At 64.2% G+C, this 56,978-nt stretch carries 54 protein-coding genes and 2 tRNA genes (1 of these 56 cut by a window edge); 34 read left to right on the plus strand and 22 right to left on the minus strand.

From position 1 onward, the window contains the following. Positions 1-54: 54 nt before the first annotated feature. Both AC1TPF_RS10975 and AC1TPF_RS10980 read right to left on the minus strand, forming a co-directional pair. A complete protein-coding gene (locus AC1TPF_RS10975) occupies positions 55-315 on the minus strand; it encodes a GlsB/YeaQ/YmgE family stress response membrane protein (protein ID WP_482143836.1) in 261 nt (86 codons plus the stop codon). Positions 316-403: 88 nt separating this feature from the next. After that, complete coding sequence (locus AC1TPF_RS10980; RefSeq protein ID WP_482143838.1) at positions 404-808, minus strand: MmcQ/YjbR family DNA-binding protein; 405 nt, start codon at positions 806-808, stop codon at positions 404-406. A 91-nt stretch (positions 809-899) separates the two neighbouring features. Between AC1TPF_RS10980 and ligA the strand changes: the two genes are divergently transcribed. Continuing rightward, the gene (ligA, locus tag AC1TPF_RS10985) at positions 900-3,050 is read left to right on the plus strand and encodes an NAD-dependent DNA ligase LigA (protein WP_482143840.1); all 2,151 of its coding nucleotides are present in this window, start codon (positions 900-902) and stop codon (positions 3,048-3,050) included. A gap of 109 nt (positions 3,051-3,159) precedes the next feature. On the opposite strand, the gene AC1TPF_RS10990 is transcribed toward ligA, so the two are convergent. Then, positions 3,160-3,957, minus strand: a complete 798-nt coding sequence (locus AC1TPF_RS10990) for a DeoR/GlpR family DNA-binding transcription regulator (protein WP_482143841.1) — start codon at positions 3,955-3,957, stop codon at positions 3,160-3,162. Positions 3,958-4,360: 403 nt separating this feature from the next. Here AC1TPF_RS10990 and AC1TPF_RS10995 point away from each other — a divergent pair, with 403 nt between their 5' ends. The 8 genes from AC1TPF_RS10995 (at position 4,361) to AC1TPF_RS11030 (ending at position 12,087) form a co-directional block, all read left to right on the plus strand. Beyond that, a complete protein-coding gene (locus tag AC1TPF_RS10995) occupies positions 4,361-5,356 on the plus strand; it encodes an extracellular solute-binding protein (protein WP_482143843.1) in 996 nt (331 codons plus the stop codon). 8 nt (positions 5,357-5,364) lie between these two features. Beyond that, positions 5,365-6,243 carry an ABC transporter permease gene (locus AC1TPF_RS11000; RefSeq protein WP_482143844.1) on the plus strand — a complete coding sequence of 293 codons (879 nt, stop codon included), beginning with the start codon at positions 5,365-5,367 and terminating at the stop codon, positions 6,241-6,243. Further along, positions 6,240-7,118 carry an ABC transporter permease gene (locus AC1TPF_RS11005; protein WP_482135095.1) on the plus strand — a complete coding sequence of 293 codons (879 nt, stop codon included), beginning with the start codon at positions 6,240-6,242 and terminating at the stop codon, positions 7,116-7,118. The genes AC1TPF_RS11000 and AC1TPF_RS11005 overlap by 4 nt, the downstream gene beginning before the upstream one ends. Then, positions 7,115-8,233, plus strand: coding sequence for an ABC transporter ATP-binding protein (locus AC1TPF_RS11010; protein ID WP_482143845.1), 1,119 nt, complete (start codon positions 7,115-7,117; stop codon positions 8,231-8,233). Before AC1TPF_RS11005 ends, AC1TPF_RS11010 begins: the two co-directional genes overlap by 4 nt. Positions 8,234-8,235: 2 nt before the next feature. Then, positions 8,236-8,958 (plus strand): HAD family hydrolase, encoded by a 723-nt coding sequence (locus AC1TPF_RS11015; protein ID WP_482143846.1) that lies wholly within the window; start codon positions 8,236-8,238, stop codon positions 8,956-8,958. Further along, positions 8,958-9,773, plus strand: a complete 816-nt coding sequence (locus AC1TPF_RS11020; RefSeq protein WP_482135092.1) for a metallophosphoesterase — start codon at positions 8,958-8,960, stop codon at positions 9,771-9,773. The genes AC1TPF_RS11015 and AC1TPF_RS11020 overlap by 1 nt, the downstream gene beginning before the upstream one ends. Before the next feature lie 304 nt (positions 9,774-10,077). Further along, positions 10,078-11,412, plus strand: coding sequence for a cation:proton antiporter (locus AC1TPF_RS11025; RefSeq protein WP_482135091.1), 1,335 nt, complete (start codon positions 10,078-10,080; stop codon positions 11,410-11,412). Between the two features lie 123 nt (positions 11,413-11,535). Beyond that, entirely contained in the window at positions 11,536-12,087 is a 552-nt protein-coding gene (locus AC1TPF_RS11030; RefSeq protein WP_482143848.1) for a YdcF family protein, read from the plus strand. A gap of 57 nt (positions 12,088-12,144) precedes the next feature. On the opposite strand, the gene AC1TPF_RS11035 is transcribed toward AC1TPF_RS11030, so the two are convergent. Both AC1TPF_RS11035 and AC1TPF_RS11040 read right to left on the minus strand, forming a co-directional pair. Beyond that, positions 12,145-12,813, minus strand: coding sequence for an ACT domain-containing protein (locus AC1TPF_RS11035; protein WP_482135089.1), 669 nt, complete (start codon positions 12,811-12,813; stop codon positions 12,145-12,147). Between the two features lie 74 nt (positions 12,814-12,887). Continuing rightward, on the minus strand, positions 12,888-13,229 hold the full coding sequence (locus tag AC1TPF_RS11040) for a YbjQ family protein (RefSeq protein WP_482137218.1): 342 nt from the start codon (positions 13,227-13,229) through the stop codon (positions 12,888-12,890). A gap of 175 nt (positions 13,230-13,404) precedes the next feature. Between AC1TPF_RS11040 and gatC the strand changes: the two genes are divergently transcribed. Together gatC and gatA are read left to right on the plus strand one after the other, a co-directional pair. Next, positions 13,405-13,704 carry an Asp-tRNA(Asn)/Glu-tRNA(Gln) amidotransferase subunit GatC gene (gatC, locus tag AC1TPF_RS11045; RefSeq protein ID WP_482135088.1) on the plus strand — a complete coding sequence of 100 codons (300 nt, stop codon included), beginning with the start codon at positions 13,405-13,407 and terminating at the stop codon, positions 13,702-13,704. Beyond that, complete coding sequence (gatA, locus tag AC1TPF_RS11050; RefSeq protein WP_482135087.1) at positions 13,701-15,194, plus strand: Asp-tRNA(Asn)/Glu-tRNA(Gln) amidotransferase subunit GatA; 1,494 nt, start codon at positions 13,701-13,703, stop codon at positions 15,192-15,194. The genes gatC and gatA overlap by 4 nt, the downstream gene beginning before the upstream one ends. A gap of 59 nt (positions 15,195-15,253) precedes the next feature. On the opposite strand, the gene AC1TPF_RS11055 is transcribed toward gatA, so the two are convergent. Beyond that, on the minus strand, positions 15,254-16,468 hold the full coding sequence (locus AC1TPF_RS11055; protein ID WP_482143850.1) for an alpha/beta-hydrolase family protein: 1,215 nt from the start codon (positions 16,466-16,468) through the stop codon (positions 15,254-15,256). An 11-nt stretch (positions 16,469-16,479) separates the two neighbouring features. Continuing rightward, on the minus strand, positions 16,480-17,094 hold the full coding sequence (locus AC1TPF_RS11060) for a hypothetical protein (RefSeq protein ID WP_482135085.1): 615 nt from the start codon (positions 17,092-17,094) through the stop codon (positions 16,480-16,482). 164 nt (positions 17,095-17,258) lie between these two features. On the opposite strand from AC1TPF_RS11060, the gene AC1TPF_RS11065 reads away from it, so the two are divergent. The 3 genes from AC1TPF_RS11065 to AC1TPF_RS11075 all read left to right on the plus strand — a co-directional run bounded on the left by AC1TPF_RS11065 (position 17,259) and on the right by AC1TPF_RS11075 (position 20,357). After that, positions 17,259-18,518 (plus strand): sensor histidine kinase, encoded by a 1,260-nt coding sequence (locus tag AC1TPF_RS11065; RefSeq protein ID WP_482143851.1) that lies wholly within the window; start codon positions 17,259-17,261, stop codon positions 18,516-18,518. Between the two features lie 28 nt (positions 18,519-18,546). Beyond that, positions 18,547-19,200: a response regulator gene (locus AC1TPF_RS11070; RefSeq protein WP_482135083.1), complete on the plus strand. Its 654-nt coding sequence runs from the start codon at positions 18,547-18,549 to the stop codon at positions 19,198-19,200. A gap of 122 nt (positions 19,201-19,322) precedes the next feature. Next, positions 19,323-20,357: an ATP-dependent 6-phosphofructokinase gene (locus AC1TPF_RS11075; RefSeq protein ID WP_482135082.1), complete on the plus strand. Its 1,035-nt coding sequence runs from the start codon at positions 19,323-19,325 to the stop codon at positions 20,355-20,357. Positions 20,358-20,433: 76 nt separating this feature from the next. Here the strand turns inward: AC1TPF_RS11075 and AC1TPF_RS11080 are convergent, their stop codons facing one another. The 3 genes from AC1TPF_RS11080 to AC1TPF_RS11090 are packed head-to-tail and all read right to left on the minus strand — an operon-like array spanning position 20,434 to position 23,482. Beyond that, a complete protein-coding gene (locus tag AC1TPF_RS11080) occupies positions 20,434-21,225 on the minus strand; it encodes an ABC transporter ATP-binding protein (protein WP_482143853.1) in 792 nt (263 codons plus the stop codon). Continuing rightward, positions 21,222-22,244, minus strand: coding sequence for a FecCD family ABC transporter permease (locus AC1TPF_RS11085; RefSeq protein WP_482143855.1), 1,023 nt, complete (start codon positions 22,242-22,244; stop codon positions 21,222-21,224). The genes AC1TPF_RS11080 and AC1TPF_RS11085 overlap by 4 nt, the downstream gene beginning before the upstream one ends. Continuing rightward, on the minus strand, positions 22,241-23,482 hold the full coding sequence (locus AC1TPF_RS11090) for an ABC transporter substrate-binding protein (protein WP_482143856.1): 1,242 nt from the start codon (positions 23,480-23,482) through the stop codon (positions 22,241-22,243). The genes AC1TPF_RS11085 and AC1TPF_RS11090 overlap by 4 nt, the downstream gene beginning before the upstream one ends. Positions 23,483-23,667: 185 nt before the next feature. Between AC1TPF_RS11090 and gatB the strand changes: the two genes are divergently transcribed. Continuing rightward, positions 23,668-25,170 (plus strand): Asp-tRNA(Asn)/Glu-tRNA(Gln) amidotransferase subunit GatB, encoded by a 1,503-nt coding sequence (gene gatB / locus AC1TPF_RS11095; protein WP_482135078.1) that lies wholly within the window; start codon positions 23,668-23,670, stop codon positions 25,168-25,170. A gap of 80 nt (positions 25,171-25,250) precedes the next feature. Here gatB and AC1TPF_RS11100 read toward each other — a convergent pair whose 3' ends face one another. Continuing rightward, entirely contained in the window at positions 25,251-26,393 is a 1,143-nt protein-coding gene (locus AC1TPF_RS11100; RefSeq protein WP_482143858.1) for a PQQ-dependent sugar dehydrogenase, read from the minus strand. A 106-nt stretch (positions 26,394-26,499) separates the two neighbouring features. On the opposite strand from AC1TPF_RS11100, the gene AC1TPF_RS11105 reads away from it, so the two are divergent. Both AC1TPF_RS11105 and AC1TPF_RS11110 read left to right on the plus strand, forming a co-directional pair. Further along, entirely contained in the window at positions 26,500-27,531 is a 1,032-nt protein-coding gene (locus tag AC1TPF_RS11105; RefSeq protein ID WP_482143860.1) for a DoxX family membrane protein, read from the plus strand. Between the two features lie 168 nt (positions 27,532-27,699). Then, positions 27,700-29,283 (plus strand): succinic semialdehyde dehydrogenase, encoded by a 1,584-nt coding sequence (locus AC1TPF_RS11110; RefSeq protein ID WP_482143862.1) that lies wholly within the window; start codon positions 27,700-27,702, stop codon positions 29,281-29,283. Positions 29,284-29,386: 103 nt separating this feature from the next. On the opposite strand, the gene ilvD is transcribed toward AC1TPF_RS11110, so the two are convergent. Continuing rightward, the gene (ilvD, locus tag AC1TPF_RS11115; RefSeq protein WP_482135074.1) at positions 29,387-31,234 is read right to left on the minus strand and encodes a dihydroxy-acid dehydratase; all 1,848 of its coding nucleotides are present in this window, start codon (positions 31,232-31,234) and stop codon (positions 29,387-29,389) included. A 104-nt stretch (positions 31,235-31,338) separates the two neighbouring features. After that, on the minus strand, positions 31,339-31,785 hold the full coding sequence (locus AC1TPF_RS11120; protein WP_482135073.1) for a PH domain-containing protein: 447 nt from the start codon (positions 31,783-31,785) through the stop codon (positions 31,339-31,341). Positions 31,786-32,109: 324 nt separating this feature from the next. Between AC1TPF_RS11120 and AC1TPF_RS11125 the strand changes: the two genes are divergently transcribed. From AC1TPF_RS11125 to ilvC, 3 genes are all read left to right on the plus strand, one after another. Next, the gene (locus AC1TPF_RS11125) at positions 32,110-34,056 is read left to right on the plus strand and encodes an acetolactate synthase large subunit (protein WP_482135072.1); all 1,947 of its coding nucleotides are present in this window, start codon (positions 32,110-32,112) and stop codon (positions 34,054-34,056) included. After that, positions 34,053-34,556: an acetolactate synthase small subunit gene (gene ilvN / locus AC1TPF_RS11130; protein WP_482135071.1), complete on the plus strand. Its 504-nt coding sequence runs from the start codon at positions 34,053-34,055 to the stop codon at positions 34,554-34,556. Before AC1TPF_RS11125 ends, ilvN begins: the two co-directional genes overlap by 4 nt. Before the next feature lie 83 nt (positions 34,557-34,639). After that, on the plus strand, positions 34,640-35,641 hold the full coding sequence (gene ilvC, locus AC1TPF_RS11135; RefSeq protein WP_482144085.1) for a ketol-acid reductoisomerase: 1,002 nt from the start codon (positions 34,640-34,642) through the stop codon (positions 35,639-35,641). Between the two features lie 177 nt (positions 35,642-35,818). Here the strand turns inward: ilvC and AC1TPF_RS11140 are convergent, their stop codons facing one another. Then, positions 35,819-36,481, minus strand: a complete 663-nt coding sequence (locus AC1TPF_RS11140) for a S1 family peptidase (protein ID WP_482135070.1) — start codon at positions 36,479-36,481, stop codon at positions 35,819-35,821. A gap of 270 nt (positions 36,482-36,751) precedes the next feature. On the opposite strand from AC1TPF_RS11140, the gene serA reads away from it, so the two are divergent. Then, a complete protein-coding gene (serA, locus tag AC1TPF_RS11145) occupies positions 36,752-38,347 on the plus strand; it encodes a phosphoglycerate dehydrogenase (RefSeq protein ID WP_482135069.1) in 1,596 nt (531 codons plus the stop codon). Continuing rightward, positions 38,344-39,357 carry a 3-isopropylmalate dehydrogenase gene (locus AC1TPF_RS11150; RefSeq protein WP_482135068.1) on the plus strand — a complete coding sequence of 338 codons (1,014 nt, stop codon included), beginning with the start codon at positions 38,344-38,346 and terminating at the stop codon, positions 39,355-39,357. Before serA ends, AC1TPF_RS11150 begins: the two co-directional genes overlap by 4 nt. Before the next feature lie 110 nt (positions 39,358-39,467). Here the strand turns inward: AC1TPF_RS11150 and AC1TPF_RS11155 are convergent, their stop codons facing one another. After that, positions 39,468-40,673 carry an MFS transporter gene (locus AC1TPF_RS11155; RefSeq protein ID WP_482143863.1) on the minus strand — a complete coding sequence of 402 codons (1,206 nt, stop codon included), beginning with the start codon at positions 40,671-40,673 and terminating at the stop codon, positions 39,468-39,470. Between the two features lie 128 nt (positions 40,674-40,801). Here AC1TPF_RS11155 and AC1TPF_RS11160 point away from each other — a divergent pair, with 128 nt between their 5' ends. The 5 genes from AC1TPF_RS11160 to AC1TPF_RS11180 all read left to right on the plus strand — a co-directional run bounded on the left by AC1TPF_RS11160 (position 40,802) and on the right by AC1TPF_RS11180 (position 44,237). Next, the gene (locus tag AC1TPF_RS11160; RefSeq protein WP_482143864.1) at positions 40,802-41,611 is read left to right on the plus strand and encodes a fumarylacetoacetate hydrolase family protein; all 810 of its coding nucleotides are present in this window, start codon (positions 40,802-40,804) and stop codon (positions 41,609-41,611) included. A gap of 3 nt (positions 41,612-41,614) precedes the next feature. Next, positions 41,615-42,442, plus strand: coding sequence for an alpha/beta fold hydrolase (locus tag AC1TPF_RS11165; RefSeq protein WP_482143865.1), 828 nt, complete (start codon positions 41,615-41,617; stop codon positions 42,440-42,442). A gap of 47 nt (positions 42,443-42,489) precedes the next feature. Continuing rightward, the gene (gltX, locus tag AC1TPF_RS11170; RefSeq protein WP_482143867.1) at positions 42,490-43,962 is read left to right on the plus strand and encodes a glutamate--tRNA ligase; all 1,473 of its coding nucleotides are present in this window, start codon (positions 42,490-42,492) and stop codon (positions 43,960-43,962) included. Positions 43,963-44,063: 101 nt separating this feature from the next. Then, positions 44,064-44,135, plus strand: a tRNA-Gln gene (locus tag AC1TPF_RS11175). Between the two features lie 29 nt (positions 44,136-44,164). Then, positions 44,165-44,237, plus strand: a tRNA-Glu gene (locus AC1TPF_RS11180). 506 nt (positions 44,238-44,743) lie between these two features. Here AC1TPF_RS11180 and AC1TPF_RS11185 read toward each other — a convergent pair. Together AC1TPF_RS11185 and AC1TPF_RS11190 are read right to left on the minus strand one after the other, a co-directional pair. Further along, positions 44,744-45,244, minus strand: a complete 501-nt coding sequence (locus tag AC1TPF_RS11185) for a pyridoxamine 5'-phosphate oxidase family protein (protein ID WP_482135063.1) — start codon at positions 45,242-45,244, stop codon at positions 44,744-44,746. A gap of 86 nt (positions 45,245-45,330) precedes the next feature. Beyond that, positions 45,331-46,050 (minus strand): IclR family transcriptional regulator, encoded by a 720-nt coding sequence (locus tag AC1TPF_RS11190; RefSeq protein ID WP_482135062.1) that lies wholly within the window; start codon positions 46,048-46,050, stop codon positions 45,331-45,333. 71 nt (positions 46,051-46,121) lie between these two features. Between AC1TPF_RS11190 and leuC the strand changes: the two genes are divergently transcribed. From leuC to AC1TPF_RS11205, 3 genes are all read left to right on the plus strand, one after another. Beyond that, the gene (gene leuC / locus AC1TPF_RS11195; protein ID WP_482135061.1) at positions 46,122-47,564 is read left to right on the plus strand and encodes a 3-isopropylmalate dehydratase large subunit; all 1,443 of its coding nucleotides are present in this window, start codon (positions 46,122-46,124) and stop codon (positions 47,562-47,564) included. A 25-nt stretch (positions 47,565-47,589) separates the two neighbouring features. Next, positions 47,590-48,216 (plus strand): 3-isopropylmalate dehydratase small subunit, encoded by a 627-nt coding sequence (gene leuD / locus AC1TPF_RS11200; protein ID WP_482135060.1) that lies wholly within the window; start codon positions 47,590-47,592, stop codon positions 48,214-48,216. A gap of 130 nt (positions 48,217-48,346) precedes the next feature. Further along, positions 48,347-48,967 (plus strand): HU family DNA-binding protein, encoded by a 621-nt coding sequence (locus AC1TPF_RS11205; RefSeq protein WP_482135059.1) that lies wholly within the window; start codon positions 48,347-48,349, stop codon positions 48,965-48,967. 78 nt (positions 48,968-49,045) lie between these two features. On the opposite strand, the gene AC1TPF_RS11210 is transcribed toward AC1TPF_RS11205, so the two are convergent. Genes AC1TPF_RS11210 through cofC form a run of 3 tightly spaced genes read right to left on the minus strand, consistent with a single transcriptional unit; the run spans position 49,046 to position 52,855 of the window. After that, entirely contained in the window at positions 49,046-49,954 is a 909-nt protein-coding gene (locus AC1TPF_RS11210; protein WP_482135058.1) for an NUDIX hydrolase, read from the minus strand. Next, entirely contained in the window at positions 49,951-52,152 is a 2,202-nt protein-coding gene (locus tag AC1TPF_RS11215; protein WP_482135057.1) for an RNA degradosome polyphosphate kinase, read from the minus strand. The genes AC1TPF_RS11210 and AC1TPF_RS11215 overlap by 4 nt, the downstream gene beginning before the upstream one ends. A gap of 7 nt (positions 52,153-52,159) precedes the next feature. Continuing rightward, a complete protein-coding gene (gene cofC, locus AC1TPF_RS11220; RefSeq protein ID WP_482143868.1) occupies positions 52,160-52,855 on the minus strand; it encodes a 2-phospho-L-lactate guanylyltransferase in 696 nt (231 codons plus the stop codon). A 124-nt stretch (positions 52,856-52,979) separates the two neighbouring features. On the opposite strand from cofC, the gene AC1TPF_RS11225 reads away from it, so the two are divergent. Beyond that, positions 52,980-53,975, plus strand: a complete 996-nt coding sequence (locus tag AC1TPF_RS11225) for an NAD(P)H-dependent glycerol-3-phosphate dehydrogenase (RefSeq protein WP_482137216.1) — start codon at positions 52,980-52,982, stop codon at positions 53,973-53,975. A gap of 85 nt (positions 53,976-54,060) precedes the next feature. Here the strand turns inward: AC1TPF_RS11225 and AC1TPF_RS11230 are convergent, their stop codons facing one another. Beyond that, on the minus strand, positions 54,061-54,603 hold the full coding sequence (locus tag AC1TPF_RS11230) for a DUF3515 domain-containing protein (RefSeq protein WP_482135055.1): 543 nt from the start codon (positions 54,601-54,603) through the stop codon (positions 54,061-54,063). After that, complete coding sequence (locus AC1TPF_RS11235; RefSeq protein WP_482135054.1) at positions 54,600-54,848, minus strand: Lrp/AsnC ligand binding domain-containing protein; 249 nt, start codon at positions 54,846-54,848, stop codon at positions 54,600-54,602. The genes AC1TPF_RS11230 and AC1TPF_RS11235 overlap by 4 nt, the downstream gene beginning before the upstream one ends. Positions 54,849-54,972: 124 nt before the next feature. On the opposite strand from AC1TPF_RS11235, the gene AC1TPF_RS11240 reads away from it, so the two are divergent. The 3 genes in view from AC1TPF_RS11240 to AC1TPF_RS11250 are tightly spaced (at most 42 nt apart) and all read left to right on the plus strand, a layout consistent with a single transcriptional unit that may run on beyond the window. Continuing rightward, on the plus strand, positions 54,973-55,950 hold the full coding sequence (locus tag AC1TPF_RS11240; RefSeq protein ID WP_482135053.1) for a thiamine-phosphate kinase: 978 nt from the start codon (positions 54,973-54,975) through the stop codon (positions 55,948-55,950). Between the two features lie 42 nt (positions 55,951-55,992). Next, positions 55,993-56,514, plus strand: a complete 522-nt coding sequence (locus AC1TPF_RS11245) for a gamma carbonic anhydrase family protein (RefSeq protein WP_482143870.1) — start codon at positions 55,993-55,995, stop codon at positions 56,512-56,514. A 6-nt stretch (positions 56,515-56,520) separates the two neighbouring features. Beyond that, on the plus strand, positions 56,521-56,978 hold the 5' portion of the coding sequence (locus tag AC1TPF_RS11250) for a uracil-DNA glycosylase (RefSeq protein ID WP_482143871.1). 223 nt of this gene lie beyond the right edge of the window; only the first 458 of its 681 coding nucleotides appear in the window; its start codon is at positions 56,521-56,523; the stop codon falls past the right edge of the window.

Below are 56,978 nucleotides of genomic sequence, written 5' to 3' on the forward strand. Positions count from 1 at the left end.
CACCACGCGCGGGTGTGTGAGCACCCCACGCGCAGCAACCGACGCAGACGCAGATCAGGCAGTGCGCTTACGCGTCCACAACTGCCATCCCGCGGTCACGATCAAGGCGCCGACCAGCGAGCCGATGATGCCGCTGATGTGGAATTGGATCCCGTGGCCCGTGACCAGGCTGATCAGCAGTCCGCCGACGAATGATCCGAGCAGGCCGGCGACGATCGCCAGCGTCCAGTCGATGCCACCGGAGGGCTTGCCGAGGATGAGCTGAGCTCCGGCGCCGATGAGCATGCCGAACAGGATGATTCCGATGAGAAGCATGTGCGGAGTATATGCAGTGCGGAGACCCAGATCGCACATTGGATGTGGTTTTGGTCTCACGCGTCCGGATACAACGGACGTCCCGGCGTCAGTCCAGTTCGGCCGGGCGTTCGCCGTCGTCGAGGCGTGTGACGAGTTTCTTCGGAGCGATCATGCGGTAGCTGGCGTCGAGTAATTCGGCCACCTCGGTCCAATCGGGCTTCTTTGACAGATCGAGACCAAGCCAACCGTAGGGCCCCACATAGGCCGGATAGAAGAACCGGGGATCTTGTTCCAGTGCACTACGTTCGGATTCGTCGACCTTGAAGAGGATCGACGTGTCGAACCTCGGCCCGCCCTTGACGCCCCCGCCATACATGCCGAACATCTTCCCGCCACGAAATGTGGGCCTGCCGTGTGCGACGACCTCGGTGGCGTCGGGAAACGCCAGGGCAACGCCGCGCAGCCGATTCAGGACCGGGTCATCGTCGGAGTACATGATCGGGTGCGCCATGGTGACAAGGGTAGAACGGGCGGCCGAGGTGTTTCGACTATTCGGCCGTAGCCGGAATGGTCTGTCAGCACCCTCGACTATCTTCAACAGTGTGTCCGACAGTGCAGATATCGAAGAGCCGACGCCCGCGAAGCCCACCCCCTCGGACGTGCGCGAGCAGTGGGCGAGGCTGGCCGAAGAGGTGCGTGACCACCAGTTTCGCTACTACGTCAAAGACGCCCCGATCATCACCGACGGTGATTTCGATGCCCTTCTCCAGAAGCTGCAGCACCTGGAGGAGCAGTATCCCGAGCTGGCGGTGGCCGACTCGCCGACCAAGCTCGTCGGTGGTGGATTCGCAACCGAGTTCAAGGCGGTTGATCACCTCGAACGCATGATGTCGCTCGACAACGTCTTCGACGCCGAGGAGATGCGGGCCTGGGTCGCTCGCGTCGAGGCCGATGCCGGCGTCGGCCTGGAATACCTGTGCGAGCTGAAGATCGACGGCGTGGCGCTGAGCCTGGTCTACGAGAAGGGTGTGCTGGTTCGCGGCACCACCCGTGGCGACGGCCGCACCGGTGAAGATGTCACCCTCAATGCGAAAACCATCAACGACGTCCCGCATCGGCTGACCGAATCGGAGAAGTACCCGATCCCGGATCTGCTGGAGGTCCGCGGCGAGGTGTTCTTTCGGGTCAAAGACTTTCAAGCACTCAATGCGTCGTTGGTCGAGGCCGGTAAGGCGCCGTTTGCCAACCCGCGCAACTCAGCGGCGGGTTCGCTGCGCCAGAAGAATCCACAGATCACCGCGCGCCGTCGGCTTGGCATGATCTGCCACGGGCTCGGCCGGGTCGAGGGAGCCACATTCAAGACCCTCCACGACGCATATCTCGCGCTGGGGGAGTGGGGCCTTCCCGTTTCGAAGCACACCACCAAACTTGTTGGCGCCGATGCGATCCTGGAGAAGATCGATTATTGGGGCGTGCACCGCCACGATGTCGAACACGAGATCGACGGGATCGTCGTGAAGGTCGACGACTTCGGATTGCAGCGTCGCCTCGGCTCCACCTCCCGCGCGCCGCGCTGGGCCATCGCCTACAAGTACCCGCCCGAGGAGGTGACGACGAAGCTGCTCGACATAAAGGTCGGTGTCGGTAGAACGGGTCGAGTCACGCCGTATGCCTTTATGAAGCCGGTCACTGTCGCCGGTTCGACTGTGTCGCGGGCGACGCTGCACAACGGGTCAGAGGTGAAACGTAAAGGCGTGCTGATCGGTGACACTGTCACGATTCGCAAAGCCGGCGACGTCATCCCCGAGGTCCTCGGCCCCGTGGTCGACCTGCGGGATGGCACCGAGCGCGAGTTCGTGATGCCCACGCACTGTCCCGAATGCGGAACGGAACTGAAATACGAGAAAGACGGCGATGCGGACATCCGCTGTCCCAACAGCGAGCTGTGTCCTGCGCAGCTACGTGAGCGCCTCTTCCATCTGGCAGGCCGGGGAGCGTTTGACATCGAGGCCCTCGGCTACGAGGCTGCCGGAGCGTTGCTGTCATCTGGGGTTCTGCGCAACGAGGCCGACCTGTTCTCGTTGACCGCCGACGATCTGGCGAGAGTCGAACTGTTCAACAACAAAGACGGTGGATTGTCGGCCAACGGCACGTGGTTGCTCACCAATCTCGAGAAGGCCAAGAAAGTGCCGTTGTGGCGTGTCCTCGTCGGCTTGTCGATCAGGCATGTCGGCCCCGCCGCAGCCCGCTCGATGGCAACCGAGTTCGGCAGTCTGGAGGCGATCGAGGCGGCGTCGGTAGAGCGCCTGTCCGAGGTCGAAGGTATGGGAAATACGTTAGCGCAGAGCGTCGTCGACTGGTTCGCCGTCGACTGGCATCGCGAGATCGTCGACAAGTGGCGGGCGGCGGGCGTCCAGATGGCGGACGAGCGCGACGAGTCGATCCCACGCAACCTCGAGGGCCTGAGCATCGTGGTCACCGGCTCCCTGCAGGACTTCTCCCGCGACGGTGCCAAGGAAGCGATCCTGGTCCGCGGCGGCAAGGCTTCGGGGTCGGTGTCGAAGAAGACCGCGTTTGTGGTGATCGGTGACGCGCCCGGCACGAAGGCTGCCAAGGCCGAACAACTCGGTGTCCCGGTCCTCGACGAGGACGGGTTCAAAAAGCTGTTGGTCGAGGGTCCGCCGGCGACAGACGGTAGCGAATCTGCGTCCGATGCGGGTCCGAGCGCGGAGGAGTCGGTGGACCCGGAATGACCACCCTGCAGGGTTCAAGCGAGCGTGCGCAGGCCACGCGGGCGGCGATATCTTGTGCGGACGCTTGAGCATTCACCGGGATTTGTGTGGTGGTCGTGTTCGGCGGCAGCTACTCCTGCCCGCGGGCATCGGTGCAGACGGTGACACGTGCGTCATGCTCACGTAGTTCACGCAGGACGTCCTTCGATGCGCCGGGATCGGTGATCAGTTGCTCGAAATCAGTCAGGGACGCAGCCCAATGCAACGCGGTTCGGCCGAGTTTGCTGTGATCGGCGAGGGCGATCCGTCGGCCCGATGAAGCAAGCATGGCCTGCTTGCACGCGACGACGTCCTGCTCTTGGTGGTACATCCCACCGGCATCGATTCCGGAGAACGAGAAGAACCCGATATCGGCGCGGATCCGCCTCGCCGCAGCCTGGCAATCGACGCCGAGGAGCGAGGCGAGCCGACTGTTGTACTCGCCTCCGAGTACAACCAGGACCACGTCCGACCACTGCGACGCAGTGGTGATGATCGGGACGAAGTTGGTGATCAGGGTCAGTGGGCGGGTCTCCTCGAGGAGTTCCAGCACGTGGAGATTGGTCGTCGAATTATCCAGTAGCACTGACATTCCTGGCTCGACGTACTGCGCGGCCAACCGTGCAATCGACCGCTTCTCTTCCAGTGCATGGCTCATCCTGAACTCGACACTGCTCTCGAACACACTGGAAGGTTGCGCGGTGACGCCGCCGTGAAACTTCCGGACGACGCGCTTTTTCGCCAGCGCATCCAGATCTCGATGCATGGTCACCAGGCTCACACCGAACAGTTCCGCGAGTTCTTGTGCGGTGGACGTGTTGTGTGTGAACAGATGATCGGCAATGGCTTGCTGGCGTCGTGCCGGCGGGGCGGCTCTGCTCGAGCTCACTGACGGTCTCCTCGATCTGGACACAGGGGATGGATTGGGGATACGCCGAGCCGATCTCCATGACCGTAGCATTGTTCAACGTTCGTCCATGGATGCTTCTCTACCCGACGACGACCGCAATGTGATTGCAGTACAGCTGCTTTCGTGCCGATCTGCGCGAAGGAGTCCGGTAGCCAGACGCGCGAAGTCCGTTAGCGTAACTAATGGTTAAATCTTCATGATTTGGTGAAAACTACCCATTTTCGTGCGACATACTGGGACGGCGGACCCTGGTGTCCGCCTCTCGCCGGTCTGCTCAAGGCCTAAATTCATCCCCTAAAAGAGGAGTGGCTCCGCAATGCGCGGTCTCGTTCGTTCACGTTCAAAAGTTGTGAAATATGCTGGGGCGCTTGCAGTTATCGCCATGATGTCGACCGCTGGATGTTCCGGTGCGGTAGGAGGCGGTGGCAGCGATTCAGCCGCAGGCACGGTGGTCCAGTACAACAGCCCGGACGAGTGGGCAAACTACAAGGACGTCCGAGCGGCATTCGCCGAGCAGACGGACATCACTGTTCCCGCCGATGTCAAGAACAGCGGGCAGAGTCTCTCCGCGCTGGCAGAGCAGAAGGACCATCCGCAGGCCGATGTTGCCTACTGGGGACCGACCTTCGGTGTCTCTGCAGATCAGCAGGGTCTGCTGGAACCCTATGTGCCGGCCGGGGCCGACGAGATCTCGAGCGATCTGAAGGCCGCCGATGGTTCATGGAACGTCGCGCACTACGGCGTGGTGTCGTTCCTGGTGAACAAGAAGGCGCTCGGCGGGCTTCCCGTGCCGCAGAGCTGGGAAGATCTGCTCAAGCCCGAGTACAAGGACATGGTGTTCTACGCCGATCCGGGAAAGGCAGCGATCGGGTATTACACGGCGGCGGCGGTCAATCTTGCTCGCGGCGGGTCCATGACCGACTGGTTGCCGGCTCTCGACTACTTCGCGAAACTGAAGGCGAACGGTGGTCAGGCGCCCGTCAACACCACGCCAAGCAAGGCGGCTTCGGGTGAGTATCCGATCCTCGTCGACGCTGACTTCAACGGTTACGCACAGAAGTACAACCAGAATGCCGACATCGAGGTCGTCCTTCCCTCGGACGGAACCGTCAAGGTCGCCTACGCTTTGAGCCTGGTCAAGAACGGGCCGAACCCGGACGGCGCGAAGAAGTGGATCGACTTCCAGTTCTCGGACGAGGGGCAGAAGCTCTTCGCTGAGTTCTACGTGCATCCCGTTCGAGGTGAGATGCCTGCCGACATCGCGGCGAAGATCGCTCCGAGTGAGGCGTACGACGCGGCGCAGTCGCTTGACATGACCGAACTCGCGGCGGCTCAGACCGATTTCGTCGCCGAATACACCGCTGCAATCTCGGGCTGACCATGCTCATGACCGGCCCGAGCCCCAACCGCACCGGCCGGCCGAGGCCGCGCGTCCCGCGTGGCCTCGGCGTGATGGTGTGTTCCCTTCCCGCAGTCGCCTTTCTGGTGCTGTTCATGGTGGCTCCACTCACATCATTTCTGGTCCGCAGCGTCACGGGATCCGGTGGGGGATTCACCTGGCAGTACTACACGGAGATCTTCACGGTGGCGAATTACCGTACCGCCCTGGTCAATTCACTGTGGCTTGCGATCGCCTCCACCGTGGTCACCCTGATCGTCGCCCTTCCGGCCGCGCTTCATCTCGCCCGACTCAGCGGTGGCCGGGCGGCGGGCTTCGACGCGATCCTGACCTTCCCGCTCTCGCTACCCGGGCTGGTGATCGGATTCTTCGTCATCGTGCTGTTCGGCCGCGCCGGTTTGGCGCAAGCCGCCGGGACCGCGTTGACCGGACAGCAGATGCTGGTCATCGCCTACTCGATGCCCGGTCTGCTGATCGCCTATCTCTACTTTCAGCTACCTCGTACCCTGGGCATTCTCCGCGGTGCGGCCAGCGGCCTTGATACAGACCTGAGTGCGGTCGCCCGCACCTTGGGTGCGTCACCGGTGCGGATATTCACAACGGTGGTCTTGCCTGCGTTGTGGCCGGCCATCCTGTCCGCGGCCGGGCTTGCGGTCGCAAGTTCGCTGGGGGCTTACGGAACCGTGGCCGCGCTCTCCGAGGGTTTCCGGGTCTTGCCGCTGGAAATCGCGGAGCAGGGAACAGCTCTGCAGAACACTGCGCTGGCCGGCGCGATGTCCATCACTCTGGCGGCGGTCGCCCTCGTCTTCACGCTCCTCAACACGGTGGGCGAGCGTCTCATCGCGAAATCGGAGCGTGCAACATGAGTATGCGTACAACTCTGACGGCGCCGGTCGACCCCGTCGATTCGACTACTCCATCCGATCGCCGATCACCCCGCCCGGCTCCACGCCGAGCACAGCGTGCCCGGCGCCGTTGGGTCACCGGATCCGCGGCCTGGTTCTGCGTCGTCTTCTCGATATTGCCGATCGTGGTAACCGTTCTCGTCGCATTCACCGACAATTGGAACAACGGTCCGCTCAGCGGTGGTCTCACCACCAAGTGGGTCGACGAGGCGCTGACGACATTCGTTCCGGCCCTGTCGATCAGCCTGCAGGTGGCGCTCTACACGCTGGTGATCGGCATACCACTCGGGATTCCGCTGGCGTTGCTCTTTGCCCGCAGTCGGCTACCCGGCATCGGGATCGTCAGATGGGTGACAAGTCTCCCGTTGGCCGTTCCCGGAATTGCGGTCGGGTTGGCCCTGAGTGCCATGTATCCACAGATGCAGCGGTCGGGGTGGTTGCTGATTTGCGGCCACGTGGTCGTCACGATGCCTTTCCTGGTCGCCGCCCTCACCCCGGTCCTGCGAGACCCGGACCTGCGTGAGCTCGAACAGACCGCGGCGACGCTGGGGGCAGGGGTGCTACGCCGACTGCGTACCGTGACGCTGCCGCACATCCGGCCGTCGTTGCTTGCGGCGGCGCTGATGGTGCTCACATTGAGTTTTGGTGAGTTCAACTTGACGTACTTCCTCGTCAATCCGGCACAGCAGACACTGCCGGTCGTGCTGTTCAGCTCCTTCGTCTACGGCCAAACTTCCGCTGGTGCGGCGTTGACGCTCTGGTACTGCGCTGCGGTGATTCCGATGGCGATCGCCCTTCACATTCTCGGCACACTGACGGTTAGGAGATCGAAATGACCTCAAGGACAGAAGGATCCGAATCCTCGGTACCCGCCGTCGAGGCCGCCGCGCTGGTCCGGCGCTATCCCAAATCGGATCGCGACGCAGTCAGTGGAGTGAGCTTCAATGTCTCCTCCGGAGAGGTACTGGCGTTGGTCGGACCCTCGGGCTGCGGCAAGTCCACCACTCTGCGAATGATCGCCGGACTGGAGCCACTCGACGGCGGTACGTTGTCGCTCGACGGTACCGATGCCACCGGAACCCGTCCGGAAGGCCGTCGAATCGGTTGGGTTCCACAGAGTTACGGATTGTTTCCGCATATGAGTGTGGCTGCCAACGTGGGCTACGGACTCAGCGCCCGTCGCGTCTCCAAAGGCGAACGTGTCGCTGCCGTCGCCGAGGCCCTGAGGTTGGCCCGTGTCTCGGAGCTGGCCGAGCGGTCCCCGCGGCAGCTGTCCGGCGGTCAGCGCCAACGGGTTGCACTGGCGCGAGCCCTCGCCACCGATCCGCGAGTGCTACTTCTCGACGAACCCCTGGCCGCGCTGGACCCGCAACTTCGCGATGAATTGCGCCTCGAACTTGCCACGATCCTGCGCGCTTCGGGGCGCGCGACGATCCTGGTCACACACGATCAGCAAGAAGCACTGGCCCTCGCTGATCGCATCGCAGTCATGCGCGACGGTCGAATGGAGCAGTGCGCCACGGCTCGAGAACTCTGGCAGCAGCCTGCCAACGCATTCGTCGCGGCCTTCCTGGGACGCGCCGCACTGGTGAGCGGCAGCGTCACACGGAACCGGACAATAGCGGTTCACGGCGGTTGGGAGATCCCCATCGACCAGCTTGCCTCCAGTGGCCTGGTCGCCGGTCAAAACTGCGAACTCGTCCTCCGGACACGCAGTTTCACTCATTGCACCGAGCCAGGGGCCGGCCTGCCGCTGCGCGTTGTCCAGAGTGAGTACCTCGGGGATCTCGTGCGTGTGCACGGCCGGATCGGTCTCTCCGACACTGCGCTGACAGTGGAGTTGCCGTCATCGATTGCTGTCACCGACTGGATCGGACTCGTACCTGTTCCCGGATCGATCACAGTCAATTCTATTGCCGACGAGAGGGTTTCATCATTACTGACACACTAGAGGTGCAGGGCGGCCGGGAGACGCTGATTCTGTGGGACCTCGACCGCACGCTGCTTGACGTAGCGGGCGTCGACCGCGAAGTCTGGTTCGAACTGTGTTCCGAAATAGTGGGCCGGCCCATCGCCGACGCAAAGGTCATCGAGGGAAGCACCATCCGAGGGTTGCTGCGCGCGATCTTGCAGCAGTTCGACGTCCCCGAATCCGAGGCTGACCAACTCCTGCCCCGGGCGTTGGCCCGAGAGGTCGAACTCCTCCGAGAACGCCGTGCGTTGCTGGTGCAACGAGGCCGCGCATTGCCCGGCGCCAAGTCGGCGATCGAGGCCTTTTCGCGCTACTCGCACATATATCAATCAGCACTCACCGGAAATCAGATCGAAGTAGCCGAAATCAAATTGGCGGCGTACGGACTGCTCGACGGACTCGACCTGGAGCAGGGAGCCTTTGGCAAGGACACGATGAAACGACCTGACTTGGTTCCCATTGCCATCGCCAAGGCGGAACGTCGATTGGGTCGGCGCGTCGATCCTGCTGACGTGCTCTTGATCGGCGACACCGTACTCGACGTCGAGGCGGCTCGACGGAACGGTGCCCGGGTCGTGGCTGTGAGCACCGGAACCGCTGATGCAGAATCGTTGTCCGCCGCCGGAGCGGATCTGGTCGTCTCCAGCCTGGAGGATCTCTGCAACACCGTTCGTAACACCCCAACACTGGATGGAATTCTGTAATGCCATACGACAATTGCTACGAACTGGTTCAGATCAGCGACACCCATCTGCTCGCTTCGGGCGAATTGCTCGAAGGGCTCGACACACAGGCCCACCTCGAACTTGCCTGCGACGCGATCCGCGCAGCCGAGACCACGTTCGACGCGATCCTACTGACCGGCGATCTGGTGGATGGAGGCGGACGCGAAGCCTACCAACGACTCTCGTCCCTCATCGGTGATCTGAGTGCGGACTTGGGTGTACCCGCGATTTACCTGTCCGGCAACCATGATGATCCCACCCTGTTCGCCGAAGAGCTGGGAACGCCGGTTTCTGCTCAGGGAACACTCGACTTCACCACGCACGTCCGGGATCTGCGAGTGATCGGATTGGACAGCAACGTGCTGGGCGCCGGACACGGGGAGATCCGTCCCCACCAGTTCGAATGGTTGGCAGAAACGTTGAGCACCAAGGCCGCCGACGGTACGGTGCTGATCATCCATCACCCGCCGATGCCTGCCACGTCGCCGTATCTCGAGGACTACATCCTCGATCCCGACGATCGGGAACAGCTTGGCGAACTTGTTCGCGACTCGGATGTGCGAATGATCGTCTCCGGTCACTACCACCAGCCGGTCGGCGCCGTGCTCGCCGGAATCCCTCTCTGGGCAGGTGGCGCAGTGTCATACACCGGCAGCGCCTTTGCTCCGAGCGGGCTGCATCAGGGGCTACGCATGCCGATGATCTCGAAGATTCAACTGCATCCAGACACCGCTTTCGGAATGGCTCATCCGTTGCTGACGGAGGCGCCGGTCTACACGATGTCGAGCGAGTAGGGGACAACCTCTCGCGCGCGTTCGGCAGTCAGGGCGGGCAGTCGACGGCGGTCAGGGCGGGCGTTCGATCATCAATCGATTCTGGGCGGACACCAGGCCCGCAACGTTCGATGTTGGCGAGGAAATCGCGGCTGGTGGTCACCCGTTTCGGGTGATGCGCGCGGCGCCGCCGCTGCCGATGCTGGTAGTCGGGCGCGTTGTGGGCGTCGGGGCATACCAACCGATTCGGGGGTCCGGCAATCGATATCCGCGGTTCGGTGTGTGATCGGCGAGCGGCTGTCGTGTGGTGTCGGGGCGCGCAGTCATGAGCGACCACCAGGAGACCATCCATTCGGCGGTTCCGCTGGTGCTCGTTGGTTCGGTGTTCGTCTATTCGATCGTGTCGGCGCGCCTGGATCGGGCGCGGGTGAGTGCGCCGATGGTGTTCGTGGCGATCGGGGTGCTGATCGGGGCCTCCGGTCTCGGGCTCGTCCAGGTGGATCCGGGTGGCCACTGGTTGCTGACGGTCGCCGAGTTGACCCTTGCCCTGCTGCTGTTCTCGGACGCCTCGCACTTGCGACTGCGCGACGTCGAGGGCGATTCGGGACCGCCGACCCGGTTGCTGCTGATCGGCTTGCCGCTCACTCTGCTCGCGGGCACCCTGCTCGCATTCTGGATGTTCCCCGATCGTGGCTGGGTGGTGGCCGCGCTGATCGCCGCACTACTCGCACCGACCGACGCCGCACTCGGTGCCGTGGTGGTCAGTGACACCCGGATCCCCGCCCGGATACGCCGGATGCTGAATGTCGAAAGTGGACTCAACGACGGCATGGCCACGCCGGTGGTGATGGTGCTGATCACGGTGGTCGCGTCGGAGGCGGGCAAGCTCGGTTCTCTCGATTGGGTCCTCGATGCCGCCTGGGCGATGTCGGTTGCCGTGGTGGTCGCGATTGTCGTCGGCGGTGGTGGCGGCTGGGTGCTGCGCTGGTGTCGCAGCCGCGGGTGGACGTCACCGTTGTCGGAGCAGGTGGCCGTGCTGACGATGGCGCTGCTGTGTTATCTGGCCGCGACCGAGATCGACGGCAACGGGTTTGTCGCGGCGTTCGTGGGCGGGATGGTCTTCGGATTCGCAACGCCGCCGTCGCTGCGCGTGCGGTCCGAGTTCACCGAGACGATGGGGTTGTTGGCGTCCTATGTGGTGTGGATGGCGTTCGGCGCCACCATGGTCGGGACGGCGCTCGAGCACGCCACCGTGCGGACCGTGGTGGTCGCGGTCGGTGCGTTGACGGTGGTCCGGATGGTTCCGGTGGCCATTGCGATGGCAGGTGGTCGGTGGGGATGGCAGACGATCCTGTTCGTCGGATGGTTCGGCCCGCGGGGGCTGGCGACGGTGATCTTCGTGATGATCGCGGCGCAGGAACTGGGGACGACCGCGGTCTCCGATCACCTGATCGAGGTCGCCTCGCTGACGGTTGTGTTCTCGATCCTCGCGCACGGCCTCAGTGCGTTCCCGCTGGCGGGGCGATACGGGCGGTGGGCTTCGGCCCTGCCCGACGATGCCCCTGAGCGGGTGGCGGTGACGGCGGTTTCGACCCGAAGGGTGATGCTGCACCTCGCCCCCCGCGGTGCCCACCGCGGTTCACCCTCTGATCAACCGTGAACCGAACGGGCCGGTCGGGCGGATTCACGACACGGACATTGTCATTTACTCGACATAAAGCATCTCAAATGTTGCGATGGAGGGACGGAGAAATAACAAAAACATTCCAGGATGGTGAAGGTTATGAAATCTGCACGGAGGGGATTCGTGGTTTTGGCCGCGACTGTCACAGCGTTTACTGCATTTCTGGCGCCTGCAGCAATCACACCGCCGCCCGCCGAGGCCGAACCGGGAGCCTCGACCGACGCATTCCTCGCGGCCGATCCGATCGGTCGCTACATAGTGGTCCTCGGTGCGCGCATGGATCCCGGCGGGGACCCGCCGCCGATCCTGCAGGATCGCCTTGACCGGGCCGCGGCGCTCGCTCGCGCGCACCCACTCAACCGGATCATCGTCACCGGAGGAAACACCTGGACGCTGCCGATATCAGAGGCCACCTTCATGCACCTCCAGCTCGTCGAACGGGGAGTTGCGCCCTGGCAGGTCATTGACGAGCACGCAGCCATGAGTACCAACGACAACGCGATCCGAGTTGTTGCGATGCTCAAAGGCCTCGGAGCCACCGGCGCGGTCATCGTGACCAACGGCTTTCATATGCCTCGCGCCATGAAAGCGTTCAGAACTCAAGTGGCCGAACAGAATGCAAACATCGCGGTCGAACCCGCGTACGCCTGACCGGGGCGCCGCCCGCACCCCCCGCGACCCGCCTTCTCGCGGCTCGCGGCTGTGGCGTCAGCTCTGCGAGAGCACCGTGGTGACGATTTTCGCCAGGTAGCCGATTCGGGCGATTTCGGACGGCCGGAAGTCCGGGCCGCCCGGTCGTCCGAGCAACAGCGCCTTGCCGGGCGTGCCGATCGGAGCGGCGGCCAGCCGAATGTCCATGTCGCGCCACGATTGGGGGACCCAGGGCGCTTCGGGATTGAGCTCGGCGGTCTCGGCGATGGGCAGCCAGCTGGCATCGGTCAGCTGGGTCTCGGGAGCACTCGAGCTGCCGAACAACTGGATTGCGCCGCCGCCACCGCCAGCGGTGATGATGGTCGCCCAGTCGACTCGGAGCACTCGCGGTGCGGAATCGACCAGCACCTGCAGGCGATCGCGGCCTGCGCGGGCGATGTCGTTGACCAGTTCGAGTTCGCGATGGGTTTCGAGCAGACCGGTATACGGCCGGATCGAGTCGACGCGAACCCCGTCCACCTTCTCCGCTGCCGTGATCAATGTGTCGGGCAATGCGCTGCGGGGGACCTCGACAACGATGTCATCGACCGCGTAACCCTCACCTCGCTCGACGACGTCGAGCGAGAGGATGTCGGCGCCGACGGAACCGAGTGACACGGCCAGCAGACCGAGTGAGCCGGGACGATCTTGCAGGTAGACGCGCAACAGGTAGGACACGCCGGTCATTCTCCCACCGGAGTTGGTCCGGCGCTGTTCAGGCGCCGGACATCGAGGTCCAGGGCGCGTGATAGGAGGAAGGGTCAGTTCTGAGGGGGATTCCCGGCGAGCGGTTCGACGACGACTGCGGTGCCGTATGCGCAGACCTCGATGCCGGTGCCTGCATACTCGGTCGTCTCGAATCGGAAGGCCACAACAGCATTGGCGCCCCGATGTTGAGCTTCGGTGGCCAGACGTGAGAGTGCCTCTTGGCGACAATCGTGCAGCAACTGGGTGATGCCCTTGAGTTCTCCACCCACCATCGACTTGAAGCCGGCGCCGATGTTCGATCCGAGGTGGCGTGAACGAACGGTGAGGCCGAAACACTCGCCGATCGTATTGGCGATCTGGTAGCCCGGGATGTCATTGGATGTGACGATGATCATGCGCAACCCTAACTGGTTGGTGTTGTGGCGGCGCAGTTCTGAGTCCACGCGTGTGATCGTCGGTCGGGCGACCGGACGGCCGTGCCTGTCACCGGTCGGCGGCCGACTACTCTGGCCCAAGGGTTTGGCCCACAGTTCGTGAGCCGCCCACACCGACAAGAAAGGGTGCATCTGCGTGTCTGCCATCTCGCGTGATGAAGTAGCGCATCTGGCCCGGCTGTCCCGGCTGGCGCTGACCGACGACGAACTCGACCATTACGCCGGTCAGCTCGATTCGATCCTGTCGCACGTCGCGAACATCTCCGAGGTCGCCGCTGCTGACGTTCCCGGCACCGCACATCCCGCCGACCTGGCCAATGTGCTGCGTCCGGATGTTGTCGTGCCCGGGCTGACCCCCGCGCAAGCCCTGTCCGGTGCGCCCGCAGTGGAGCAGCAACGGTTCGCCGTCCCCCAGATCCTCGGAGAAGAAGCGTGAGCGCCCCCACCAGAGAGTCCGGTGCCATCACCGGGCAGTCCGCTGCCGATCTCGCCGCGAAGATCCACGCCGGTGAGCTGTCCGCGGTCGAGGTCACCCAGGCCCACCTCGATCGGATCGAGGCGGTTGACGGTGAGCTGAATGCCTTCCTGCACGTCGGTGCCGAGCAGGCACTGGCGACCGCGGCCGAGGTCGACAAGGCCGTCGCCGCCGGTCAGGCCCCGGCTTCCCCGCTGGCGGGCGTTCCGCTGGCGCTCAAGGACGTGTTCACCACGACCGATGCCCCGACGACGTGCGGTTCGAAGATCCTCGAAGGCTGGGTTCCGCCGTACGACGCCACCGTCACCGCCAAGCTGCGCGCGGCCGGTATCCCGATTCTGGGCAAGACCAACATGGACGAGTTCGCGATGGGTTCGTCCACCGAGAACTCCGCCTACGGCGTGACCCGGAATCCGTGGGACACCACCAAGATTCCCGGTGGTTCGGGCGGCGGTAGTGCTGCCGCGCTCGCATCGTTCCAGGCTCCGCTCGCCATCGGTACCGACACCGGTGGTTCGGTGCGGCAGCCGGCTTCGGTCACCGGCACCGTCGGCGTCAAGCCGACGTACGGCACGGTGTCGCGGTACGGGCTGGTCGCTTGCGCCTCCTCACTCGATCAGGGTGGGCCTTGTGCCCGAACGGTCCTGGACACCGCACTGCTGCATCAGGTGATCGCTGGACACGATCCCCGCGATTCGACGTCGATCAACAAGCCCATCGCCGACATGGTGGCCGCTGCCAAAGCCGGTGCCGCCGAAGATCTTTCGGGTGTCCGGATCGGCATCGTCACCGAGCTTCAGGGTGATGGCTACCAGGCCGGTGTGCTCGAATCGTTCAACGCGGCCGTGACAACGCTGAAAGAGCGCGGCGCCGAGATCGTCGAGGTCTCCTGCCCGCACTTCACCTACGCACTGGGTGCGTACTACCTGATCCTGCCGTCGGAGGTGTCGAGCAACCTCGCTCGCTTCGACGCGATGCGTTACGGATTGCGTGTCGGCGACGACGGCACCAACAGCGCCGACCAGGTGATGGCGATGACCCGTGACGCCGGTTTCGGCGCAGAGGTCAAGCGCCGCATCATGATCGGTACCTACGCCCTGTCGTCGGGCTACTACGACGCGTATTACGGCCAGGCACAGAAGGTTCGGACGCTCATCGCCCGCGACTTCGCCAAGGCCTACGAATCGGTGGACGTACTGATCTCGCCGACCACACCGACCACCGCGTTCGCGATCGGTGAGAAGGTCGACGATCCGCTGGCCATGTACCTGTTCGACCTGTGCACCCTGCCGGTCAACCTGGCGGGCAACTGCGCCATGTCGGTGCCGTCGGGACTGTCGGTGGACGACGGACTGCCCGTCGGTCTGCAGATCATGGCGCCGTCGATGGCCGACGAACGTCTCTACCGTGTCGGTGCCGCCTACGAAGCCGCCCGAGGCCCCATCGTCTAGCCCGATGATGTGCCCTTTTGGCGAACAAAACCCCAGGTGGGGTGCGCCAAAAGGGCACATTATTGGTGGCACCCGGGCGCTAGTAGACCCTGCTCGGTGCCATATTGATGACCGAATCCGGCGGGGTATGACAGTGCCCCGATGAGGTCGGCGCTGGCCTGAACGAAACCCGCGATCGGGATCCATGGCGGGATGGGCATGTCGGAACGCAGGTCGGGTGGTAGCTGCGGCGATTCCCAGAGCAGTCGCGGCGACCATCGGATGACCGGGTCGGAACCGTTGGCCAGCACCGTGGTGTTGGGTGCGGCGATGGTGGCAGAACCCTCCGGTGCGCCGGCGAGAACCGTGTGGCAGATCGCGTCGGGTGCGACATCGAGGAGGCGGCGCCGGGCGGCGTCGGCACCGATCGCGCCCAGGCTCTGGCCGTAGAGGTAGATCTCGGGGCGGTCCTCCGTCGGGGATCGTTCGACGGCTGACACCACCGCCTCGGTCAGCGCCACAGCACTGTCCCGCGCCGGTTGCGGGGACGAGACAAACGCCTGCCATGAGGGAATGTCGCTGTACTGCAACGTGATCACGCTGACGTCGCTGTCGAAACGGGTTTCGAATCCGGTGACTGCGTCGGAATCCACCCACCCCGATCCGGTTGGAACCGCGATCACCACCGCGCGCCGCTGCAATCCGCCGGACTCCTGCCAGTGCCGTACGGTTTCGGTCGCCCGGACCTGCACATCGCGGTCGTCGAGTTCGCCGTAGATCCGCAGGGACGAGGAAGTGGCATCCGTGCTGACGAACTCCTGCGCGGGACTGTGGGTGGGTCCGGCCGCGCCGGCGGGTGACGGCATCAGCGGCAGTACCGCCACCACAGCGAGTGCGGCGACGATTGCCCGCGTCCGGGCGCGGACGTAACAGGCGGCTGCAATCAGCGCTGATGGACCCAGTGCGCCCAGGATCCACCAGAAGCCGACGGGAGACATGTCGAGGTGTGTACGTAATCCGTTCTGCCACCAGAGCATGTGGCCGAACAGGCCGGTGAACAGTCCGGCGCAGATCCATCCGGTGTACCGCCGCGATCGAATATTGCCCGGCCACCTCCCTCCGGCGACCCGGCCGAACAACGCGCCCAGTCCGCCGAATGCGGCCAGGAGCAGTCCGGCCACGAACGCCCCGCGCGGTAGAGATGCCGGCGCGAGTGCCAGTGCGGCTCCGCTCAATGCGCCGATGCTGGTCAGTGGACGGGGCCAGCTCGGTGCTCTGCGCGCTCGCGTACTCACACGTGGCGTTCTCATGCCAGACCCACCAGCGAGGCGAGGGATTCGCCGCCGCGCTGAACCGAGGTCACCACAATCGATGGCAATGATTCTTTGCTCACGGGCGCACCGGCATGCTGGCGCCAGGTGTTGAACGCCAAACCGATTCGCGCCAGGTCCGCGGCCCAGTGGCAGGACGGGTTGCTGCAGGAGTCGTGCATCGCCTCGATTAGCATGCGATCCAGCGACGTTCGTGCCCAGGGGCCCAGCGGTTGACCGTGGCGCTGTGCGTAGCGCAAGAGGTCGTAGCCGAAGTCATGTGCCTTGCAGAGATCTTCGAAACGATCGGGGAGGGGGATGGGAGACGAACATGCTCCTTCTGGGTTGCTCGGCAGCCCGCCTGTCAACTGCGGCCGATAGTCGAGCAGCGCCGCAAAATCGTCCGGCAGTGACGTGATCGCCTGCTGCGGGTCGGGTCCTGTCAGTGCAGTGACAACCATTCCGGCCGGGCTCTGACGTTCGGCGATCTCGGTTGCGGACATGCCGACGGGCGCCGAGGTGGCGTTCGCTGCGGCGGGCCACATACCCACCGCCAGGACTGTGCTGATCACCATGCTGGACAGGAAGATTCGACTTGCGGCAGCTCGCATGAGATCAACCTAGAAATCGCAGGCACTGCGACACATCGGTCGACCGGGGTGTATGCGTGCGCCGTGTTCGGGTGAGTTGCGCCGCCGTCCGCTACTGCGGGGGCGTCTCGATCTCACTCTCAGGTATGAGGCCCAACCAGGAAAGGGGAGCTAGCGTGGTAGAGGTGAAACTGTGGACAGCGCCTGCCGACTACGTGGTCGGCGAGGTCAAGAAATTGCCGATCGCAGCCGACCCTGCGGTCGCTCGATTCTTGGGGCACCGGATCAACATATTCCTCACGCTGGTCGCGTTGATCATGTATTCGATTGCCTGGCCGACGTTGTCGCAGACACACGATGTGCGGCCTGCCGTCATGCCGATCGTCGCGGCGTTCGCCGCGTTCCCGATCATGCTCGGCTGGTCCAATCCGACCCTGGGCTGGGCGATCTCGGTGGTGTCGGCACAGCTCATCGGACTGACCATCGATCCGGTCAACGACTGGAATTACACGATTTCGGTGGTGCACCTGATCGAGATCCTCGTCCTGACCGTGTTGGCGTATCTGCGGGCGCCGTTGCGATTGCTTCCGGTCTTCTGGGCGGTGTCCAGCTTTGTGATGTATCAGGCGACACCGCCGGAAGCCCAGGTCGGCTGGGTGGTGGGGCTCAGCATCGCGGCCGTCATCTGCATCTTGATCCGGATCATCGTCCGGTCGCGGGTCGCGTTGGCGCAGCAAACAGTGTTGAAGGACACCGAGAAGTCCAAGAATGCAGTGCTTTCCGAACGAACCCGGATCGCCCGCGACCTCCATGACGTTGTTGCACACCGGATGTCGGTGGTGGTGGTGCAGGCGCAGACCGCCAAGTATCGCGTCGACGGAGTCGGGGAGGAGGCGGCTGCGGAGTTCGATGCCATCGCCGATGTGGCCCGGGAAGCTCTCGACGAGGTGCGGATGATGTTGGGAGTGCTTCGACTGGAGGATGATTCGCCGGGTGCCGAGGCGTACGCGCGCAATCCCAACCCCGGATTGGAACAGATCGGCGGGATCGTCGCGGCGACCCGCGGAGCCGGTGTTGATGTCACGTATCACCCGTTGTCGACCGGTGAGCAGGTCGGAGATACCTGTGCTCTGGTTGCCTACCGCATCGTTCAGGAGTCGTTGGCCAACACCACCCGGTACGCCGTCGGCGCCCAGGTCACCGTCGAATTGTCGGTACGCGGTGATGATCTGAACGTCACGATTGCCAACACCGCATCCACCGGGCAGCCGATCAGTCTGGAGTCGTCAGGTGGGCAAGGGATTCCGGGGATGATCGAGCGGGCAAAGGCGGTCGGTGGGGTGTTGTCGGCAGCGCCGCAACCGGGTGGTGGGTTTGTGGTCCGTGCTGCTCTGCCGCTCCGAGTGGTCGGTGCGCCGGAACTTCCCGGGCCGACCAACGTCTGATTGCCCGAGTGAAAGTAGGGTTGGCCGGGTGTCGATCACGGTGTTCATCGCAGACGATCAGGCAATGGTGCGTCAGGGTTTTGGCGCGCTGTTGGCCGCGCAGCCCGACATCTCGGTGGTGGGTGATGCCGCTGACGGTCAGGCCGCGGTGAAAGGTGTCCGCGCGTTGCATCCCGATGTGGTGCTGATGGATGTCCGCATGCCGATCCTCGACGGGTTGGCCGCGGCCGAACAATTGCTCACCGGCCCGCTGCGGGTGCCGAGCAAGATCCTGATGCTCACCACCTTCGACATCGACGACTACGTCTACCAGGCGCTGCGGATCGGGGCGTCCGGATTCATGCTCAAAGATGCACCCGCCGAAGAGTTGGTGCGTGCGGTTCGCGTGGTCTCTGCCGGTGAGGCACTGTTGGCGCCGTCGGTGACGCGTCGTCTCATCGCGGAGGTGAACAGCCGACATCGGCCGCGTAAGGCAGAACCGGGGGAGTTGGCGGCTCTGACACCGCGCGAGCGCGAGGTGCTCGAGCAGGTTGCCGAGGGCAAGTCGAATGCCGAGATCGCCGGCCATCTGTTTGTCGCCGAACAGACCGTCAAGACCCATGTCAGCAACGTGCTCTCGAAGCTGCATCTGCGCGACCGGGCGCAGGCCGTTGTCTACGCCTTCGAAAACGGAGTGCGCTGACCTCCTTGGATGACGTCGTGCAACCGTAGTCCAGCCAGACTCGGAGATCGGTAGCACAATTGACAACGGCGGGACAAACGCCCGCCGTTGTGACAACCGTCAGACGAGGAGCAGGACACCTGATGCGCATTGGAGTGCTTACCGGTGGCGGCGACTGCCCGGGATTGAACGCAGTCATCCGTGCCGTGGTCCGAACCAGCGAGGTCCGATACGGTTCGGCGGTGGTCGGATTTCTCGACGGCTGGCGGGGACTACTCGAAGACCGGCGGATCCATCTGGCCGCCGATGACCGCAACGACCGGCTGCTGGCCAAGGGCGGCACCATGCTCGGTACCGCCCGCACCCATCCCGACAAGTTGCGCGCCGGACTCGATCAGATCCGGCAGACGTTGGACGACAACGGTATCGACGTACTCATCCCGATCGGTGGCGAGGGCACGCTGACCGCGGCGAGCTGGCTGTCCAACGAAGGGGTGCCGGTGGTCGGTGTCCCGAAAACCATCGACAACGACATCAATTGCACCGACGTCACTTTCGGTTTCGATACCGCTCTGACCGTGGCCACCGACGCCATCGATCGCCTGCACAGCACCGCGGAGTCGCACCAGCGGGTGATGCTCGTCGAGGTGATGGGCCGTCATGCCGGATGGATCGCGCTGCATTCCGGCATCGCGTCCGGTGCGCACATGATCCTCATCCCCGAACAGCCTTTTGACGTCGAAGAGGTCTGCCGCCTGGTGAAGCGCAGATTCCAGCGTGGTGACTCGCATTTCATCTGTGTGGTCGCCGAAGGCGCAAAACCCCGGGAGGGGGACGCCTTCGAGATGGTCAAGGGCGGAACCGACGAGTTCGGTCATGAACGTTTCACCGGGGTCGCACAGCAGTTGGCCGTGGAGATCGAACGCCGGATCAACAAAGAAGTCCGGACAACGGTGCTCGGCCATGTGCAACGCGGCGGCAAACCGACGCCCTTCGACCGTGTCCTCGCTACCCGTTTCGGAGTCAACGCCTCCGACGCCGCGCACAACGGCGACACCGGGCAGATGGTGAGCCTGCAGGGCCAGAACATCGGGCTCGTCCCACTCGGCGACGCCGTCAAAGAACTCAAACTCGTTCCCCAGAACCGCTACGAGGACGCCGCCGCCTTCTTCGGCTGACCCCCAACCCCCGATTCTGTGCCCTTTTGGCGAACAAAACCCCAGGTGGGCGTCGCCAAAAGGGCACACTTTCGGGTCAGACGCGGGGTTCGAAGAGTCTCGCTTCACTGTTGAAACGGACTGTGGGGGAGTCGAATTCGGTGGCGATCGTGCCGTCGTCGACCAGTTGATCGGCGGTGGCGGCCACCAGGTTCCCGTCTCGGCGGGCGAGCCAGACCGGGCCGACGATCCGCAGTGCAACCTCGACGTCGTGGGTCGACATCACCACCACGATTCCGGTCTCGGCGGCCAGTTTTCGCAGTACCAACAGCAATTCGGTGCGGGCGGCGACATCGAGGAAGGAACTCGGTTCGTCGAGGATCAGCAGCTGTGGTTCCTGGGCCAGCGCACGGGCGATCAGCACCCGCTGGCGTTGGCCGTCGGAAAGTTCACCGATCCGGCGTTCGGCGAACGCCGAGGCTCCCATCCGGGCGAGGGCTTCGTCGACGATGGGTGCGACCTGTGACGACCGGCCCGGAATCCAGGAGTGATAGGGCGTGCGGCCGAGTTCGACGAGGGCGCGGGCGGTCAGCAGACCGCTGTCGTCGACGCGGTCGGTGAGCACCACCGCAACCTCGCGGGCGCGGGACGCTGGGCTCATCGACAGCAGGTGGTTATCGCCCAGCTTCGCTGTGCCGCCCAGGGCCGGCTGCAGTCCGGCGAGGGTCCGCAGCAACGTCGACTTGCCGGTGCCGTTGGCACCGATCACCGCGGTCACCACACCGGGTTCGGCAGTGATGTCGGCCGCCTGCAGGATCTGGTTGTCGTTGCCGCCGAAACGGTGTCTGCGATATCCGACCCGCAGCTTCGACAGTTCGAGCGAGGTCATCGGGTTGCCCCCGATCGCAATGACCGGATCAGCACCAGGACCACGATCGGTGCGCCGAAGAATGCTGTCAGCACGTTGATCGGCAGGATGCCGTCGCGGCCCGGCATGGTGGTCAGCGCGGCGCAGATCAGAGCGATGACGATGCCCACCAGCGCGGCAACCGGCAGCACCACCCGATGGTCGGACTTGCCGAGCGCGATCCGGGCGACATGTGGCGCCGCGATACCGATGAATGCGATGGGTCCGCAGTAGGCGGTGACCGAACCTGCCAGCAGCGCGGTGGCGACGACTGCGCCCACCCGCGTCAGGTTCATCCGGATGCCCATGGTCCTGGCGTAGGACTCACCGAGCAGGAGCGCGTTCAACGCCGGGATCATCGCGATCGTCACGACGGCGCCGACGGCCACGACCGGGGCCAGGATCTGCAGGTCTTCCCACAACACACCGGAGAACGATCCGAGGCCCCACATCACGAACTCGCGGATGTCGCCGGGGCTGGCGTAGGCGAGCATGAACGACACGATCGAACTCACCACAGAACCCAGCATGACACCGGTGATCAGCAGCCACGACGACGACGTGATCCATTGGGAGAGAATCACAACCACGCCCATCACGGCGGCCGCTCCGAGTGCTGCCGCGACCGTCACCGAGGTCTGGTGATCATCGGCGACCGTGAGGAAGGCGCCACCGGCACCGAGCGTCACCACCGCGACACCGAAGCTCGCGCCTGCCGAGACACCGAGAATGTAGGGCTCGGCAAGGGGATTGGCGAAGATCGCCTGCATCAGCAGGCCGGCCAGAGCCATCGCCAGACCGGCCAGGATCGCGGTGACGATCCGCGGCATCCGGAACTCGTGCAGCAGCGTGGTGTACTCGGTGGCGCCGGCATCCCCGGTGAACAGATATTGAAAACAGTTGCCGATCGGGATGATCGTCGACCCGACCGACATCGCCGCGATCAGCGCGGCGACCACCGCCAGCAGCAGGCCGGCGATGGTCCAGGAGGTCCGGCTCAACTCAGCTTCTTGTAGAAGGTGAAGGTGTGGTCGGGCATCTGTTCCGGGTGCGCGATCGCGATCAGGTCGGCGAGCGTCAGATCCGGCCGGATGGCGCCGAGTTCGAAGTAGTTGTTGGCGCCGGCGTCGTTGACCTGTGCGGACGCGGACCAGGCGTTGTTGTCTCGGTAGGCCGCGAACTGTGCAATCCGTGGATCGGTGGCGATGGCATCGGCCAGTGTGGCGGTGCTCTCACTGCTCAGGGCCAGCGGTGCAGTGCCTGCGCGCGAGTACACGGTGTCGATGTCTTCGGAGATGCTGCCGGTCGAGGGATTGTCGGCCCAGGCGTAGGTGATTCCGGCCGCCTTCATCAGTGTCGCGCCGTAGCTACCACCACCGGGGATGTACCAGGTGCCCTGGTAAGGCAGTCCGAGCGCGGCCTCCACCGGTGTCGAGCCCCCGACCCTTGCCTTGGTGTCGTTGTAATTCTGGGCGACCCCGTCGAAGAACTCGTTGGCGGCTTCTTCGGTATTGGTCAGTGCCGCATACAGTTTGATCCACTCCGCACGGCCCAGTGGATCGACCTCGAGCCAGTCGCTGTTGATCATCACCGGCACCCCGGCCTTTTCGATCTGTGCCAGCGATCGATCGGTCGGATAGTCGGTGATCAACAGATGCGGTTTGGCCGAGACCACCATTTCCGGGTCGATCTCACCGGTCGGCGCGTACTGCGGCAGTGAGGCAACCGCTTTGGTCTCCGCCTCGCCGTAGACGTAGTCACTGTTGGCGAAACCGGTCACTACATCGAGTTGATCGAGCTCTGCCAAAGCGGCGAGCTGCGTGGTCGACCCGAGGAACAGGCTGGACGCGGGGGAGTCGATGACCGTGGCGCCTGCGAGGTCTTCGGTCAGCTCGGGTGTGGGCGCGCCGCACTTGGTGAACACGAACGTGTCCTTTTGATCCGGGCTCGTCCCGTTGACGGTCGCCACGATGTACGAGTCGCGGTAGTCCAGATCGAAGTTGTCGGCGTATTCGATCGACAACTTCTCCGGGTAGTAGTCGGTGTCGGCGTCGAAGTCGACGATGCAATCGCGGTCGTCGACGGCCTGATCGTCGTCGCTGCCACCGTCCGAGCAGGCGGTGAGCAGTGTCGCGACGAGTGCGGCGACACCGATGAGGGCTTGCGGACCCTTACGGGCACGGCAGCTGCGCGCAGAAGATGAAATGGATCGGAATGGCGATGGCACGGGCACGGGCACGGCGTCTCCTCTGCGGGATATACGCGTCCCGCACTCGATGGATATCTACCGTGCTGCGGTGTTCTGACTCATCACCTCTCGGTGATCTCACAGTGGCGCGACCGTCCCGGATTGAAACCGGATTTCCCACTCGCACGGCGAACCGACTATAACCTGCAGGTTCGAGCCGGTTTAAACTACGTGTCATGACTGCTGTGACCACCGAACTGCTCGACTACGACGACGTCATCGCCGACTTCGACCCGGTGATGGGTATGGAGGTGCACGTCGAGCTGGGCACCGAGACCAAGATGTTCTGTGGTTGCCCCACGACCTTCGGCGCCGAACCGAACACGCAGGTCTGCCCGGTGTGCATCGGACTGCCGGGCTCGCTGCCCGTCGTCAACGAGAAAGCCATCGAATCGGCTATCCGGATCGGGCTGGCCCTCAACTGCTCCATCCGGCCATCGAGCACCTTCGCCCGGAAAAACTACTTCTACCCGGATCAGCCGAAGAACTACCAGATCTCGCAGTACGACGACCCGATCGCCTATGAGGGTTACCTCGATGTGGTGCTGGACGACGGCACCACCTGGCGGGTCGAGATCGAGCGCGCCCACATGGAAGAGGACACCGGCAAATCGCTGCACGTCGGCGGAACCGGACGTATCTCCGGTGCCAGCCATTCGCTGCTCGACTACAACCGGGCCGGCGTGCCGCTGATCGAGGTCGTGTCCAAGACCATCGAAGGCGCAGGCGCCCGTGCACCCGAGGTGGCCCGCGCCTACGTCACGGCCCTGCGTGACTTGCTCAAGTCGCTCAATGTCTCCGACGTCCGGATGGACCAGGGCTCGATGCGCTGCGATGCGAACCTGTCGTTGATGCCCAAGGGCGCCACCGAGTTCGGAACCCGCACCGAGACCAAGAACGTTAACTCGCTCAAGAGTGTCGAGGTGGCGGTGCGTTACGAGATGCGCCGTCAGGCCGCGTTGCTCAAGGCCGGTGTCGAGATCATCCAGGAGACCCGGCACTTCCAGGAGACCGACGGGTCGACGTCGGCCGGTCGCCGCAAGGAGACCGCCGAGGACTACCGCTACTTCCCGGAACCTGATCTGCCTCCGGTACAACCGGATTCCGCGTGGATCGAGGAGATCCGGGCAACCCTGCCAGAGCTTCCGTGGCTGCGCCGGGCGCGGATCCAGGAAGAGTGGGGCGTCTCCGACGCGGTGATGCGTGACCTCGTCAATGTCGGTGCCGTGGACCTGATCATTGCGACCGTCGACGCCGGTGCACCGGTCGATGCGGCCCGCAGTTGGTGGGTGTCGTTCCTGGCGCAGCAGGCCAACTCCCGCGGTACCGACCTGGCGGATCTGTCGATCACCCCGGCGCAGGTCGCAACGGTCATCAAGCTTGTCGAGGACGGCAAGCTGACCAACAAGCTGGCCCAGCAGGTGTTGACGGCGGTTCTCGATGGTGAAGGCGAGCCCGAACAGATCGTCGCCGATCGCGGCCTCGAGGTCGTCCGGGACGATTCGGCGTTGCAGAAGGCGGTCGACGAGGCACTGGCCAACAACCCCGACATCGCCGACAAGATCCGCAGCGGCAAGGTCGCGGCTGCCGGAAAGATCGTCGGCGACGTCATGAAGGCCACCCGTGGCCAGGCCGACGCAGGCCGGGTCAAAGAACTGGTGCTCGCGGCCTGCCAGTAGAAGTCTGATGGTCACGTGAACGGGCCCGGCCCGGGGCATTGAAACCCCGGACCGGGCCCGTTTTCACATATTGGTGTGCCTTACATGTTCGTGTTTGCGCTGCCTGCCGGTAGCGGAACGATCACCACGCGGTCGTCGGTCGGACCGGCCGTACCGGTTTGCTTGTTCACCGTTCCGACCTGGAGTAGTCCGGCCGGGACCGCGGTGAGACGACCGAGGGCGCCGTACTTCTTGTCCAGGAACGTGACCGGCGCCTCGATGCCCGGCTTTTCCTCGGTCGGTGCGTTCAGGAACTGCAACGCCTGAGTTCGGGTCTGCGACACCACGATCATCCCGCCGACGGCAGCGCAGCCCGCGGTCTCCGGCTTGTCGGGCCAGGTCCACAGCGTGCGTCCGACCCCGGTGGGGCTGATGATCTGCAGTCGGTCCTCGGCGGGTGCGCGGTCGGTGAGATACAGCGCGCCGGTGACGACGTCGGGGCACAGCGCCGGGTTGGCGCCGAGCCCGGAGGTCAGCACCCGCGGCGGCGTGGTGCCACCCGACGAGAGGTCGGTGACCGAGAGTAGTTTTCCGGCAAGCGAATCCGGATCGGCAGCGGCCTGCGGATCGCCGGCGTCACCGGTCGCGACGAGCAGTTCGGTAGGGCTCTTGAAGTAGATCGTGCCCATATTTCCGGTGGTGCCCTTGGGGATACCGACCACGATCGGTTTGGGGATGTCACCCTTGGCGATCCGGACGACCCGGTTGTCGGTTGCGGTGGTGATGTAGGCGTAGACCAGCTGATCCTGCGCGTAGTCGGGGGAGGGTGCGAAGTCGAGTAGACCGCCGTCGCCGGAGGCATCGACGTCCAACGATGCGACCTCCGTCGTCGGGCCGCCACGTTTGGTGCGCACGATCCTGCCGGTGACACGCTCAGCAACCACCGTCGAGGTGGCGTCGGCGCTGGCCGCGAGGACCCCGCTGGTGGCACCGAGGCAGGTTGCGATGACCGCCGGGTCGGGATCGGGGCACGGGCCGGGGTCGGCTCCGGGGTCGGTCGACGGAACACTGGGCTGGGTTTGGGAGGGCTGTTGCATCTGCGGGTTCTGATTCGCAGAGAAATCCCCGGCTTCGCGGTTGCGGTCCTGCTCGGCAAAACCGTCGTTGCAGCCGGTCACCACCAGGGCCGCCGCCACCAGCGAGACCACAAGGCGGGCAAGCGCAGGCCGGTGGCGCAATGTCATGGCGTCCACCCTACTGATCGCCTCGAACTGGTTGACCCCCGAACTGGTCGACCGCGATGGGCCCGGTGATCGCGACCATCCTCGACACAACCTCTAAGGTCATCGTGTGACCGAACGAGATCCCGACGGCCAAGGGTCGAGCCCATACGACGAGCCCACCGAACAGATCGAGTTGCCCCTGACGCGGGCACACGACCCGCGCAGGGCGCAGGACGAGGGGGATACCGGCGCGTACGGCTATGAGCCCTACCGATCCGCCGGTTTCTCCGACGGTGAGGCCGAACTCGAGGAAACCGAGCAGATACCCACCATGCGCAAACGTCAGTCGAACGAGTCGGTCCCGGCCGACATCGCCGACCAGGACACCGACGTGGTGATGACCCCGGCTGCCGATGCGCCACCGTCGAACGCGACAACGCGGATCCCGGTCGCGGCCATCGACCGGGACGACTTCCACCGTGAGCACGGCCCGCAGCCGCGTTATGACGACGATGACGACTTCGCTTCCGGCGGCCCGGCCGAACCGGAACCGGTGGCTCCACTGGTGACCGAGCTTCCGGCCCGTCGCGGCACGCTCGATCTCGGCCTGCTGGTGCTCCGGCTCGGTGTGGGCCTGATCGCGATGGCGCACGGCAGCCAGAAGTTGTTCGGGTGGTGGAACGGTCCGCGCCTGTCCGGCTTCGAGGATTACCTGATCAATGCACCGGATCCCGCGATCGGCTTCAACTCGGACGCCGCCAAACCCCTCGCGGTCCTCGGGGCGCTCTCCGAGACCATCGGTGGCCTGATGTTGGTGCTCGGTCTGCTGACACCGGTCGCGGGCTCTGCGGTGCTTGGCGTGATGCTGGTGGCGTCGGCCTACAAGGCAACACTTGCCGGCGGTGTCTGGTTCTTCGCCTCCGACCCGGACTACGCAGGCGGCGGCATCGAATTCGAGTTGTTCCTGGCATTGGCCGCTGCGGCGATCATCCTGACCGGTCCCGGCCGTATTTCTCTCGACTTCGGACGAGGTTGGGCCACCCGGCCATTCATCGGTTCGGTGGCGTGGTTGGTGATCGGCATCGCCGCGCCGATCACCATCTGGTTCCTGTTCAACGGAACCAACCCGTTCGAATCCCCGGGCAACCCCGCACCCTGACCTCTGGCCCCACCACAAACGCTCCACCTATACGAGGACGCTCCACAAATATGTGGAGCGTCCTCGTATAGGTGGAGCGTTTGGTGAACGGGGAGGTGAGGTAGTCGACTACCCCATGGGGGCCTGCGCGGGTGGCTAAGACTGGTGAGGTCGACGAACGGTGAAGACATGACTGCAGAAACCAGACTCCCCGAGACGACTGACGGCACCACCGACGTGTTCCTCGGACCCGGCGAGGCCGATCGACTGACGGCTTCGATCACCGGAACCGGACCGCAACTGTCCACATACTCTCCGGCGACAGGGGAGCATCTGGCGACGTTTACTTCGTCCACCGCCGGCGATGTGGCCGACGCCTTCGGCAAAGCCCGCCTGGCTCAGCAGCGGTGGGCCCAGACCTCCCCGCGCGACCGGGTGGCGCCGTTTTTGCGGCTGCACGATGAGGTGCTCGCGAAACGGGAGCTCCTCGACATCGTGCAAGCCGAGACCGGCAAATCTCGGATCAGTGCCTTCGAAGAGACGATCGACGTCGCAGGGGTCGCGCTGTACTACGGGCGTCACGCCCCCGGCTTCCTCGCACCGCGTCGACGTGCCGGCGCGATCCCCGGGGCGACCCGGACCACCGAGTTCCGCCATCCCAAAGGTGTGGTCGCGATTGTCACCCCGTGGAACTACCCACTCGCCCTGGCGGTCAGCGATATTGTCCCGGCGCTCCTTGCCGGCAATGCCGTTGTCCACAAGCCCGACACCCAGACGGTTCTCAGCGCCCTGCGAGGCCGGGAATTGCTGATTGAATGCGGACTCGACGTCGACTTGTGGCAGATCGTCGTCGGTGAACCCGAAACTGTCGGCCAGCCGATGATCGACGCTTGCGACCACATCCTGTTCACCGGTTCGAGCGCCGCCGGACGCCGTATCGCCGAAGCCGTGGGGCGCCGATTGATCGGCTGCACACTCGAACTCGGCGGGAAGAATCCGATGCTGGTGCTCGCCGATGCCGATCTGGACAAAGCTGCCAGAGGTACTGCGCGAGCGTGCTTCTCGACGACGGGGCAACTATGTCTGTCAACCGAACGGCTCTACGTGGCAGCGGAGGTGTACGACGAGTTCCTTGCGAAGTTGATCGCCCGGACTCGCGCGCTCACACTCGGCAAAGGCGCCGGATACGGCTACGACGTCGGTTCCCTGACTTCGAAACGTCAGCTCGACACAGTGGGCCGTCACGTCTCACAGGCCACTGACCTCGGAGCGAAGGTCCTCGTCGGAGGACGTCCGCGACCGGACCTCGGTCCGTACTTCTACGAACCGACCATCCTCGACGGTGTCACGCCCGAGATGGAGGTGTTTGCCAACGAGACATTCGGACCGGTGGTATCGGTGTACAAAGTGGCAAGCGAAGACGAAGCGATCCGGCTCGCGAACGACACCGAATACGGGCTCAATGCCAGTGTGTGGACAAAAGATACGTCAAAGGGGCTTCGCATCGGTGCGCAGCTCCGTTGCGGGATGGTCAACATCAACGAAGGATATGGCTCGGCCCACGCGTCGAACGATGCCCCGATGGGTGGGATGAAGGCGTCAGGTCAAGGCCGTCGGCACGGTGAGGTCGGCATTCTCGAGTTCGTCGACCTGCAGACGGTGGCCAGCCAGCACGTCATCGAGTTCGATCGCCCACCCCAGATCAGCCCCGAGAGATACGTCGCTTTCATCGCCGGGGTCTATCGGGCGATGAAGAAGTTGCACATCAAATGACTTGCAGCGCAACCCAACCAGCCGCAAACGCTCCACCTATACGAGGACGCTCCACAAAGATGTGGAGCGTCCTCGTATAGGTGGAGCATTTGGTGAACGGGGGTCAGTCGACCTTGCGGACGGCGCCCTTGTCGGCCGACGTCGCGAGCTTCGCGTAGGCGCGCAGTGCGGTGGTGACCTTGCGCTCGCGAACCTCACGTGGCTGCCACGGACGTTCGGAGGCATCCATCTTGGCGCGACGCACGGCCAGGGTCTCGTCGTCGACGAGGACCTCGATCTTGCGCGTCTTGACGTCGATGAGGATCTGATCGCCGTCTTCGATGAGCCCGATCACGCCACCGGAGGCGGCTTCGGGTGAGATGTGCCCGATCGACAGACCCGAGGAACCACCGGAGAACCGGCCGTCGGTGATCAGGGCGCACTTCTTGCCCATGCCGGTGCCCTTCATGAAGGCTGTCGGGTGGAGCATCTCCTGCATTCCGGGACCACCGGCGGGACCTTCGTAGCGGACCACCAGGACGTCACCGGCCTGAATGGTCTTGCTCAGGATGGTCTGCACGGCGTCCTCCTGGGACTCGACGACGCGCGCCGGGCCCTGGAAGTGCCAGAGATCTTCGTCGATGCCTGCGGTCTTGAGGATGGCGCCGTCCTCGGCGAGGTTGCCCCGCAGGACGCAGAGCCCACCCTCGACGGTGTAGGCGTGCGCGAGGTCGCGGATGCAACCGTCTGCCGCATCGGTGTCGAGTGAACTCCACCGGTTGGCCGTCGAGAACGGAGTGGTGGTGCGCACGCCACCGGGGGCGGCGTGGAACAGTTCGAAGGCTTCGTCGATCGCCTTGCCGCCGCGGATGTCCCAGTCGTCGAGGAAGGTCCCGATGGTGGGGGAGTGAACCGTGCTCGCGGTGTAGTCGATGAGTCCGGCGCGGCGCAATTCACCCAGGATCGCGGCGATTCCGCCGGCCCGGTGCACGTCTTCCATGTGGTAATCCGAGTTGGGGGAGACCTTCGACAGGCAGGGAACCTTGCGGCTGATCTCGTCGATGACGGTGAGGTCGAAGTCGTCGACCTCACCCTCCTGTGCGGCGGCCAGCACGTGCAGGACCGTGTTGGTCGATCCGCCCATGGCGACATCGAGGGCCATTGCGTTGCGGAATGCGGTGGGGGTGGCGATATTTCGCGGCAACACCGATTCGTCTTCTTCGTGGTAATACCGCTTGGCGGCTTCGACGACGACGGTTCCGGCGCGGGTGAACAGGGCGTGCCGTGCCTCGTGCGTGGCCAGCGTCGAGCCGTTGCCCGGCAGCGCCAGGCCCAAAGCCTCGGTCAGGCAGTTCATCGAGTTGGCTGTGAACATGCCCGAGCACGAACCGCAGGTCGGGCAGGCGGCCAGTTCGACCTCGCGCAGTGCATCGTCGTCGACGGAGTCGTTGGCGGACGCGGAGATCGAGGTGATCAGATCGGACGACGGATGAACCGTGTCACCGACCACGACGGCCTTACCGGCCTCCATCGGCCCACCGGAGACGAACACGGTTGGGATGTTCAGGCGCATCGCGGCGTTGAGCATCCCGGGAGTGATCTTGTCGCAGTTCGAGATACACACGAGTGCGTCGGCGGTGTGCGCGTTGACCATGTATTCCACGGAGTCGGCGATGATCTCGCGGCTCGGCAGGGAATAGAGCATGCCGTCGTGGCCCATCGCGATTCCGTCGTCGACGGCGATGGTGTGGAACTCGCGGGGCACTCCACCGGCAGCGCGGACCGCGGCGGCGACGATTTCGCCGACGTCCTTCAGATGCACGTGGCCGGGTACGAACTGGGTATACGAATTGGCAATGGCGACAATCGGTTTACCGAAGTCGTCATCGGTCATGCCGGTGGCGCGCCAGAGTGAGCGTGCGCCCGAGGCGTTGCGTCCGATGGTGGTTTTCCGTGACCTCAACTGCGGCATGACTATTGGTTCCTCGCCTATCGACCAGCTCCGACCGGGGCTGCGGTGCGGAGAGTTGCGCGGTTTACGCTACGCCGCTATGCGGCGCGGTTTCAAAACGGTGGTCACGAGGCCTTTTTGTCTGAGCCGCTCTCGGACTCGGCGGCCGCGGCGTCCGAGGCCGCATACGGGTCCGGGATGCGGCCCTTGCTGGCGGCAGAGAGTCGGGGCAGGTCCCGGAAGCTGATCGCGGGGAGGGTCAACGTCGAGTCGTCCTGCAGTACCGCCCGCACCGCGCCCCAACGCGGGAACTGCAGTCCGGTGATCTGATCCCACGTTGCGCTGTGCTGACCGCGCAGTGTCCGGGTGGTGAGTCCTTCTTCGGTGACCGTGGTGCGAAGACGGTGTACCCACACCGCGACGACCACGGGTACGGCGAGTGTCCAGCCCAGGTAGGGCAGTGATACCCCGGCCAGCACGAGTGCGGACACCACCATCATGAAGACGGCAAAATAAGAGATGGGATGGATGCGGAACTCCGCGGGCAACTCGATTGCTTCTGGCTCAGACACTCCTACATTGTTCCATCCCTTGGGAGTGGCCTTCGACAGTCCGGTGCGCCGCCCATCGATGGCCTGCTGACTGAGCCCCTGATCCCATCATGTGGGATCGATATGGCATGAGTTTGACTCCTTGAACCCGCAGTTCTAGCCTCTTTAATTGTGATGCAGAAACAGATTCTCGTACTCGGCCGGCGCGTCTCCGCCTGACCGGGTACACGAAGTACTCACAAAGCATCGACGCGCCACCCTCGCACAGCACCGCTGTCGGGGGTTTTTTGTTGTCCACCTACGTTGCGGCCATCGGGCCGAGCGTCTGAGTAGAGGGAAAGTGCAGTGAGCGCACCAACAGCACGCACCCAGCCGGGGCCAGGCCCCCGCGGAACGGGATCGCGCAACACGGGCAATGGCGCCCCGGCCGTACCTTCGCCGCAACAGCGGCGCACGGTCGCGCCCGAGCGTGTCAGTGGAGCACAGGCAGTAGTGCGCTCACTCGAAGAACTCGGTGTCACGTCGGTCTTCGGCATTCCGGGTGGAGCCGTACTCCCTCTTTACGACCCGCTGTTCGATTCGAAGCAGGTCCGCCACATTCTTGTTCGTCACGAACAGGGTGCGGGTCACGCGGCCACCGGTTATGCCCAGGCCACGGGCCGCGTCGGCGTCTGTATCGCGACGTCCGGACCCGGCGCCACCAACCTGGTGACCCCGTTGGCCGATGCTCAGATGGATTCGGTTCCCATCGTTGCGATCACCGGGCAGGTCGGTCGGGCGCTGATCGGCACCGACGCCTTCCAGGAAGCCGACATCTCCGGTATCACCATGCCGATCACCAAGCACAACTTCTTGGTGAACAGTGGCGCCGAGATCGCCAAGGTGATGGCCGAAGCCTTCTACATCGCCGAGAGCGGCCGTCCGGGCGCAGTCCTGGTCGACATCCCCAAGGACATCCTGCAGGCGCAGACCACATTCTCGTGGCCGCCACAGATCGATCTGCCCGGCTACCGTCCGGTGACCAAGCCGCACGGCAAGCAGGTTCGTGAGGCCGCGCGGATGATCGCCGCGGCCCAGGCACCGGTGCTGTACGTCGGCGGCGGGGTCATCAAGGCCAATGCATCTGCCGAACTGCTCGAATTGGCAGAACTCACCGGTATTCCCGTGGTCACCACCCTCATGGCCCGCGGCGCGTTCCCAGACAGCCACAAGCAGCACCTGGGAATGCCCGGAATGCACGGCACCGTCGCGGCGGTTGCCGGTTTGCAGCGCAGCGATCTGCTGATCACCCTCGGCGCTCGCTTCGATGACCGGGTCACCGGCATGCTCGACTCGTTTGCGCCGGACGCCAAGGTGATCCACGCCGACATCGATCCCGCCGAAATCGGCAAGAACCGTCATGCCGACGTCCCCATCGTCGGCGACTGCATGGCGGTCATCACCGAACTGATCGAGGCGGTGCGCGATGAGCGGGCCACCACGACCGGCGCGCCGGATCTGAGCACGTGGTGGACCTACCTCGACGGGGTTCGTCGCACGTACCCGCTGAGCTACGACCGGCCCTCGGACGGCTCGATGTCGCCCGAGTTCGTGATCTCGGCGATCGGCAAGACTGCCGGACCCGACGCGATCTACTGCGCCGGTGTCGGTCAGCACCAGATGTGGGCAGCACAGTTCATCTCGTACGAGAATCCGCGTACCTGGCTGAACTCCGGTGGCCTTGGCACCATGGGCTATGCCGTTCCGGCGGCCATGGGTGCCAAGCAGGGCATGCCCGACGCCGAGGTGTGGGCCATCGACGGCGACGGCTGCTTCCAGATGACCAATCAGGAACTGGCCACGTGTGCCATCGAAGGCATCCCCATCAAGGTGGCCGTGATCAACAACGGCAACCTGGGCATGGTTCGGCAGTGGCAGACCCTCTTCTACGAAGAGCGGTACTCCAACACCAACCTGTCGACGCACAATGCCGATCCGTCGCAGCGCATCCCGGACTTCGTCAAACTGGCGGACGCCCTCGGTTGTGTCGGACTCCGTTGTGAGCGTGAAGAAGACGTCGACGCCGTGCTGGCGCAGGCGCGTGCGATCAACGACCGGCCGGTCGTGATCGACTTCATCGTCGGCGCCGACGCGCAGGTGTGGCCGATGGTCGCTGCCGGCACCGGCAACGACCAGATCATGGCGGCCCGGGGCATTCGTCCACTGTTCGACGACGACGAGGCCGCGTCCACCCATCCCGATGAGATCCACAAGGCGATGACCCGTAGCGTCGAGAAGGGCGAGCAGAAGTGACCACCCACCACACGCTCAGCGTGCTTGTCGAAGATCGTCCCGGCGTTTTGGCCCGGGTGGCGTCGCTGTTCTCGCGTCGCGGTTTCAACATCGAGTCGCTGGCCGTCGGTGCCACCGAACTCAAGGGTGTCTCGCGGATGACCATCATGGTCTCCGTCGAGGACTTCCCGCTGGAGCAGGTGACGAAGCAGCTCAACAAGCTGATCAACGTCATCAAGATCGTCGAGCAGGACCCCGACACCTCGGTGGCCCGCGAGCTCCTGATGGTCAAGGTGCGCGCCGACGCATCCGCACGCGGAGAGGTGATCGAAGTGGTCAACCTGTTCCGCGCCAAGGTAATCGACGTCTCACCCGACTCGATCACCGTCGAGGCGACCGGTACGCAAGACAAGCTCGACGCGCTGCTGAAGATGCTCGATCCCTACGGCATCAGGGAGATCGCCCAGTCGGGCATCGTCGCCCTTGGCCGTGGCCCCAAGAGCATGTCCGCGGCTCGCTGACACAATCTAGACAAACAAAACTGATCCCTGGCCAATGATGGCCGGGAGATTCACCAATGAAGGGAAGTCAAGTGGCAGTCGAGATGTTCTACGACGACGATGCCGACCTGTCGATCATCCAGGGCCGCAAGGTTGCGGTCATCGGATACGGCAGCCAGGGTCACGCGCACTCATTGAGCCTGCGCGACTCGGGCGTCGAGGTCCGCATCGGCCTCAAAGAAGGCTCGAAGTCTCGTGCCAAGGCGGAGGAAGCCGGCCTGACCGTCGGTACGCCGGCAGAGGTTTCCGAGTGGGCGGACGTCATCATGGTGCTCGCACCGGATACCGCTCAGGCAAGCATCTTCACCAATGACATCGAGCCCAACCTCAAGGACGGCGACGCGCTGTTCTTCGGTCACGGCCTGAACATCCACTTCGACCTGATCAAGGCTCCGGAGTTCGTCACCGTCGGCATGGTCGCACCGAAGGGCCCCGGCCACCTCGTGCGTCGTCAGTTCGTCGACGGCAAGGGCGTTCCCGCGCTCATCGCAGTGGATCAGGATCCCAAGGGTGAGGGCCAGGCTCTCACGCTGTCCTATGCCAAGGGCATCGGTGGCACCCGTGCAGGCGTCATCAAGACCACCTTCAAGGAGGAGACCGAGACGGACCTCTTCGGCGAGCAGGCCGTGCTCTGCGGCGGCACCGAAGAACTCGTCAAGGTCGGCTTCGAGGTCATGGTCGAGGCCGGTTACGCGCCCGAGATGGCGTACTTCGAGGTGCTTCACGAGCTCAAGCTCATCGTCGACCTCATGTACGAGGGTGGCATCGCCCGCATGAACTACTCGGTGTCCGACACCGCTGAGTTCGGTGGCTACGTGTCGGGCCCGCGGGTCATCGACGCGGGTACCAAGGAGCGCATGCAGGCCATCCTCAAGGACATCCAGGACGGCACCTTCGTCAAGCGTCTGGTTGCCAACGTCGAGGGTGGCAACAAGGAGCTCGAAGGTCTGCGTAAGCAGAACGCCGAGCACCCGATCGAGGTCACCGGCCAGAAGCTGCGCGACCTGATGAGCTGGGTTGATCGCCCGATCACCGAAACCGCCTGATATTCAAGCGTATTCATAGAAAGGCCCCGGACCATTGGTTCGGGGCCTTTCTGTTGTCCGTCTCAGGACAGGCGAAATCCGGTGATTCGTCGATCTGCAGGATCGCGATGCCCGAACCACCGCCGAGCGGGACCTTCCCCGGAGTCGCCGAGGCGGGGGACGTCACGAGCGAGCGGGTCAGTACACCTTGAATCCGTTGACCCCGCGCAGAGGCAGGTCGTCCAGGATCGGCTTGATGTTGGTGCCCGTCTCGGGTCCGATGCAGCCGACGTAGTAGTAGGCGTTCACCATGCCGATGAGTCGGTCACCGATGACCACCGGGCTGCCCGAGTCGCCCTCGAGGACACAGATCTGACTGATGTGCTCGACGCCGTCGGCGAACCACGTGACACCACAGGTGTTGCCGCTGGTCCGGCCTTCCTTGCAGGCGATGTCCGGGAACTGCGGGGGAGTCGTCTGCACGCTGCGGATGGTCACGTTCCCGACCGTGCGGGTCGGTGCGACCTTCTCCGGATCGAACGCGATGATCGCGTAGTCGAGTTTGTGATTGGAGAACGTGATCCGGCCCAGGACGCCGCGATCCTGATCTTGCTCGGAGGCGACCCGCTGTCCGCCTTCACCACAGTGGCCTGCGGTCAATCCGTAGAGCGTGCCGGTGTTGTCGGTGCCGATGGTGGTCAGCGTGCACGCCGAGGCGCTGTTGCCGCCTTTGAGGATCAGGATTCCCGAACCGCCGCCCAAGGCGACCTTCGCCGGCGCCGCGACCGCAGCTCCGCCCCCGGTCACAAGTAGTGCGGCGGATGCCAGGGCCATGCAGGCCACAAGCAATTTCTTCAGCATCGGATTCCCCAATCATCGGCCGTGGTCTATCCCGGTGTGTCTCCCCCGAAGCCGGAATATCCTCCTTGAAAGATAGTCGCAATCGATCTTCGGGGCGGCATTTCCCAGGTCATCGGGCCGACTGATCCGATTCATGCAGGTCCGCGCCGGGTTCGTCGATATACCCGGGAACGGATCGCTGTGGGCGGCCACTAAGCTGATCGCTGGAGTTGCCACTTCGCTGGCTCCCGGTAAGCGCCGGGCGCTACCCGACCCCAGGAGAATTTTACTGTGAGCCCCACCGGCCGCCCAGTCGTGTTGATCGCCGACAAATTGGCACAGTCCACGGTTGCTGCCCTCGGCGAAGATGTCGAGGTGCGCTGGGTCGATGGCCCCGACCGCCCGAAGTTGCTCGAGGCAGTCAAGGATGCCGACGCCATTCTCGTGCGTTCGGCTACTCAGGTTGATGCCGAGGTCCTCGCCGCCGGACCCAACCTGAAGATCATCGCCCGCGCCGGCGTCGGACTCGACAATGTCGATGTCGCGGCCGCAACCGAGCGGGGCGTGATGGTGGTCAATGCACCGACGTCCAACATCCACACAGCCGCCGAGCACGCCGTCAGCCTGTTGCTGTCCGCCGCCCGCCAGATCCCGGCCGCCGATGCGACCCTGCGCGAGCACGAGTGGAAGCGCTCGAAGTTCAACGGTGTCGAGATCTTCGGCAAGACCGTCGGTGTTGTCGGACTCGGCCGGATCGGACAGCTGTTCGCACAGCGCCTGGCCGCCTTCGAGACCAACATCATCGCGTACGACCCCTACGTGTCGCCGGCTCGCGCCGCACAGCTCGGTATCGAGCTGGTCACCCTGGACGAGCTGCTCGAGCGCGCCGACATGTTCTCGGTGCACCTGCCCAAGACTCCGGAGACCCTCGGCCTCATCGGCGCCGACGAGCTGGCCCGCACCAAGAAGGGCGTCATCGTCGTCAACGCCGCTCGCGGTGGGCTGATCGACGAGCAGGCACTGGCCGATGCCATCAAGACCGGTCATGTGTTCGCCGCAGGCCTCGACGTCTACGCCACCGAGCCGTGCACTGATTCGCCGCTGTTCGAGCTCCCGCAGGTAGTGGTGACCCCGCACCTGGGTGCCTCCACCTCGGAGGCGCAGGATCGCGCAGGCACCGACGTCGCGAAGAGCGTGCGTCTGGCCCTGGCCGGACACTTCGTCCCCGACGCCGTGAACATCACCGGTGGCGCAGTCGACGACGAGGTCGCCCCGTGGCTCGAACTCGTCCGCAAGCTCGGTGTCCTGGTCGGCGCCCTGTCGGGTCAGGTTCCGGCCAACCTCAGCGTTGACGTCCGCGGCGAGATCGCGTCGCGCAATGTCGACGTCCTCGGACTGTCCGCGCTGCGTGGTCTGTTCTCCGCCGTCATCGAGGATCCGGTCACCTTCGTGAACGCTCCCGCCTTGGCGGCCGAGCGTGGTGTCACCTCTGAGGTGACCACCGCGTCGGAGAGCCCGAATCACCGCAACCTGGTGGATCTGCGTGCGGTCTTCGGTGACGGAACCGTCCTCAATGTCGGTGGCACCCTGTCGGGGCCTGCCGAGGTCGAGAAGATCGTCAACATCAACGGCCGCAACTTCGACCTGCGGGCCGAAGGCCTCAATCTTGTTGTCTCCTATGGAGATCAGCCGGGATCACTGGGCAAGATCGGCACCCTGCTCGGCAACGCCGGCATCGACATCGCGGCCGCCGGACTCTCGCAGGACGCCGAGGGTGAAGGCGCGACCATCCTGTTGCGCGTGAGCCAGCAGATCCCCGAGGCCGTCCTCACCGCCATCGGTGAGGCAGTCGGCGCGACGCTCATCAAGCAGGTCGACCTGTCATGAAACTCGCTGTCATAGCCGGCGACGGAATCGGCCCTGAGGTCATCTCCGAAGCTCTGGCGGTACTGGAACACGTCCTGCCGGGCGTCGAGACCACCGAGTTCGATCTCGGCGCCAATCGCTACCACCGCACCGGCGAACTGCTGACCGATGAGGATCTGACCGCGATTCGCGGCCACGACGCGATCCTGCTGGGCGCGATCGGCGATCCGTCGGTCACCCCGGGCATCCTCGAGCGCGGTTTGCTGCTGAACATGCGCTTTGCGCTCGATCACCATGTGAACCTGCGCCCGAGCAAGCTCTACCCCGGCGTCACCTCGCCGCTGGCGGGCAACCCCGACATCGACTTCGTTGTGGTCCGTGAAGGCACGGAAGGCCCGTACACCGGCAACGGTGGTGCCATCCGCGTCGGTACCCCGAACGAGGTCGCCACCGAGGTCAGCGTCAACACCCGGTTCGGCATCGAACGCGTTGTCCGCGATGCCTTCAAGCGTGCTCAGGCCCGTCGCAAGCACCTCACACTGATCCACAAGACAAACGTGCTCACGTTTGCCGGATCGATGTGGAAGCGGACCGTCGACGAGGTTGCGGTTGAGTACCCCGAGGTCACCGTCGATTACAACCACATCGATGCGGCGACCATCTACATGGTCACCAACCCGGGTCGTTACGACGTCATCGTCACCGACAACCTGTTCGGCGACATCATCACCGACATCGCAGGCGCGGTCAGCGGTGGCATCGGCCTGGCGGCATCGGGCAACATCGATGCGACCGGCACCAACCCGTCGATGTTCGAGCCGGTCCACGGAAGTGCTCCGGATATCGCCGGGAAGGGCGTCGCCGATCCCACGGCTGCCATCCTGTCGGTGGAACTCCTGCTGCGTCATCTCGGCCACGAGGCCGAGGCCGACCGGATCTCGCAGGCGGTCGCCGCCGACCTGGCGAGCCGCGGAGAACTTCCGGTCGACACCAAGGAGATCGGGACCCGGATCCGGGCAGCCCTGGGCTGACCCGCCGGCCGGGCACACTCACAAACCCCACCCGTTCCAGGCATTTCCACACGTTGCACCATGTGGTTTTGACTGAAACGGGTGGGGTTTGTCGTTGTAGCCACCGGCCGTCAAGACGGAGTGGTCACCAACGCGTCGCGCTTTTGGTCCGGTGGGACCACTCCGATCGCGGCGGCCGGGGCTGCCGCGGCGATCAGGAACGCGGCCGGGTAGCCGAAGGCACCGATGGCCATGCCGAACAGCGGTGTGGACGCGGCCATCCACAGGTATTGGCCCGTGTTCTGGACCGCCAGTGCACGACCGCTCCATTGCGGCCCGGAGAACTCGGCGATCGCGGTGAACGCCAATCCGTTGTCGGCCACCGTGATCACGCTCGCGATCACCATGACGGCCGCCGCGACGGGGCTGTTGAGCCAATCGGTGAAGGCCAGCAATCCCACCGATGCGGTGGCGCCGATCGAGATCAACCGAATCGGTTTGGTGCGTGATCCCCAGACGTCGGACCATCGGCCGGCGCCGATGCGACCGGCGGCGCCGAGGATCTGACTGATCGTCACCAGGATGCCCGCGGTCATCGGGGACCAGTTGTGCTGCACGATCAGCCAGGCCGGCACAAACGTCCACAGCATGCCCTGGGGGACACACAGCAGAATGCTCACCCCATGGACACGTGGCAGGAACTGGCTTCCGCGATACGGATTCGACGACATGGCGGTCTGGGTGGCCGATGTCGATGGTCGTTGCGGGTCGGCGACCACAACCAGGACGAACACTGTCGCGATCACCGTGACAACCAAGGGGACCACCAGACCGGTTGTGACACCGAACTTTTCGGACAGAACCGGGATCGTCAGGGCGCAGACACCGATGCCCAGCGGTTGCGCCGTCTGCCGGACACCCATCGCGGTGCCGCGTTTCTCGGGCGAGAACCATCCGACGACGATGCGGCCACCGGCCCCGTTGGTGGCGGCCGAGGTGACGCCTGCCACCAACAGTGCCAGGCCCAGGACGGCCTTGGGTGCGTCCCACATGTTGGCCAAACATGCCGTCGACATGGTGACGATGGTCGAGCCCAGTGACAGCAGCAGGATCCGGCGCTCGCCGAACCGGTCGAGGGCGATACCCCAGGCATAGGTCGACAACAGCAGCCCGAAGGTCGGCGCCGCTGCCAGGGTTGACGCCTCGGTCAGTGACATCCCTTCTGAGCGGTGCAGTTCGGGGATGAGGAAGGCGACACCGCTGACGACGCAGGTCGTTGCCATTGCGGACAGCAGGGAGGCGCAGAGCATTGCCCAGCGGCGGGCATTGGTGGGCATATCAGGACCTCCTCGATCGCGTTCTCAACATATGAAATAGAATGTCCATATAGTAGAACGCCGCTGGGGATGGTGCCAAGGGCGGCTCCCGACAGTTGAGATCGTCCGGGTGCGATAGTCTGGCGACCATGCGACTAGGTCGAATTGCCAGCCCTGACGGGGTTGCTTTTGTCAGTATCGAAGGCGACGGCGACGCCGCCACGGCTCGTGAAATTGCCGAACACCCTTTTGGTACGCCCACGTTCACCGGCCGGAGCTGGCCGCTGGCCGATACCCGCCTGCTGGCGCCGATCCTGGCCAGCAAGGTGATCTGTATTGGTAAAAATTATCTGGCTCATGTGGCTGAAATGGCCGAAGACGAAGCGGAGCGGAGCTCGACCCCAGGGGTTGTTGAGGCACCGGAGAATCCGGTGATTTTCATAAAGCCGAACACTTCGATCATCGGGCCCCACGTGCCGATCCTGCGGCCGAAATCTTCGGACCGCGTGGACTTCGAGGGTGAGCTCGCGATCGTGATCGGCCGCCCCTGCCGCGATGTGAAGGCGGCAGCGGCAAAGGATGTGATCCTCGGCTACACGATCGGCAACGACGTCACGGCCCGCGATCAGCAGAAGGCCGATGGGCAGTGGACACGCGGCAAGGGCCACGACACCTTCTGTCCGCTCGGGCCGTGGATCGAAACCGAACTCGACCCCAGTGATCTCGAGATCCGCACCGAGCTCAACGGAGAGGTCAAGCAGCGCAGCCGCACCAGCCTGATGCTGCACGACGTCGGCGAGATCGTCGAGTGGATCAGCGCCGTGATGACACTGCTGCCCGGCGACGTGATTCTCACCGGCACACCGGAAGGCATCGGTCCGATGGCCGCCGGCGACACGGTCAGTGTCACCGTCGAAGGCCTCGGCACGCTGACCAACCCGGTCGCCGAGCGGGGGTAGCAGATGCGTCCGCGGCCGAAAACTGCTCAGGTCAACGGAATCTCGCTCAGCTACGAGGACTCCGGTTCAGGTCCACTGGTTGTCATGGTGATGGGTAGTGGCAGTCCGGGCCGGGTCTGGAAAGCGCACCAGCAGCCGGCGCTGGTCAAGGCGGGCTACCGCGTCGTCATGTTCGACAATCGCGGCATCGCACCGTCGAGTGAATGTCCCGAAGGGTTCACCATCGCCGACATGGTGGCCGATACCGCCGCTCTGATCGAGTTTCTCGGCGGTGAGCCTGCGGTTGTGATCGGAACCTCGCTCGGCGCGAAGGTGACCCAGGAGTTGGCGTTGGCGCGACCGGATCTCGTCCGGTGCGCCGTCATGATCGCGACGTACGGTCGCAGTGGGCCACTGCAGCAATGGATCTCCGAAGGGGAGCGGGCGCTCTACGACCAGAAGATCACGTTGCCTCCTCGCTTCCACGCGGCGATCACCGCGCACCTCAATCTGTCTCGGCACACCCTCGACAACGACACCGCGGTGCGGGACTGGCTCGATGTGATCGAGTTCTCTGGGCAAACGGTGACGCCGGGTATGCGGGCACAACTCGGGCTGCACGACGGAGAGAGTGATCGTCTTGCCGCATATGCCGGGATCACCCGGCCGTCGCTGGTGATCGGTTTCGCCGACGACCGTACGTTGCCACCACATCTGGCTCGTGAGGTCGCAGACGCGATACCCGGTGCGCGGTACGAGGAAGTGGTCAAGGCCGGTCACTACGGCTACCTCGAGCAGCCGGCCGAGGTCAACGCGCTCCTGATCGAATTCTTGGGGCAGCACACCGCCTGAGGATGCCAGGGGACAGCGGCACTGTTACCCCCGCGTAATCTGGGCGCATGAGTGAATCGCAGGTCCGCGTCCGTTTTTGTCCATCTCCGACCGGCACACCACATGTCGGGTTGGTGCGTACCGCGTTGTTCAACTACGCCTACGCCCGGCACAACGGTGGTGCGTTCGTGTTCCGGATCGAGGACACCGACGCCGCGCGCGACACCGAGGAGTCGTACGCCGCGATCCTCGATGCGCTGCGCTGGCTCGGCCTGAACTGGGACGAGGGCCCGGAGGTCGGTGGCCCGCATGAGCCCTACCGTCAGTCGCAACGCAAACCGCTGCATCTCGATGCGGTCGCAAAGCTTCTCGATGCCGGTGAGGCCTACGAGGCGTTCTCGACGGCAGAAGAGGTCGAGGCGCGGCACAAGGCCGCAGGCCGTGATCCCAAGCTCGGCTACGACAACTTCGACCGCGACCTCACCGAAGGGCAGAAGCAGGCATTTCGCGACGAGGGCCGCCGCGCCGTCGTCCGGCTCAAGATGCCCGATCGCGACATCTCATGGGACGACCTGGTGCGCGGCACCACCACCATCCCGGCCGGGACGGTGCCGGATTTCGCGCTGACACGCGGCAACGGAGATCCGTTGTACACCTTGGTCAATCCCGTCGACGACGCGTTGATGGAGATCACCCACGTCCTGCGCGGTGAAGATCTGCTGTCGTCGACACCGCGTCAGATCGCACTCTACGAAGCGCTCATCCGGGTCGGAATCGCAAGCCGGACACCCGAATTCGGGCATCTTCCGTTTGTGATGGGGGAGGGCAACAAGAAGCTGTCGAAGCGCGACCCGCAGTCGAGCCTGTTCCACCACCGCGATCGCGGGTTCATCCCCGAAGGCCTGCTGAACTACTTGGCGCTCCTGGGCTGGGGCATCGCCGACGATCACGACATCTTCACCCTCGACGAGATGATCGCCGCGTTCGACATCTCGAAGGTGAACTCCAATCCCGCCCGGTTCGACCAGAAGAAGGCCGACTCGATCAACGCCGAGCACATTCGCCGGCTCACCCCGGAGGACTTTGCCGGGCGGTTGCGGGACTTCCTCGTCAAGGCGGGCAAGTTGACCGAACCGGTCGACGAGGCCCAGTGGGCGGTTGTCGCCGATCTGGTCCAGACGCGCATCCAGGTCCTCGGGGACGCGTGGGGACTCATCGCATTCCTCTACGTGTCGGACGACGAATTCGCGATCGACGAAGCAGCGGCCCGTAAGAACCTCGGAGCCGACGCGGCGCCCGTTCTGGACGCGACCATCGAATCGCTGGCGGCATTGCCTCAGTGGACGACTGAGGCCATTGAAAGCGCCCTCAAGGAAGCGTTGGTGGAGCGACTCGAGCTCAAACCGCGCAAGGCGTTCGGTCCGGTTCGTGTTGCGGTGACGGGGTCGCACATCAGCCCTCCGCTGTTCGAGTCGTTGGAGCTCCTCGGGGCGCAGCGCAGCCTCGCCCGACTGCGCGCTGCTCGCGCAACGATCGTGTAAAAAGTGCCTCTGACCTGGCGATTACAGGTTAGGGCGCAGGGTTTGATAATCTCTTTCTCGTTGCTTTTCCAGCCGCCACAAGCGACTGGGAGAGCAGCGAATGGGGTATGGTGTAATTGGCAACACAGCGGTTTCTGGTACCGCCATTCTAGGTTCGAGTCCTGGTACCCCAGCGACAACAGCGTAATACTGTGTCAGTTCTGGCCCCGTCGTCTAGCGGCCTAGGACGCCGCCCTCTCAAGGCGGTAGCGCGGGTTCGAATCCCGTCGGGGCTACAACAAGATCAACCCTTCTCCTGCCATGCAGGGGGAGGGTTTTTCTCTGTCCGGACCAAGGCGGTCGGCTTCCACGCAGCAGCGAAGGCCCCCGCTGGAACTGATGTCCGGTAGGGGCCTTCGAATCTTGTTGGGAGCTATAGGCCAAACGCTGCGAGGGCGGCGGCGAGATACACCCCGAGCAGCTGGATTCCGCTACCCAAGATTCCGAAAGCAAGTCCGACAAAATCGGCTGAACCCACTGTTGATACTCCTTCGGTGAACCCTCCACCTGGTTTGAGCGGGGGGACCCGCTGTGGCCGGCAAAAGAGGGATTCTTGTAGCTGTGCCGCGGCGGACGCCTGAGTGTGGCATGAATCACAAGCGGCGATTGCTGCTTACGCCTGATTTGAGTTCGGCATCCGCCGATCGCGCCTATCGGATTTGAAGTCGTCGAGCTTCTGACCCCCGCGACGTAGAACGGCCCCCACATCGAATCGATGTGGAGGCCGTCGCGGGTGTGTCTACTACTTCACGAACTCCGCCGTGGTTCCGGCGAGCGGGACTTCGGGGAGTCCGAGCTTGCGGTGGTCCCAGCTGCGGACGCGGTCGGTCTTGATCCGGATCGCAACCCGCTTGTTCATCATCTGATCGACGTAGGGGCGCATCTCGTCGGTGTACGGGCCGTTGTAGCGTTCCCACACACTGATGCCGCACATCAGGATCGAGTCCGGGTCGTCGAGGATCTCGGCGGTCCCGTCGATCGATACGCCGCGCAACTCGTTGTAGGTGAGGCCGGCTTCGATCATCACGGTGCAGATCGGATTGCGGCGAATGTTCACGGCTTTCTGTGATTTCGCCTTTGTCTCGAACCAGATCTCGCCATCGATGACGCCGTACCACATGGCCACCAGGTGGGGACGGCCCGTGGCGGACACCGTTGCCATCGTGGCAGTGCGGCTGCGAACGATGAATTCGTCGATCTCGTCGTCGCCCATCACGATTTTGCCGCGCTCGTTCGTTCCCATCGGGTGTCCTTTCGTTCTCCTGCCGGGCGCCAACGGAGGCCGGTCAGGTCACTGTCGTTCGAAGATGTGACTTTCGATACCCCACCCTAGAGTCGTTTGTTGATTGCATCCGCCGCGGCCAGTAGGTCGGCGGCCCAGCGTGATCCCGGACGCCGTCCCATCCGGTCGATCGGACCGGAGACCGATATCGCGGCGATGACCTCGCCGGCGTTGTCGCGTACCGGAGCCGAGATGCTGGCCACGCCGGGCTCGCGCTCACCGATGCTCTGCGCCCATCCCCGGCGGCGGACCTCGAGCAGTGTGCGTTCGCTGAAACCGTTCTCACCCAGCAGGAGCCGGGCGGTCGCGGGGTCGGCCCAGGCGAGGAGGACCTTGGCCCCTGAGCCGGCGTTCATCGGCAGCCGGGCTCCGACGGGGACGGTGTCGCGGAGTCCGGATGGCGGCTCGATGGCGGCGACGCAGATCCGGTCGGCGCCCTCTCTGCGATAGAGCTGCACGCTCTCGCCGGTGATCTCCCGCAGTCTGGGCAGGATCAGCGCTGCGGCCTCGCGCACGGTGTCGGTGGCTCCGGCGGCGAGTTCGCCGAGTGCGGGGCCCGGGCACCACAGGCCGGAAGTATTGCGCGCCAACAGTCGGTGGGTTTCGAGTCCGACGGCGAGCCGGTGCGCGGTCGCACGCGGCAATCCGGTCCGCGTACACAGTTGGTTCAGGTTGCACGGGCCTTCGGAGACGGCGTGCAGAACGGCGACGGATTTATCCAGAACACCGATCCCACTGGCCACTGCCGATGCGGTATCATTTCTCACAAGCCGATACTATGCTCTCGCATACTGAGATGCCAGCCCATCTCGTCAGAAGAAGAAACTTGGTGATCATGATGACCGAACGTCCAATGACCTTGGCCGAAAAGGTTTGGGAAGAACATGTTGTGGTGCGTGGTGAAGGTGAGGGATCGGGACGCAACCCCGACCTGATCTACATCGATCTGCATCTAGTCCACGAGGTGACGAGCCCGCAGGCGTTCGACGGCCTGCGCCTGGCGGATCGTCCGGTGCGACGACCCGACCTGACGATTGCGACCGAAGACCACAACGTGCCGACGATGAATATCGACAAGGAAATTGCCGATCCCATCTCGCGTCTGCAGGTCGACACCCTTCGCAGGAACTGCGAAGAATTCGGAATCCGGTTGCATTCCATGGGTGATGCCAATCAGGGCATCGTCCACATCATCGGACCGGAACTCGGTCTGACGTTGCCGGGTATGACAGTCGTCTGTGGTGACAGTCATACCGCCACGCATGGTGCTTTCGGCTCTATTGCGATGGGCATCGGTACCTCCGAGGTCGAGCATGTGCTGGCGACGCAGACACTTTCGTTGCGTCCGTTCAAGACAATGGCGATCAATGTGGACGGCGAATTGCCGCCCGGCGTCACCGCCAAAGACCTCATCTTGGCGGTCATCGCGCAGATCGGGACCGGCGGCGGACAGGGCTATGTGCTCGAGTACCGCGGCCCGGCCATCGAGAAGCTCTCGATGGAGGCCCGAATGACCGTGTGCAACATGTCGATTGAGGCCGGTGCTCGCGCCGGACTTATTGCACCCGATGACATAACCTTCGAATACGTCAAGGGCCGTCCGCATACGCCGACCGGCGCCGACTGGGATGCCGCGGTGCAGAACTGGCGTCAGCTCCGTACCGACGACGGTGCGGTCTTCGACGCAGAGGTCCATATCGATGCGACCAAGCTGACCCCGTTTGTCACCTGGGGAACCAACCCGGGGCAGGGGTTGCCCCTGGGTGCTTCTGTGCCCGACCCCGCCAAGATCGCCGATGCAGCAGAGGCCGAGGCGACCGAGAAGGCACTGCGGTACATGGATTTGACGCCTGGCATGCCGCTGCGCGAGATCGAGGTCGACACCGTGTTCGTCGGCTCGTGCACCAACGGGCGTATCGAGGATCTGCGTGCGGTGGCCGAGGTCTTGTCCGGTCATCACGTGGCCGAAGGCATTCGGATGCTCATCGTTCCCGGATCGGGGCGGGTGCGCCTGCAGGCCGAAGCAGAGGGACTCGGCGACATCTTCGAGGAAGCCGGCGCAGAGTGGCGGCAGCCCGGTTGTTCGATGTGCCTGGGAATGAACCCGGATCAGCTCGCACCCGGCGGACGGTCCGCGTCGACCTCGAACCGCAATTTCGAAGGGCGGCAGGGAAAGGGAGGCCGAACTCACCTCGTGTCCCCAGCTGTGGCTGCTGCCACTGCAATTCGAGGACGCCTCAGTGCCCCGACCGACCTGACCGATTCAGTTCCCGCGGTCTGAGCGCGGACGAGAAGGAGTATTGACGATGGAACCGATCAGCATTCATACCGGAATCGGCGTGCCGCTTCGCCAGGGCAATGTCGACACCGACCAGATCATCCCGGCGGAGTTTCTGAAGCGGGTGACTCGCACCGGATTTGAGGACGGACTGTTCGCCGGCTGGCGCGCGGACCCGGGCTTCATTCTCAATGTCGAGCCGTACAACCACGGATCTGTCCTGGTGGCGGGCCCCGACTTCGGCACCGGATCGTCCCGTGAGCATGCGGTCTGGGCGTTATCTGACTTCGGTTTTCGGGTCGTGATCTCGTCGCGCTTCGCTGACATCTTCCGCGGCAATGCCGGAAAAGCCGGGTTGGTGGCCGCGCAGGTGGACCAGGCGGACGTCGAGCTGATCTGGAAGCGGCTCGAGGAGCAGCCCGGGTTGGAATTGACGGTGAGCCTTGAAGATCAGACGGTCACAGCAGCGGACCTAGTGGTGCCCTTTGCAATTGATGAGTACACCCGGTGGCGTCTGATGGAGGGTCTGGACGACATCGGATTGACATTGCGGCAGGTCGAAGCCATTTCTGAGTTCGAAAAGGCAAGGCCCGTATGGAAACCGAAGACCCTGCCGGAGCCCGCTTCGGGGAGCGCAGCGAGGCCACGGCCGTAACCTGTTAGACGGCATACCTTTCGCCACGCCGAGCGAATTTGGCGTCGATCGTGGACGTTTTGCGATTTGACGTTTACCGTGTTCATTTAGATGGCCCAAAGTGGGTCAACAGTTTGCGGAGGTTGAATCCATGAACAAGGCAGAGCTCATCGAAGAACTAACAAAGAAGTTGGGGACCGATCGCCGTACGGCTACTGACGCCGTCGAGCACATCGTCGACACAATCGTGCGGGCGGTGAACAAGGGTGAGAGCGTGACGATCACCGGTTTCGGTGTCTTCGAAAAACGGCGTCGCGCCGCTCGGGTTGCTCGCAACCCGCGCACCGGCGAAACCGTCAAGGTCAAACCGACTTGGGTGCCGGCATTCCGTCCGGGCGCACAGTTCAAACTCGTTGTGTCCGGCAAGCAGAAGCTGAGCGCATCGGGCCCGGCCGTCAAGCGTGGCAGTGCAACTGTCGCAGCGGCACCGGCCAAGAAGACCGCAGCCAAGAAGGCGGCTCCGGCCAAGAAGGTTGCAGCCAAGAAGGTGGCTCCGGCCAAGAAGGCCGCTCCCGCCAAGAAGGTTGCAGCCAAGAAGGTAGCTCCGGCCAAGAAGGCCGCACCTGCCAAGAAGGTTGCAGCCAAGAAGGTAGCTCCGGCCAAGAAGGCCGCACCTGCCAAGAAGGTTGCAGCCAAGAAGGTAGCTCCGGCCAAGAAGGCCGCACCTGCCAAGAAGGCTCCGGCGAAGAAGGCTCCGGCCAAGAAGCGCTGACGCAGACAAACAAAACCCCGGTGGACCTTCCCTCCACCGGGGTTTGTTTTGCGTTCAAGGCATTTCGGTTACCGGCCGCTAACCCATCGGGCTGTCGACGTGGTGCGCGGCAACGAGTTTTCCGTCGTGCAGCGAGAGCACCCAGAAACTTCCCTTCCGGTTTCGCGACGCCGGGAGTTTCAGCTCGTCCTGTGAAGCCCACCATTTGAGTAGCGGGGGGATCACTTTGCCCTGACTGCACACGACGTGAATCCCGGGTGACTGCGCAATCTCTCGAATCCGGCGGCGCCCGGCCTTCGGATCGTCGGCGTAGGACTCTTCTGACAGTGACGGCTCGGCCTCGACCTCGACGCCGAGTTCGTCGGCCAGCGGTGCCACCGTCTGCACGCAACGCACACGGTCTGCCGAATGAACGTCAGTGGGGCCGAACAACAGCAGTTGCGACATCAATGCCTCGGCTTGAGCCTGGCCCACCTTCTCCAGGGGGCGGAACCGGTCGTCACCCTTGTAGCGGGACTTGCGGCCTGCCTTGGCATGGCGCACCAACAGTAGGACATCAAGCTTTGCCGGTAGGGTCCGAAAGGACTTCAGGACCTTTCGGTCGAGATGATACGAGATCGCCGATTCTGCTGATTCCACTGAAAGCCAACGCAATTCGTCAACCTCGTCGTTGGGCGTGAACTCGCCTGAGACGACCTCGGCCGACCAATAGTGGACGTGCTTGCGGCCGGGACCACGAAGGTCGTAGCTGACCATCCGCACATGCCTGCCGAGCCGAACGCGGTAGCCCGTCTCCTCGGCGATCTCACGGACCGCCGCGCTGAGAAAGGTTTCCCCGGGTTCGACCTTGCCCTTGGGCAGGGTCCAGTCGTCGTACCGGGGTCGGTGGACGATGGCGACCTCGATCTCCCCGGCCGGATCCTCGCGCCAGACCACGCCACCGGCCGCGTAGACCACCGCGCCGTTGCCGCTTGCCGTTTTGCTCACTGGCTCAGGTCAGCCCGACGACGGTTGCGCCGCATCATCTGACGTTGATGATCCCGCACTTCTTCACCCGCAGCGGGTGAAGCCGTCCAGCTGCCGTTCTGCCCGAGTACCCAGCAACGGGTGGTCGGATCCATCGCGGAGGCGAACACGTCGTCGAGTTCGCGTGTCAGTCGCGGGTCGCGTACCTGAGCCATCACCTCGACCCGTCGATCGAGATTGCGGTGCATCATGTCTGCGCTGCCGAACCAGAACTCGTTGATCGACTGGAAGTGGAAGACCCGGGAGTGCTCCAGGAACTGGCCGAGGATCGACCGCACCGTGATGTTCTCGCTGAGGCCGGGAACCCCCGGGCGGAGAGCGCAGATACCGCGGACCACGACATCGACCGGGACACCGGCCTGTGATGCTCGATACAGCGCATCGATCACCTGTTCATCGACGAGCGCATTGGCCTTCAAGCGAATTCGGGCATCGGAGTGTCCGCTTTGCGCCCGCTCGATCTCGGCGCGGATGCGATCGACGATGCCCGCCCGCACACCGTGTGGTGCGACGAGCAGGTTGCGGTACTCGACCTTTCGCGAGTAGCCGGTGAGCGTATTGAACAGGTCGGTCAGGTCGGCACCGATATCCGGCGCAGCGGTGAACAAACCGATGTCTTCGTAGAGCCGTGCGGTTTTGGGGTTGTAGTTGCCCGTTCCGATGTGGCAGTAGCGCCGGATGGTCGAGCCCTCACGCCGGACCACCAGACAAGTCTTGCAGTGTGTCTTCAGTCCCACGAGCCCGTAGACCACGTGGACGCCGGCCTGCTCGAGCTGCCTGGCCCACTTGATGTTTGCGTGCTCGTCGAAGCGCGCCTTGATCTCGACGAGCGCCACCACCTGTTTGCCCGCCGCCGCCGCATCGATGAGGGCGTTGACGATCGGGGAGTCGCCGGAGGTCCGGTAAAGCGTCTGTTTGATCGCGAGGACATCGGGATCTGCGGCCGCCTGTTCGATGAACCGTTGCACGCTGGTGGAGAAAGAGTCGTACGGGTGATGCACCAGTACATCGCCCTCACGCAGCGTGGAGAAGATGCTCTTGGGGGTTTCGCGTTCGCCGAAAGCCGGGTGGGTGGCCGGGACAAAGGGTGGGTCCTTGAGCGCAGGCCGGTCGATGCCTGCGACCTGGAACAGACACGACAGGTCGAGCAGCCCGGGCACCTCGATCACGTCGGCCGGATCGACATCGAGTTCGCGCAGCAGCAGTTCGAGCATGTGCTCGGTCATGTCGCCGGCGATCTCCAAGCGGACCGGTGAACCGAAACGCCGACGGGCGAGTTCGCGTTCGAGTGCCTGGAGCAGGTCTTCGTCGCGGTCTTCCTCGACCTCGAAGTCGGCGTTGCGGGTGATCCGGAATGCGTGGTGCTCCACGATTTCCATGCCAGGGAACAGATGGTCGAGATGCGCGGAGATCAGATACTCCATCGGAAGGAGTATCGGTTTTGCCGGTGCGGTATCGGTTTTCGCGTACAGATGCCGGAACTCGGCAGGCATCAGGCGGTCGACTCGGACAAAACGGTCGACGTTGTCAGGGACCTTCACGCGGGCGAAATGTTCGCCGCCCTTGCCGACGTCCTTCACCGTCACGGCCAGATTCAGGCTCAGTCCCGAGATGTACGGGAATGGGTGAGCCGGGTCGACGGCCAGTGGGGTGAGCACCGGGAAAACCACTTCATGGAAGTACTCGCTCAGTCGGCTGCGCTCGTCGTCGGACAGCGCTTCCCACGTGACGATGTGAATGTTGTTGTCTGCCAGAGCCGGTTGGACCGAGTCGAGGAACACGCGGGCGTGCCTGTCGGCCAATACCTGGGTGCGCTGGGCGATCAGTGACAGCTGTTCATGCGGCGAAAGGCCGTCGGCGGAGCGAACCGATAGTCCCGTCTCGTGACGGCGCTTGAGCCCGGCCACCCGGACCATGAAGAACTCATCGAGATTGGAAGCGAAGATGGCCAGGAACTTGGCACGTTCGAGCAGCGGCAGCGAGGTGTCCTCGGCCAGTGCCAGGACCCGGGCATTGAAGTCGAGCCAACTCAGTTCGCGGTTGAGGTAACGATCTTCGGGAAGATCCGCGGTGCTGGTGGGTAGAGCGGTCGCTGCCGGTGGTGCTGTCGGCATAGAGGGTGGGGTCGACGACTGGCCTGTCGCATCTGCTGTGCTCACGTGACCATCATGGCCCATCGGGCCGGGCTGTGGAATCGCGAGATTGTGATTGTTCACTCAAGCGCAGGCGAGAGACGACCGCGGACGTCGCCGGACCCAGACCGAACCGCGCGGCGGTCAGCAGATCGTCGACTGTGTCGACATCGATCCGAAGGTCCGGCCAGCGGTCCGAGTCGTCGATGAGATCGACGGCGCCGTGGTCGGAATGCCGCTGCGCGGAGTCGGCCCCGAACCGCAAGAAGTCGGTTGTGTGTGGACCTTCGAGGTCGAGAAACAGTGCGGTGGTGCCGGTCCCGGCGTGATCGGGGATGTACGACGACGTCAGCGGTGCCGACTCCGCGACGGCCGCGATCAGACTTGCCGGGGTTGCGGCGGGCAGATCGGCCTGCAGCACCAGGATTCGGCTACCGGGCCATCGGGCCAGCGCGTGATCGATACCCATTGCAAACGCCTGGTTGAGGACGTCGCCCTTGTCGACAACGGTCTCGGCTCCGAATGCGTCGGCGGTGGTTGCCACGGCTTGGTCCGGCGACACCACGACGACACGATCGAGTCCGGTGCCGGCCACTGCGGTGAGGGTGTCCTCGAGCATCGCCAGAACCAGGGCGCGGCGCGCATCGCGGCCGATGGCCGGAGCCAGCCGCGTTTTGGCCCCGCTCAGTTCTTTGACCGCAATGACGACTGCGGTCGGCCGCGTTTCCATGGGGTCCATCATGGTCGGCGCCCCCGCCGGGGTGAAAAGGTACCCCACCTTGGCACCGACCTCTAGGCTTGGAGCGTCGCGGAGAGACCGCACGCAGTCGTGGAGACAGATGGTGGGTGGCGTTATGCGGGCGGTCGTCATGGGCTCGGGTTCATGGGGCACAGCGATGGCCAAGGTGTTGGTGGACGCCGGTACAGAGACGATCCTGTGGTCGCGGCGGGCCGAGCTGGCCGACGCGATCAATCAGACGCACACCAACCCCGACTACCTCGACGACGTGGCGCTGCCGGAGGGCCTGCGCGCCAGTGCCGATCTGGCGGAGGTGCTTGATGGCGCGGATCTGGTTGTGTGCGCGGTGCCGTCGCAATCGCTGCGCACGAGTATGCAGACGTGGCTGCCGTATCTGAGTGACACGGCAACGCTGATGTCGCTGGCCAAAGGCGTCGAGACAGGCACCCTGCTGCGGATGAGTGAGGTCATCACCGAGGTGACCGGAGCGACCGCGGATCGGGTTGCGGTGTTGTCGGGACCGAACCTGGCTCGGGAGATCGCCATCGGACAGCCTGCGGCCACCGTGGTGGCATGCGAGAACGAGGTTCGCGCTCGAGAGATTCAAAAGGCTTGCAGCACCATGTATTTCCGTCCCTACACCAACACCGATGTGGTCGGATGCGAGATCGGTGGGGCAGTCAAGAACGTCATCGCACTGGCCTGCGGCATGGCGTCGGGCGTGGGGCTGGGCGACAACACCCGCGCCTCGATCATCACCCGCGGGCTGGCCGAGACCATTCGACTCGGTGTTGCACTGGGAGCGCGCCCGGAGACGTTGGCCGGACTGGCCGGTATCGGCGATCTGGTGGCCACCTGCTCGTCGCCGCTCTCGCGCAACCGCACCTTTGGCAGCCGCCTCGGCGAAGGTAAAACACTCGCAGAGGCGCAGGAGGCGACCCACGGTCAGGTCGCCGAAGGCGTCAAGTCCTGTTCATCGGTGCGTGCCCTCGCCCAGAAGCATGACGTCGACATGCCGTTGACCAATGCGGTACATCAGGTCTGTCACGAGGGTCTGACCGTCACCGACGCCATCTACTCACTGCTCGGCAGGCGGACGAAACCCGAGTGACTCCGTCACGCGAAACCCGAGTGACTCCGTCACGCGAAACCCGAGTGACTCCGTCACGCGAAACCGGGTAACGGTCGGGGTTCAGTTACCCAAGATCGATCGGGGCTGTCGGCAGGTATTCGTCGATCAACTGTGAAAACTGTTGGATCGGACCGTTTCCCACGTTCTCGGGGAGCCAGATCGCCACGTAGGGGCGGTGATCGACGGCGTACCAGAGGAAGCCCGGGGCGTCGGTGGTCGCCGAGACCAGGAACCACTGCACCGGATCGACCACCTGCAGACCCGAGGTGGGGGACAGTGACTCGGGTCGATCGACGCCGCAGCGCAGCTGAACCGGTCCGGGCACCTGATCTCCCGGCGGCCAGCTGACCATGCCGTCGTCGGACACCGTCTTCTTGCCGAATCCGTCGAAGGTCTCGGGCAGCGCGGCGATGAGTGCCGCGCAGTCCGGTGATGACTGCTCGGGTGCCGCCATCGACTTCAGGGGTGTGTCGGCGGAGGTGCTGTCGTCGGTCTTGACGACCGCATAGGTGATGAAGGCCACGATGACCATCACCGGGATCGTGATGATGGTTGCGATGATCGCCGGATGTAGGCGACCGGGGCGACTGGGGGTTGACTCGCTCACACCAGCCTCGGGATGCCTGTCACGACCGGGCACGTCAGGGTTCGAGTGATCCCATCCACCTGCTGAATCTTCGGAACCACCTCTTCGGTGAGGTGGGCCGCATTGGTCGCGTCGACCCGCACGATGACGTCGTACGGTCCGCTGACCTCCTCGGACGAGGCAACGCCGGCGATATCCGAGATCGCTGCTGCGGCTACCGCAGCCTTACCGACCTCGGTCTGGATCAGTATGTAAGCCTGAACCACGGCGTTCCTTTCGTTCACGACGACGATCAGCGGAGCGGCTGACCCAAATAGACTGGCACATATTGTCACCGACAACGGTGCCGAGTGGCCAATCAAGCAGGCCGACATCCAAACGAAAGGCGCGGTGAGAACGCTGTCCACCGATCCGGTTCCCACGGTCAGTGAGGTCGGCGAGCAAGTGCTGATCGATCTGTTCACCACCCCCGACGACGACGCCCGGGGTGATCACATGGTGCTGGTCGGTCCCGGCGACGACGCCGCCGTGCTCGTCGGCGCCGGCCCGGTGGTGGTCAGCACCGACGCATTGGTCGACGGCAGGCACTTCCGGATGGACTGGAGCAGTCCACAACAGATCGGGTTCAAGGCGGTGGTCGCGAACGCCGCCGACGTCATCTCGATGGGCGGCCGGGTCACCGGGTTTCTTGCTTCGGTGACCTGTCCGAAAGACATTCCGGTAGCCACCTTGGTGGGTCTGCGCGACGGGATGCGTGAGGCTGCCCGGCGATACGGGGCGAACGTTGTCGGCGGTGACCTGACAGCAGGCGATCAACTCGTGCTCGCGGTGACCGCGATCGGCGCCATGGACACCCGCACCCCGGTCCGGCTGTCGACGGCTCAGGTCGGCGACGTGGTGGCTGTCTCGGGGCCGCTCGGGTCGTCGGCCGCAGGCATGGATCTGTTGTCGGCCGGTATCAGCGATTTCGCCGGTCTGGTGCAGGCACATTGCGCGCCGGAGCCGCACCTGGAGCTCGGCGTCGTCGCCGCGGAGGCAGGCGTCCATTCGATGACCGACATCTCTGATGGGCTGATGCGGGAGCTCCATACGATGTCGCGGGCCAGTGGGCTGCGGATCGAGATCGATGTTGCCGCCATCCCGGTGGTGCCTGAATTGCCGGCTGCCGCAGCCAGGCTCGGTGTGGACATGAATGTCTGGACGAGCACCGGCGGTGAAGATCACGAGCTGCTGGCCACGTTCGCTGCCGGAGAGCTTCCGGTCGGGTGGACCGCGATCGGTTCGGTGCATGCCGGGCCCGCTGAGCCCCCGGTCACCGTTCACGGCATGGATACGGTTGATCTCGAGGCGGGTTGGCATACGTTCTGACGGGTGCGTGTGGGGTTCGGCACTACCGATACTGTGGCGTTCATGGCTATTTACGCACTCGATGATCGCGAACCCGAGCTGGGCGAAGGCGCCTACGTACATCCGGATGCTGTGGTGATCGGCGCGGTGAGCCTCGCGGCCGGTGCCTCTGTCTGGCCGGGCGCGGTGCTGCGGGGTGACTACGGGACCATCCATATCGGTGAGAAGACGAACATTCAGGACGGCACCGTAATCCATTGCACACCCGTGCATCCGACGGTGATCGGCGCGCGTTGTGTCGTCGGGCACAACGCGCACATCGAAGGTGCGACCATCGGCGACAGCTGCCTGATCGCATCAGGTTCGGTGGTACTCAACGGTTCTCGGATCGGGGCCGGGTCGATCGTCGGTGCAGGCGCGGTGGTCGCGTACGGCTTCGAACTTCCCGAACGCTCGATGGCTCTGGGTGTTCCGGCGAAGGTCCGGCAGGGCTACGAGGTTGCCGAGGACCATATCGAGATGAGCGTCGAGAACTACGCCGCCAACGCTGCGTACTACCGCACCGCGCTGCGCCGCCTGGACTAGACGGCCATGTCTGACGCACAACCACTTTCGGCCCTGGTGGATCCGGGCTGGGCCCGCGCACTCGCGCCGGTCGCCGACGATGTCACCAAAATGGGAGCCTTTCTGCGGGCCGAACTCGCGGAAGGCCGCACGTATCTGCCGGAAAGCGGAAACGTGCTGCGTGCCTTCTCGGACCCGTTCGACCAGGTGCGCGTCCTGATCGTCGGGCAGGATCCCTACCCGACGCCAGGTCACGCTGTCGGCCTGAGCTTCTCGGTGGCGCCCGATGTGAAACCGGTACCGCGGAGCCTGGGCAACATCTATACCGAATACTGCGATGACCTCGGACTTCCGCGGCCGTCGAACGGCGACCTGACACCGTGGGCGAAACAGGGTGTCCTGCTGCTCAACAGGGTGCTCACCGTGGCGCCGGGGGCTGCGGGAAGCCATCGTCGGAAGGGTTGGGAATCGGTCACCGAGTGCGC

The organism is Williamsia sp. Y853, from assembly GCF_056786495.1.

Bases quoted from the DNA above. Each gene is read 5' to 3' on its own strand.
- gatB (WP_482135078.1), top strand. From the start codon at position 23,668: ATGACTGCTGTGACCACCGAACTGCTCGACTACGACGACGTCATCGCC.
- AC1TPF_RS11185 (WP_482135063.1), bottom strand. From the start codon at position 45,244: ATGGGAACGAACGAGCGCGGCAAAATCGTGATGGGCGACGACGAGATC.
- ilvC (WP_482144085.1), top strand. From the start codon at position 34,640: ATGTTCTACGACGACGATGCCGACCTGTCGATCATCCAGGGCCGCAAG.
- AC1TPF_RS10995 (WP_482143843.1), top strand. From the start codon at position 4,361: ATGATGTCGACCGCTGGATGTTCCGGTGCGGTAGGAGGCGGTGGCAGC.
- AC1TPF_RS11040 (WP_482137218.1), bottom strand. From the start codon at position 13,229: ATGATCATCGTCACATCCAATGACATCCCGGGCTACCAGATCGCCAAT.
- AC1TPF_RS11150 (WP_482135068.1), top strand. From the start codon at position 38,344: ATGAAACTCGCTGTCATAGCCGGCGACGGAATCGGCCCTGAGGTCATC.
- AC1TPF_RS11100 (WP_482143858.1), bottom strand. From the start codon at position 26,393: ATGACATTGCGCCACCGGCCTGCGCTTGCCCGCCTTGTGGTCTCGCTG.
- AC1TPF_RS11060 (WP_482135085.1), bottom strand. From the start codon at position 17,094: ATGCGAGCTGCCGCAAGTCGAATCTTCCTGTCCAGCATGGTGATCAGC.
- ilvD (WP_482135074.1), bottom strand. From the start codon at position 31,234: ATGCCGCAGTTGAGGTCACGGAAAACCACCATCGGACGCAACGCCTCG.
- gltX (WP_482143867.1), top strand. From the start codon at position 42,490: ATGAGTGAATCGCAGGTCCGCGTCCGTTTTTGTCCATCTCCGACCGGC.
- AC1TPF_RS11075 (WP_482135082.1), top strand. From the start codon at position 19,323: ATGCGCATTGGAGTGCTTACCGGTGGCGGCGACTGCCCGGGATTGAAC.
- AC1TPF_RS11110 (WP_482143862.1), top strand. From the start codon at position 27,700: ATGACTGCAGAAACCAGACTCCCCGAGACGACTGACGGCACCACCGAC.
- cofC (WP_482143868.1), bottom strand. From the start codon at position 52,855: ATGGAAACGCGGCCGACCGCAGTCGTCATTGCGGTCAAAGAACTGAGC.
- AC1TPF_RS11225 (WP_482137216.1), top strand. From the start codon at position 52,980: ATGCGGGCGGTCGTCATGGGCTCGGGTTCATGGGGCACAGCGATGGCC.
- AC1TPF_RS11030 (WP_482143848.1), top strand. From the start codon at position 11,536: ATGAAATCTGCACGGAGGGGATTCGTGGTTTTGGCCGCGACTGTCACA.
- AC1TPF_RS11165 (WP_482143865.1), top strand. From the start codon at position 41,615: ATGCGTCCGCGGCCGAAAACTGCTCAGGTCAACGGAATCTCGCTCAGC.
- AC1TPF_RS11025 (WP_482135091.1), top strand. From the start codon at position 10,078: ATGAGCGACCACCAGGAGACCATCCATTCGGCGGTTCCGCTGGTGCTC.
- AC1TPF_RS11010 (WP_482143845.1), top strand. From the start codon at position 7,115: ATGACCTCAAGGACAGAAGGATCCGAATCCTCGGTACCCGCCGTCGAG.
- AC1TPF_RS10975 (WP_482143836.1), bottom strand. From the start codon at position 315: ATGCTTCTCATCGGAATCATCCTGTTCGGCATGCTCATCGGCGCCGGA.
- AC1TPF_RS11000 (WP_482143844.1), top strand. From the start codon at position 5,365: ATGACCGGCCCGAGCCCCAACCGCACCGGCCGGCCGAGGCCGCGCGTC.
- AC1TPF_RS11020 (WP_482135092.1), top strand. From the start codon at position 8,958: ATGCCATACGACAATTGCTACGAACTGGTTCAGATCAGCGACACCCAT.
- AC1TPF_RS11155 (WP_482143863.1), bottom strand. From the start codon at position 40,673: ATGCCCACCAATGCCCGCCGCTGGGCAATGCTCTGCGCCTCCCTGCTG.
- AC1TPF_RS11035 (WP_482135089.1), bottom strand. From the start codon at position 12,813: ATGACCGGCGTGTCCTACCTGTTGCGCGTCTACCTGCAAGATCGTCCC.
- AC1TPF_RS11140 (WP_482135070.1), bottom strand. From the start codon at position 36,481: ATGCTGAAGAAATTGCTTGTGGCCTGCATGGCCCTGGCATCCGCCGCA.
- AC1TPF_RS11205 (WP_482135059.1), top strand. From the start codon at position 48,347: ATGAACAAGGCAGAGCTCATCGAAGAACTAACAAAGAAGTTGGGGACC.
- AC1TPF_RS11160 (WP_482143864.1), top strand. From the start codon at position 40,802: ATGCGACTAGGTCGAATTGCCAGCCCTGACGGGGTTGCTTTTGTCAGT.
- AC1TPF_RS11245 (WP_482143870.1), top strand. From the start codon at position 55,993: ATGGCTATTTACGCACTCGATGATCGCGAACCCGAGCTGGGCGAAGGC.
- leuC (WP_482135061.1), top strand. From the start codon at position 46,122: ATGACCGAACGTCCAATGACCTTGGCCGAAAAGGTTTGGGAAGAACAT.
- AC1TPF_RS10980 (WP_482143838.1), bottom strand. From the start codon at position 808: ATGGCGCACCCGATCATGTACTCCGACGATGACCCGGTCCTGAATCGG.
- leuD (WP_482135060.1), top strand. From the start codon at position 47,590: ATGGAACCGATCAGCATTCATACCGGAATCGGCGTGCCGCTTCGCCAG.
- AC1TPF_RS11080 (WP_482143853.1), bottom strand. From the start codon at position 21,225: ATGACCTCGCTCGAACTGTCGAAGCTGCGGGTCGGATATCGCAGACAC.
- AC1TPF_RS11005 (WP_482135095.1), top strand. From the start codon at position 6,240: ATGAGTATGCGTACAACTCTGACGGCGCCGGTCGACCCCGTCGATTCG.